This is a genomic window from Neobacillus drentensis, from assembly GCF_036962765.1.
In the GTDB taxonomy this organism is placed as follows: domain Bacteria; phylum Bacillota; class Bacilli; order Bacillales; family Cytobacillaceae; genus Neobacillus; species Neobacillus drentensis_C.
Genome location: NZ_JBALOS010000001.1, coordinates 1 through 50473, shown reverse-complemented (window position 1 = coordinate 50473; position 50473 = coordinate 1). Strand labels below are relative to the sequence as shown.

The 50473-nt window shown below is 37.5% G+C and carries 54 protein-coding genes; 48 read left to right on the top strand and 6 right to left on the bottom strand.

The window, feature by feature from the left end; translation table 11 throughout:
• Positions 1–206 precede the first annotated feature (206 nt).
• The 23 genes from spoIVA (at position 207) to ypjB (ending at position 20395) form a co-directional block, all read left to right on the top strand.
• Positions 207–1685 carry a stage IV sporulation protein A gene (gene spoIVA, locus V7137_RS00270; RefSeq protein WP_218349084.1) on the top strand — a complete coding sequence of 493 codons (1479 nt, stop codon included), beginning with the start codon at positions 207–209 and terminating at the stop codon, positions 1683–1685.
• A 546-nt stretch (positions 1686–2231) separates the two neighbouring features.
• Entirely contained in the window at positions 2232–2504 is a 273-nt protein-coding gene (locus V7137_RS00265) for an HU family DNA-binding protein (RefSeq protein WP_026563932.1), read from the top strand.
• A gap of 152 nt (positions 2505–2656) precedes the next feature.
• Positions 2657–3223, top strand: a complete 567-nt coding sequence (gene folE, locus V7137_RS00260) for a GTP cyclohydrolase I FolE (RefSeq protein WP_218349081.1) — start codon at positions 2657–2659, stop codon at positions 3221–3223.
• Positions 3224–3255: 32 nt separating this feature from the next.
• Positions 3256–3492 carry a trp RNA-binding attenuation protein MtrB gene (gene mtrB / locus V7137_RS00255; RefSeq protein WP_218349080.1) on the top strand — a complete coding sequence of 79 codons (237 nt, stop codon included), beginning with the start codon at positions 3256–3258 and terminating at the stop codon, positions 3490–3492.
• Positions 3493–3696: 204 nt separating this feature from the next.
• The gene (locus V7137_RS00250; RefSeq protein ID WP_308128823.1) at positions 3697–4518 is read left to right on the top strand and encodes a heptaprenyl diphosphate synthase component 1; all 822 of its coding nucleotides are present in this window, start codon (positions 3697–3699) and stop codon (positions 4516–4518) included.
• Between the two features lie 7 nt (positions 4519–4525).
• Positions 4526–5230, top strand: a complete 705-nt coding sequence (locus V7137_RS00245; RefSeq protein WP_335455454.1) for a demethylmenaquinone methyltransferase — start codon at positions 4526–4528, stop codon at positions 5228–5230.
• A 43-nt stretch (positions 5231–5273) separates the two neighbouring features.
• Entirely contained in the window at positions 5274–6236 is a 963-nt protein-coding gene (gene hepT / locus V7137_RS00240) for a heptaprenyl diphosphate synthase component II (RefSeq protein ID WP_335455451.1), read from the top strand.
• A 99-nt stretch (positions 6237–6335) separates the two neighbouring features.
• Positions 6336–6782: a nucleoside-diphosphate kinase gene (gene ndk / locus V7137_RS00235; RefSeq protein WP_026563926.1), complete on the top strand. Its 447-nt coding sequence runs from the start codon at positions 6336–6338 to the stop codon at positions 6780–6782.
• A gap of 161 nt (positions 6783–6943) precedes the next feature.
• Entirely contained in the window at positions 6944–8116 is a 1173-nt protein-coding gene (aroC, locus tag V7137_RS00230) for a chorismate synthase (protein WP_335455514.1), read from the top strand.
• Complete coding sequence (aroB, locus tag V7137_RS00225) at positions 8116–9186, top strand: 3-dehydroquinate synthase (RefSeq protein ID WP_335455448.1); 1071 nt, start codon at positions 8116–8118, stop codon at positions 9184–9186. The genes aroC and aroB overlap by 1 nt, the downstream gene beginning before the upstream one ends.
• Before the next feature lie 14 nt (positions 9187–9200).
• Positions 9201–9575 carry a chorismate mutase gene (gene aroH, locus V7137_RS00220; RefSeq protein WP_335455446.1) on the top strand — a complete coding sequence of 125 codons (375 nt, stop codon included), beginning with the start codon at positions 9201–9203 and terminating at the stop codon, positions 9573–9575.
• Positions 9576–9629: 54 nt separating this feature from the next.
• A complete protein-coding gene (gene hisC / locus V7137_RS00215; protein ID WP_335455444.1) occupies positions 9630–10718 on the top strand; it encodes a histidinol-phosphate transaminase in 1089 nt (362 codons plus the stop codon).
• Between the two features lie 36 nt (positions 10719–10754).
• Entirely contained in the window at positions 10755–11861 is a 1107-nt protein-coding gene (locus V7137_RS00210; protein WP_335455441.1) for a prephenate dehydrogenase, read from the top strand.
• A gap of 42 nt (positions 11862–11903) precedes the next feature.
• Positions 11904–13193, top strand: a complete 1290-nt coding sequence (aroA, locus tag V7137_RS00205) for a 3-phosphoshikimate 1-carboxyvinyltransferase (protein WP_335455438.1) — start codon at positions 11904–11906, stop codon at positions 13191–13193.
• Positions 13194–13331: 138 nt separating this feature from the next.
• Entirely contained in the window at positions 13332–14234 is a 903-nt protein-coding gene (locus tag V7137_RS00200) for a hypothetical protein (RefSeq protein ID WP_335455435.1), read from the top strand.
• A 21-nt stretch (positions 14235–14255) separates the two neighbouring features.
• Positions 14256–15521, top strand: coding sequence for a tetratricopeptide repeat protein (locus V7137_RS00195; RefSeq protein ID WP_335455432.1), 1266 nt, complete (start codon positions 14256–14258; stop codon positions 15519–15521).
• A gap of 33 nt (positions 15522–15554) precedes the next feature.
• Entirely contained in the window at positions 15555–16121 is a 567-nt protein-coding gene (locus V7137_RS00190; RefSeq protein WP_335455430.1) for a ReoY family proteolytic degradation factor, read from the top strand.
• A gap of 110 nt (positions 16122–16231) precedes the next feature.
• Positions 16232–16696, top strand: coding sequence for a YpiF family protein (locus V7137_RS00185; RefSeq protein WP_335455428.1), 465 nt, complete (start codon positions 16232–16234; stop codon positions 16694–16696).
• 143 nt (positions 16697–16839) lie between these two features.
• On the top strand, positions 16840–17346 hold the full coding sequence (locus tag V7137_RS00180) for a ubiquinol-cytochrome c reductase iron-sulfur subunit (protein ID WP_335455424.1): 507 nt from the start codon (positions 16840–16842) through the stop codon (positions 17344–17346).
• Between the two features lies 1 nt (position 17347).
• The gene (gene qcrB, locus V7137_RS00175; protein WP_026563914.1) at positions 17348–18022 is read left to right on the top strand and encodes a menaquinol-cytochrome c reductase cytochrome b subunit; all 675 of its coding nucleotides are present in this window, start codon (positions 17348–17350) and stop codon (positions 18020–18022) included.
• Positions 18023–18087: 65 nt separating this feature from the next.
• Positions 18088–18861 carry a menaquinol-cytochrome c reductase cytochrome b/c subunit gene (locus tag V7137_RS00170; RefSeq protein ID WP_335455420.1) on the top strand — a complete coding sequence of 258 codons (774 nt, stop codon included), beginning with the start codon at positions 18088–18090 and terminating at the stop codon, positions 18859–18861.
• Positions 18862–18940: 79 nt separating this feature from the next.
• Positions 18941–19534 (top strand): DUF1405 domain-containing protein, encoded by a 594-nt coding sequence (locus V7137_RS00165; RefSeq protein ID WP_335455417.1) that lies wholly within the window; start codon positions 18941–18943, stop codon positions 19532–19534.
• A gap of 66 nt (positions 19535–19600) precedes the next feature.
• Positions 19601–20395, top strand: a complete 795-nt coding sequence (ypjB, locus tag V7137_RS00160) for a sporulation protein YpjB (protein ID WP_335455414.1) — start codon at positions 19601–19603, stop codon at positions 20393–20395.
• 35 nt (positions 20396–20430) lie between these two features.
• Here the strand turns inward: ypjB and V7137_RS00155 are convergent, their stop codons facing one another.
• The gene (locus V7137_RS00155) at positions 20431–21303 is read right to left on the bottom strand and encodes a YitT family protein (protein WP_218349063.1); all 873 of its coding nucleotides are present in this window, start codon (positions 21301–21303) and stop codon (positions 20431–20433) included.
• A 201-nt stretch (positions 21304–21504) separates the two neighbouring features.
• On the opposite strand from V7137_RS00155, the gene V7137_RS00150 reads away from it, so the two are divergent.
• The 18 genes from V7137_RS00150 (at position 21505) to V7137_RS00065 (ending at position 37236) form a co-directional block, all read left to right on the top strand.
• Positions 21505–21849, top strand: a complete 345-nt coding sequence (locus V7137_RS00150; protein ID WP_218349062.1) for a nucleotide pyrophosphohydrolase — start codon at positions 21505–21507, stop codon at positions 21847–21849.
• A gap of 5 nt (positions 21850–21854) precedes the next feature.
• Positions 21855–22658 carry a 4-hydroxy-tetrahydrodipicolinate reductase gene (gene dapB, locus V7137_RS00145; RefSeq protein WP_335455411.1) on the top strand — a complete coding sequence of 268 codons (804 nt, stop codon included), beginning with the start codon at positions 21855–21857 and terminating at the stop codon, positions 22656–22658.
• Between the two features lie 12 nt (positions 22659–22670).
• Positions 22671–23087, top strand: a complete 417-nt coding sequence (gene mgsA / locus V7137_RS00140; RefSeq protein WP_335455408.1) for a methylglyoxal synthase — start codon at positions 22671–22673, stop codon at positions 23085–23087.
• Positions 23080–23790: a bacillithiol biosynthesis deacetylase BshB1 gene (gene bshB1, locus V7137_RS00135; protein ID WP_335455407.1), complete on the top strand. Its 711-nt coding sequence runs from the start codon at positions 23080–23082 to the stop codon at positions 23788–23790. Before mgsA ends, bshB1 begins: the two co-directional genes overlap by 8 nt.
• A 2-nt stretch (positions 23791–23792) precedes the next feature.
• Positions 23793–24920, top strand: a complete 1128-nt coding sequence (bshA, locus tag V7137_RS00130) for an N-acetyl-alpha-D-glucosaminyl L-malate synthase BshA (RefSeq protein WP_335455405.1) — start codon at positions 23793–23795, stop codon at positions 24918–24920.
• Positions 24921–24930: 10 nt separating this feature from the next.
• Positions 24931–26130: a CCA tRNA nucleotidyltransferase gene (locus V7137_RS00125; RefSeq protein ID WP_335455404.1), complete on the top strand. Its 1200-nt coding sequence runs from the start codon at positions 24931–24933 to the stop codon at positions 26128–26130.
• A complete protein-coding gene (locus V7137_RS00120) occupies positions 26115–27092 on the top strand; it encodes a biotin--[acetyl-CoA-carboxylase] ligase (protein WP_335455401.1) in 978 nt (325 codons plus the stop codon). Before V7137_RS00125 ends, V7137_RS00120 begins: the two co-directional genes overlap by 16 nt.
• 238 nt (positions 27093–27330) lie before the next feature.
• The gene (panB, locus tag V7137_RS00115; protein WP_335455399.1) at positions 27331–28167 is read left to right on the top strand and encodes a 3-methyl-2-oxobutanoate hydroxymethyltransferase; all 837 of its coding nucleotides are present in this window, start codon (positions 27331–27333) and stop codon (positions 28165–28167) included.
• The gene (panC, locus tag V7137_RS00110) at positions 28164–29012 is read left to right on the top strand and encodes a pantoate--beta-alanine ligase (protein ID WP_335455396.1); all 849 of its coding nucleotides are present in this window, start codon (positions 28164–28166) and stop codon (positions 29010–29012) included. Before panB ends, panC begins: the two co-directional genes overlap by 4 nt.
• Positions 29013–29045: 33 nt before the next feature.
• A complete protein-coding gene (gene panD, locus V7137_RS00105) occupies positions 29046–29429 on the top strand; it encodes an aspartate 1-decarboxylase (protein ID WP_335455394.1) in 384 nt (127 codons plus the stop codon).
• 168 nt (positions 29430–29597) lie between these two features.
• Complete coding sequence (gene dinG / locus V7137_RS00100) at positions 29598–32399, top strand: ATP-dependent DNA helicase DinG (protein WP_335455391.1); 2802 nt, start codon at positions 29598–29600, stop codon at positions 32397–32399.
• An 86-nt stretch (positions 32400–32485) separates the two neighbouring features.
• A complete protein-coding gene (locus V7137_RS00095) occupies positions 32486–33337 on the top strand; it encodes a hypothetical protein (RefSeq protein ID WP_335455389.1) in 852 nt (283 codons plus the stop codon).
• A 115-nt stretch (positions 33338–33452) separates the two neighbouring features.
• Positions 33453–33623: a YpmA family protein gene (locus V7137_RS00090; RefSeq protein ID WP_335455386.1), complete on the top strand. Its 171-nt coding sequence runs from the start codon at positions 33453–33455 to the stop codon at positions 33621–33623.
• Between the two features lie 15 nt (positions 33624–33638).
• Positions 33639–34112: a cell wall elongation regulator TseB-like domain-containing protein gene (locus V7137_RS00085; RefSeq protein WP_335455384.1), complete on the top strand. Its 474-nt coding sequence runs from the start codon at positions 33639–33641 to the stop codon at positions 34110–34112.
• Positions 34113–34144: 32 nt separating this feature from the next.
• Complete coding sequence (locus tag V7137_RS00080) at positions 34145–35341, top strand: pyridoxal phosphate-dependent aminotransferase (protein WP_335455511.1); 1197 nt, start codon at positions 34145–34147, stop codon at positions 35339–35341.
• A 120-nt stretch (positions 35342–35461) separates the two neighbouring features.
• Positions 35462–36157 (top strand): DnaD domain-containing protein, encoded by a 696-nt coding sequence (locus tag V7137_RS00075; RefSeq protein ID WP_335455381.1) that lies wholly within the window; start codon positions 35462–35464, stop codon positions 36155–36157.
• Between the two features lie 61 nt (positions 36158–36218).
• Entirely contained in the window at positions 36219–36887 is a 669-nt protein-coding gene (gene nth, locus V7137_RS00070; RefSeq protein WP_335455378.1) for an endonuclease III, read from the top strand.
• A 1-nt stretch (position 36888) separates the two neighbouring features.
• Positions 36889–37236, top strand: a complete 348-nt coding sequence (locus V7137_RS00065) for a YpoC family protein (protein WP_335455376.1) — start codon at positions 36889–36891, stop codon at positions 37234–37236.
• Positions 37237–37267: 31 nt separating this feature from the next.
• On the opposite strand, the gene V7137_RS00060 is transcribed toward V7137_RS00065, so the two are convergent.
• Complete coding sequence (locus V7137_RS00060; RefSeq protein WP_335455375.1) at positions 37268–39904, bottom strand: PBP1A family penicillin-binding protein; 2637 nt, start codon at positions 39902–39904, stop codon at positions 37268–37270.
• A 29-nt stretch (positions 39905–39933) separates the two neighbouring features.
• Entirely contained in the window at positions 39934–40548 is a 615-nt protein-coding gene (gene recU, locus V7137_RS00055) for a Holliday junction resolvase RecU (RefSeq protein WP_335455373.1), read from the bottom strand.
• A gap of 196 nt (positions 40549–40744) precedes the next feature.
• On the opposite strand from recU, the gene V7137_RS00050 reads away from it, so the two are divergent.
• The 3 genes from V7137_RS00050 to V7137_RS00040 all read left to right on the top strand — a co-directional run bounded on the left by V7137_RS00050 (position 40745) and on the right by V7137_RS00040 (position 42918).
• Positions 40745–41722, top strand: a complete 978-nt coding sequence (locus V7137_RS00050; protein WP_335455369.1) for a DUF2515 domain-containing protein — start codon at positions 40745–40747, stop codon at positions 41720–41722.
• Between the two features lie 340 nt (positions 41723–42062).
• Positions 42063–42341 carry a hypothetical protein gene (locus tag V7137_RS00045; RefSeq protein WP_335455366.1) on the top strand — a complete coding sequence of 93 codons (279 nt, stop codon included), beginning with the start codon at positions 42063–42065 and terminating at the stop codon, positions 42339–42341.
• Between the two features lie 220 nt (positions 42342–42561).
• Positions 42562–42918 (top strand): DUF1798 family protein, encoded by a 357-nt coding sequence (locus V7137_RS00040; protein ID WP_335455363.1) that lies wholly within the window; start codon positions 42562–42564, stop codon positions 42916–42918.
• Positions 42919–42951: 33 nt separating this feature from the next.
• On the opposite strand, the gene yppF is transcribed toward V7137_RS00040, so the two are convergent.
• Positions 42952–43161, bottom strand: a complete 210-nt coding sequence (gene yppF / locus V7137_RS00035) for a YppF family protein (protein WP_335455360.1) — start codon at positions 43159–43161, stop codon at positions 42952–42954.
• A 190-nt stretch (positions 43162–43351) separates the two neighbouring features.
• On the opposite strand from yppF, the gene V7137_RS00030 reads away from it, so the two are divergent.
• On the top strand, positions 43352–43915 hold the full coding sequence (locus V7137_RS00030) for a YppG family protein (RefSeq protein ID WP_335455357.1): 564 nt from the start codon (positions 43352–43354) through the stop codon (positions 43913–43915).
• 54 nt (positions 43916–43969) lie between these two features.
• Here the strand turns inward: V7137_RS00030 and V7137_RS00025 are convergent, their stop codons facing one another.
• Positions 43970–44449, bottom strand: coding sequence for an Hsp20/alpha crystallin family protein (locus tag V7137_RS00025; RefSeq protein ID WP_335455354.1), 480 nt, complete (start codon positions 44447–44449; stop codon positions 43970–43972).
• Between the two features lie 191 nt (positions 44450–44640).
• On the opposite strand from V7137_RS00025, the gene hcp reads away from it, so the two are divergent.
• Positions 44641–45939, top strand: coding sequence for a hydroxylamine reductase (hcp, locus tag V7137_RS00020; RefSeq protein WP_335455352.1), 1299 nt, complete (start codon positions 44641–44643; stop codon positions 45937–45939).
• A 42-nt stretch (positions 45940–45981) separates the two neighbouring features.
• Here the strand turns inward: hcp and V7137_RS00015 are convergent, their stop codons facing one another.
• On the bottom strand, positions 45982–46680 hold the full coding sequence (locus V7137_RS00015) for a Crp/Fnr family transcriptional regulator (protein ID WP_335455350.1): 699 nt from the start codon (positions 46678–46680) through the stop codon (positions 45982–45984).
• 210 nt (positions 46681–46890) lie between these two features.
• Between V7137_RS00015 and V7137_RS00010 the strand changes: the two genes are divergently transcribed.
• A complete protein-coding gene (locus V7137_RS00010) occupies positions 46891–49167 on the top strand; it encodes a DEAD/DEAH box helicase (protein WP_335455347.1) in 2277 nt (758 codons plus the stop codon).
• Between the two features lie 14 nt (positions 49168–49181).
• Positions 49182–50450, top strand: coding sequence for a ribonuclease H-like domain-containing protein (locus V7137_RS00005; RefSeq protein WP_335455344.1), 1269 nt, complete (start codon positions 49182–49184; stop codon positions 50448–50450).
• Positions 50451–50473: the final 23 nt, after the last annotated feature.

Sequence of the window (50473 nt, the reverse complement as noted above, 5' to 3'; positions counted from 1 at the left end):
AAAGAAAACATATATTGAAACCCTCCACTATCTCAAATGTTCAGACACTATAGATACAAGAGAACCTAGTAAATTTTTTATAAGGGGGTAAAAAATTTTTAGAAAAGTGTCATAACATTATAGGACAACGTCATAAACATATATTGTCCAAAAATACCTAAATGGATGTTTAATCCCACTTTACTCTATGATCGGGAGGGGATCACTTGGAAAAGGTTGATATTTTTAAAGATATTGCCGAGAGAACTGGCGGTGATATTTACTTAGGAGTAGTAGGAGCAGTACGAACTGGAAAATCTACATTTATTAAAAAATTTATGGAGCTTGTTGTGTTACCGAATATAAACAGTGAAGCTGAGAGGTCACGTGCACTTGATGAGTTACCTCAAAGCGCGGCTGGAAAAACAATTATGACAACTGAACCGAAATTTGTGCCGAATCAAGCGGCCACCGTTCATGTTGATGATGGATTAAATGTTAATATCAGGCTTGTTGATTGTGTCGGCTATACGGTTCCAGGTGCGAAAGGTTATGAGGATGAAAATGGTCCAAGAATGATCACGACCCCTTGGTATGAGGAACCGATTCCTTTCCATGAAGCTGCTGAAATTGGCACAAGGAAAGTTATTCAAGAGCATTCTACCATTGGAGTCGTTGTAACAACCGATGGAACGATTGGTGAGATTCCAAGAAGTAACTATATTGAAGCTGAAGAACGAGTGATAAACGAACTGAAGGAAGTTGGCAAGCCGTTTATCATGGTCGTTAACAGTGCACAGCCATACCATCCAAGCACTGAAACATTAAGATCAAGCTTAGCAGACAAATATGATATCCCTGTAATTGCGATGAGTGTTGAAAGTATGCGTGACAGCGATGTCCTTAATGTCCTTCGTGAAGCACTTTACGAGTTCCCAGTCCTTGAAGTTAACGTGAATCTGCCAAGTTGGGTAATGGTCCTAAGAGAAAACCACTGGCTTCGAGAAAGCTATCAAGAGGCTGTCAAGGATACAGTAAAAGATATCAAGAGATTAAGAGATGTGGATAGAGTGGTCCAACACTTTAGTGAGTTTGAATTCATTGAAAGAGCAGGATTAGCAGGAATCGAAATGGGCTCAGGGGTAGCTGAAATCGATTTATATGCACCGGATGAATTATATGATGATATTTTAAAAGAAATCGTCGGAGTCGAAATCCGCGGGAAAGATCATCTGCTCGAATTAATGCAAGATTTTGCTCATGCTAAAGCAGAATATGACCACATTGCCGATGCGTTAAAAATGGTGAAACAAACGGGTTACGGTATTGCTTCGCCAACTCTTTCCGATATGAGTCTTGAAGAACCGGAAATTATTCGTCAAGGTGCAAGATTTGGTGTCAGGCTGCGGGCTGTAGCGCCATCCATTCATATGATTAAAGTGGATGTTGAATCAGAATTTGCACCGATCATTGGTACTGAAAAGCAAAGTGAAGAACTTGTAAGATATCTAATGCAGGATTTCGAAGATGATCCATTATCGATCTGGAATTCAGATATCTTTGGCCGTAGTCTAAGCTCCATCGTTCGAGAAGGCATCCAAGCAAAGCTTTCCTTAATGCCGGAAAATGCAAGATATAAATTAAAAGAGACATTAGAGAGAATTATAAACGAGGGATCAGGCGGCTTAATTGCCATCATCCTTTAGGCTATGGACTCCCAATCGGAGTCCTTTTTTTTGTTGAAGGCTGTGTTAGAGGTTATAGTTGATATTGTATCTATATTGATTGGAGCGGAGGGCGCGAGACTCCTGGAGTACGGGACTGGAAAGACCCCGCAGGCGCTAAAGCGCCTGGAGCGCAAATCAACATGCAAAATTAACACAGCCCTTGTGAAAAAGGGGGCTTGATATGGAGGGAAACTCCCAGTATTTTATAATATCTACCAAAATAGGTCGAAATAAGTAGAAATTTGTTGAATCAAAGAAAAGATTACCATAATTTCATGAATTCTTCTTGATATGCTGTATTGATTATGATAATCTTTTAACTGAATTACGTTATAGTGTGCGAACCCTTATCCCATCAGGGTTTTTCCTAAAAAAAGTAGATTTGAATTACTAATTTAATCATTTTAGATTATTTGGTAATAAAACTGCGCTATGACGTATAGAAATTAGAAAAATTGTTTAGAAATGTAGATAAGTAATCTTATTTACGAATCTTGATAATTTCTTTGGGAGGAGGTGAAAGGCATGAACAAGACAGAACTTATTAATGCAGTTGCTGAAGCTAGCGAACTTTCTAAAAAGGACGCAACTAAAGCAGTTGATGCTGTTTTTGATGCGATTTTAGATGCTTTAAAAAATGGTGATAAAGTACAATTAATCGGTTTTGGAAACTTTGAAGTACGTGAGCGTGCAGCACGTAAAGGTCGTAACCCTCAAACAGGTGAGGAAATCGATATCGCTGCTAGCAAAGTTCCAGCATTCAAACCAGGTAAAGCGCTTAAAGACGCAGTAAAATAATTACATAAATTTATTGCTATAGGCGAATGCTTAAGCAAAAAGGTCATGGTAAAGTCCATGGCCTTTTTTCTATATTTTTGCTTGAGCTTTAATGAATGTGCTAATATGTATTTGTCATATATACTTGACTGATCATTAGGAGGAATTTTTATATGTCACAAGTGAATCGTGCCCAAATTGAAGAAGCGGTACGTTTAATATTAGAAGCAATCGGTGAAGACCCAAATCGTGAAGGTCTTCATGATACACCAAAACGAGTGGCAAAAATGTATGAAGAAGTTTTTAGCGGCTTAAACGAGGACCCAAAGAAGCATTTTGAAACAATCTTTAGTGAAGATCATGAAGAGTTGGTATTGGTAAAAGATATCCCATTTTATTCCATGTGTGAACATCATCTTGTACCTTTCTTTGGAAAAGCACACGTAGCATACATTCCTAAAAATGGACGTGTGACTGGATTAAGTAAATTAGCAAGGGCAGTGGAAGCCGTCGCAAAGCGGCCTCAGCTCCAAGAACGGATCACTTCCACGATTGCCGACAGTATGATGGAAAAACTAGATCCACACGGGGTCATGGTAGTGGTTGAAGCAGAGCATATGTGTATGACCATGCGCGGTGTTAAAAAGCCCGGTTCAAAAACTGTAACCACTGCAGTCCGCGGTATTCTCTCGGATGATGCTATTGCACGGTCGGAAGTGCTTTCTTTAATTAAGTATTAGTCCAATTTTCAAACAGTATTTGAGGTGATTAAATGGAGAAACGATATAATCAAAATAGTGAGTATGTAGTGATTAAGGCAATCGATGATGGAGTAAATGTGATCGGCTTAACCAGGGGATCTGATACTAAGTTTCATCATTCAGAGAAACTGGATAAAGGAGAAGTCCTAATTGCTCAATTTACTGAGCATACTTCAGCAATTAAAATCAGGGGAAATGCGAAAATATTAACACACCTCGGTGAAATTGAAAGTGAAATAAAAAAATAATTCTAATCACACTGTTTTCATCTTATTTCATAGCAGCTAAAATGATTATTTTGTGAATTTCTGCCTAAAGAAAACCTTTTATGGTATAATGGTGTCTGCCTTGTTTTTAGAAAATGATTAGGATTTTCTTTATTAATTGGCATGAATTTTACTATTCAAATAGGAAATAAGAATACATAAAGACATTACTTAGGGGAAGCAAGGGTGATTTTTTTGCTGGACATTCGACAAAAATTTACAAATATTCGAGAGCAAGTTGAAAAAAGAGTTTGTGACACATACTTGCTTAAATATATTGAAATTCCAATTATTGATGAAGATAAACTTCTTATCTTAATCTCCATTATGGAACGACTCGAATTGTCATACAGCGATATGCAGAATTATGCCTTATCCACAATGTTAATCCAAATCGCCCTTGATACCCATGAACATATATCAGATGCATCAGTTGATGAAAAAAATCGTCAATTAACTGTCCTTGCTGGTGATTACTTTAGCGGCCTATACTATAAGCTTTTGGCAGAATCAGAAGATATATTGATGATCAAGGCACTTTCAAAAGGGATTAAAGAAGTTAATGAAAATAAAATTTCTGTTTATCAAAATGAATTAGTGTCAATAGATGAATTAATGACCAGTATAAAGCGGATAGAAAGTTCCTTACTAGGAAATCTTTCAGAATATTTTAAAGTGGATCTTTGGAATGATTTTCTTGAGAATTTGCTTCTGTTTAAACGGTTATTAAATGAAAAGACTCAATTTATTAAAACGGAAAGCTCAGTTTTGTTTGAAGCGTTGAAATCAATTGTTTATCCAATTAATAACTTTAAATTGAATGAATTATCAAGTGAGCAAAAAAGTCACTTGTTTCAATATTGTGACCTGTATCTTGAAAAAACAAAAAAAGTGATTGAAAAAGGATTAGCACAACTTCCGTATTTAAATGAACTACTAGAAAAGAGAATAATGTCGCTCTTAAACCAGTACCAGCCAAATGCAAAAACTTTTGTGGAAGAAGGGTAATATAAACATGCAGGATTCGAAAGAACAGCGGGTTCACAATGTGTTTGAAAAGATTTCCGATAACTACGATAAAATGAATTCTGTTATCAGTTTTCAACAACACATCAAGTGGCGGAAAGACACAATGAAAAGGATGAATGTACAGCCGGGTTCACGAGCTCTTGATGTTTGCTGCGGTACTGCGGATTGGACAATAGCATTAGCGGAGGCTGTGGGTCCAAACGGTGGCGTTATTGGTCTGGATTTTAGCCAAAACATGCTCAATGTGGGGATTGAAAAGGTTAAGGACCTGGGGTTAAATCAGGTAAAATTAGTACATGGGAATGCAATGGAACTCCCTTTTCCAGATAATAGTTTTGACTATGTAACCATTGGCTTTGGTTTAAGAAATGTCCCTGATTACCTGACCGTATTAAAAGAAATGCACCGTGTGGTAAAACCTGGCGGAATTGCTGTCTGTTTGGAGACATCACAACCTACTTTAATTGGATATAAACAGCTTTATTATTTTTATTTCCGTTTTATCATGCCGATGTTTGGTAAATTGCTTGCAAAAAGTTATCGGGAATATGCTTGGCTGCATGAGTCCGCACGTGATTTTCCAGGGATGAGGGAGCTTGCTAAAATGTTTGAACTGGCCGGCTTCAAAGATGTGAAATATAAACCTTATAGCGGCGGCGCTGCAGCTGTTCATATTGGTAAAAAAAATTAATTTATTGAACTTGAAGACAGGATGAAAAGCTGGGTGAATACAAATGAAATTAAAAATGATGTATTCATTTTTGAATTCGGATATTAATTTGATTGAAAAAAAGTTGGAAGAGACCATTGAGGCAGAATCTCTTCTACTTAAACAAGCTTCTATGCATACATTACAAGCCGGAGGAAAAAGAATTCGTCCTGTTTTTGTTTTGCTTGCTGGTAAATTTGGTAATTATGATATACATGTGATGAAGAATGTTGCTGTTGCACTTGAATTAATTCATATGGCATCACTTGTCCATGATGATGTGATTGACGATGCAGATCTGCGTCGTGGACAACCAACCGTGAAGTCTAAATGGGATAACAAAATAGCCATGTATACCGGTGACTTTGTTTTTGCTCTAGCAATAGAATTGATGACTAACATTGAAAATCCAATTGCTCATAAAATCTTAGCCAATACAATCGTTGAAGTTTCACTAGGCGAAATTCAACAAATAAAAGATAAGTATCGTTTTAATCAAAATCTTCGCGATTATCTTCGTCGAATTAAGAGAAAAACGGCTTTATTAATTGCCGTCAGCTGTCAATTAGGAGCCATCGCTGCTAATGTAGAGGAATCCGTCCATAAAAAACTCTTCCGTTTTGGGTATTACGTTGGCATGTCTTATCAAATTATTGATGATATTTTGGATTTTACCTCTACTGAGCAGGAACTAGGAAAACCTGCTGGGGGAGACCTTTTGCAGGGAAATATTACTGCCCCTGCCCTTTATGCGATGGAAAAGGATGAAATACGTATAGAGATTGAAAAGGTTCATGAATCAATGGATCCTTCAGACATTACAAAGATTATCTCCATCATAAAAAACTCAGATGCAATTGAAAAATCAATTGCCCTTAGTGATCTGTACCTCAAAAAAGCCTTAGCAGAACTAGAGGGGTTACCTACAAATAAAGCGAAAAAAACTCTTCGCGATATCGCAAAGTTTATAGGGAAACGAAAATTTTAAACTAACTTGTTAAATTTTCGAAAAAATGATAATATTTTTCATGGATTGTTATCTAAAAAACAATCATTATACATAATAATTTTTTTAGGAGTGGAATTCATGGAAAAAACATTTTTAATGGTAAAACCAGATGGTGTTCAACGTAACCTAATTGGAGAAATCGTATCACGTTTTGAAAGAAAGGGCTTTCAATTGGTTGGAGCTAAATTAATGAGTATTCCAAATGAGCTAGCTGAAGAACACTATGGTGAACATAAAGAGCGCCCATTCTTCGGAGAATTAGTAGACTTTATTACTTCCGGACCGGTTTTTGCAATGGTATGGCAAGGCGAGAATGTAATCGCTACCGCTCGTCAAATGATGGGTTCTACTAATCCGAAGGATGCGGCGCCTGGAACGATTCGCGGTGATTTTGGTTTAACTGTAGGAAAAAATGTAATCCATGGTTCTGATTCACCTGCAAGTGCAGAGCGTGAAATTGGATTATTTTTTAAAGATTCTGGAGTAGTAGAATACAATAAACTAGTAAACGAATGGATTTACTAATCCAATTAGAAGAGGGGCATTTGTATAGTCAATATACGAATGCCTTTTTTTTCTGAATTTTATTCTCTTTTTTCTGATTTCTTATACTATGTTTATTGCGCTGTATATGGTATATTGATACAAAATTCTTTAATGAGTTGAAGGGGGAAAGTGAAATGGGAATGAGATATTTAACTGCAGGAGAATCCCATGGGCCGCAATTAACAACAATTATAGAAGGCCTCCCTGCAGGAATGCCATTATTATTGGAAGATATAAATGAAGAATTATCGCGACGCCAAAAGGGTTATGGTCGTGGAAGAAGAATGCAAATTGAAAAAGATACAGCTCAAATTGTTTCTGGAGTCCGTCACGGATATACTCTTGGCTCTCCCATTGCCTTAGTCGTTGAAAACAATGACTGGAAGCATTGGACGAAGATTATGGGGGCAGAACTATTAGAAGAAGGACAAGAAGATGAAATAAAACGGAAAGTTACTCGTGCCCGTCCAGGTCATGCAGATCTAAATGGAGCAATAAAATATGGGCACCGGGATATGAGAAACGTTCTTGAACGTTCTTCTGCACGTGAAACAACCGTGAGAGTGGCAGCAGGTTCTATTGCCAAAAAGCTATTATCATTAGTAGGTGTTGAATTAGTTTCACATGTGGTTGAAATAGGTGGAATAAAAGCTAATTTCGATAGCTCAATCTCTTTTGCGGAATTAAAGGAGAAGACAGAAAATTCCCCTGTACGATGTGCTGACCCTAATGTAGAGAGCGATATGATGGCTGCCATAGATGAAGCTAAGAAAAATGGGGATTCGATTGGCGGCGTCGTGGAAGTGATTGCTACGGGGATGCCAGCAGGCGTGGGAAGCTACGTTCACTATGATCGTAAATTGGATGGAAAGTTAGCAGCTGCGATTATGAGTATTAATGCCTTCAAAGGTGTAGAAATTGGCATTGGATTTGAAGCTGCACGGAAGCCTGGAAGTGAAGTTCATGATGAAATAGCATGGGACCAAGAAAAAGGTTACTACCGTAAAACAAATCGTCTTGGAGGATTTGAAGGCGGAATGACAACAGGCATGCCTGTTGTGGTTAGAGGTGTGATGAAACCAATCCCAACATTATATAAACCCTTAATGAGTGTTGATATTGACACAAAAGAGCCTTTTGCTGCAAGTGTAGAACGTTCAGATAGTTGTGCTGTGCCTGCTGCAGCAGTAGTTGCAGAAAGTGTTGTTGCATGGGAACTTGCAAATGCATTGGTTGAACAATTTTACAGTGACCGGTTTGAGACTTTTGCAGAGGAAATTAAAAGGCAGCGGGAATTTGCGAGGGAATTTTAATGGAAACCATTCAAATTCATACAGAGTCGAAAAACTATAATGTTTTTGTGGGCGAAGGAGTTAGTAAGGAAATTGGCCCTTTTTTGGCCAATCATTTTGCAGGACTGACCAGAATATTAATTATTACTGATGAAACTGTAGCGAATTTGCATCTGGAAAAATTATTGTTGGAGTTGAATTCATTTAACCCGATAGTTTATACAGCTCCTAGTGGTGAGAAAGCAAAAACGTTCGATGTTTATTATGATGCGCTGTCAACAGCTCTTGAAAACCAACTGGACCGTAAATCTGTTATTCTCTCTTTTGGAGGCGGGGCAGTTGGAGATTTGGCAGGATTTGTTGCCGCATCCTTTATGAGGGGCATTCCGTTTATACAAATCCCAACCACAATTTTGGCTCATGACAGTGCCGTTGGCGGCAAGGTAGCCATTAATCATCCACTGGGGAAAAACATGATTGGGGCCTTCCATCAGCCAGAAGCGGTTTTTTATGATTTAGCATTCCTTACAACACTGCCAGTTCATGAAATTCGTTCTGGTTTTGCTGAGGTTATTAAACATGCACTTATTGATGATGTCGATTTCTATCATTGGCTAAAAGATAATGTCCAAGACCTTCGAACCATACCAAAGGAGATATTATCTGAATCCTTAATAAAAGGTATAAAAGTAAAAGGTAAAATCGTTGGTCAAGATGAAAGAGAAAATGGGATCAGGGCCTACTTGAATTTAGGACACACGCTAGGACATGCCATTGAATCAGAAATGGGTTATGGCAACTTTACCCACGGGGAAGCCGTTATGATTGGAATGATTTTTGCCCTAAAGCTAAGTAAACAATTACTTGGACTTACTTTCGATATAGAAGAGTTTATAGACTGGATTGAGAGACTAGGTTATGAATCGAAAGTTCCAGGGAATCTATCATATGAGAAATTAATCAACAAAATGAAGCAGGATAAAAAGTCAGTTAGGCATGCAATTCGATTTGTACTACTAGAACAATTGGGTCAACCAATTGTAAAGGAATTATCGGATGCAGTTTTACTTGAAGAATTAAACAGTTATTAAAAGGGGGTAGTGTTTTGATTAGAGGGGTGAGAGGTGCAATCACGGTTGATGAGAATTCAGAGAATGTAATTATCTCTGCAACAGAAGAACTTCTTACGAGGTTAATTGATGAAAATCAAATTCAACCAGATCAAGTCGGATCAATTTTCATTTCAACAACCGAAGACGTAAATGCAGCATTTCCTGCTAAGGCTCTTCGTAAGCTCGAAGGGTGGACTTACGTACCTGTTATGTGTATGCAGGAAATTCCTGTTCCCAATTCTTTAAAGATGTGTGTTAGGGTCATGATGCATGTGAATACTAACGAACCACAAGAAGATATTATTCATGTATACTTAAAAGGTGCAACAGTTCTCAGACCTGACCTTGGCAGCAGCCTAGCAAAATAGGTGGAATTTTGTAATGTTCTTTTAGAATAACCTTTTACGAACGGAGTGATAAATATGAGATGGAAAGAGCAGTTATTACAACTGACTCCCTATCAACCAGGGAAATCAATAGAGGCAGTTAAGAGGCAATATAACCTTGATAAAATAGTAAAGTTAGCATCAAATGAAAATCCGTTTGGATGCTCTGCACATGCTCTAGAGGCTCTTCAATCGAATCAAACCAGTTTAGCAATTTACCCAGATGGCTACGCAACTACTTTAAGAGAGACACTCTCTGCATTTTTACAGGTTGATGGAGAGGAATTAATATTTGGTAATGGCTCGGATAATTTAATTCAAATCATTTCAAGAGCACTTCTACATCCTAATTCCAATACTATAATGGCGACACCTTCCTTTTCTCAATACAAGCATAACGCAGTGATTGAAGGGGCAACTTGTATAGAAGTACCTCTTTTAAATGGGGAACATGATTTGGAAGCGATGATGGAGGCTATTGATGATCAGACCAATGTGATTTGGCTGTGCAGCCCTAATAACCCTACAGGTACATATATACCAGAATCTAACTTATTAGCTTTTCTAGAGAAAGTTCCAACAGATATTCTGGTCGTACTTGATGAAGCTTATTATGAATATGTTGTCGCTGAAGATTACTATGATTCCGTTAAATTAGCTAGAAAATATGAAAATTTAATCGTCCTCAGGACTTTCTCAAAAATATATGGACTTGCTGCCTTAAGAATAGGTTATGGGGTTGCTAATCGATCAATCATTAAAGCGCTTGAGCCGGCTAGAGAGCCTTTTAATGTCAATTCACTAGGTCAATTAGCGGCAACTGCTGCAATCATTGATCAAGAATTTATCAACAATTGTAAAGTAAAGAACAGACAAGGACTGGAACAGTTCTATGAATTCTGTAGGAAGTATAACCTAGATTATTATCCATCCCAAACAAATTTTATTTTAATTGATTGTAAAATGGATGGGGACCATGTATTCCAAAATCTATTGGAGAAAGGCTATATCGTTCGTTCCGGAAAAGCTCTTGGTTTCCCAAATGGGGTTAGAATTACCGTAGGTTCCTTTGAACAAAATGAAGGTGTCCTCAATGCATTAGGAGAGTTTTTAACTCAAAAGTAAAACAAGTTTTGGTTTGTTGTTTAGGGGGAGTTATCATTGAAAGGCCGAGTTTTTGTTATTGGCTTAGGATTAATTGGCGGTTCTCTTGCCCTTTGTATAAAAAAGGCACATGAGGACGTAACAATTGTAGGTTTTGATATTAATAGTGAACAAGCAAGACTCGCAAAAATGCTTGGTGTTATTGATGAAATAGCGGAAGATATCTACAGTGGAGCAATTGATGCTAATTTAATTATTATTTCTGCACCTGTAAATGAAACGGAGGAAATTATTCAGTTCCTTTCGGGTCTCCCTCTTCATCCAGAGGTTATCGTGACAGATACAGGAAGTACAAAAAGCAAGATTGTTGGAAGTGCCAAAAGCCTAAAGGATCGAGGGGTCACCTTTATTGGTGGTCATCCAATGGCGGGTTCTCATAAAAGTGGTGTATCTGCTGCAAAAGAAATTCTATTTGAAAATGCGTTTTACCTGTTAACTCCACAGGAACATATAGAAGAATCAAGGGTTGAAATATTAAAATCATGGTTAGTGGGTACGAAGGCCAAGTTTTTAACCATCACACCAGAAAATCACGATTATCTAACTGGGATTGTCAGTCATTTTCCTCATATCATTGCTGCCTCTATTGTTCGTCAAACTGAAAAGTTAGCAAAAGCAGAGAATCTAATTCCTCGACTAGCAGCAGGCGGATTTAGAGATATAACTCGGATTGCCTCAAGCAGTCCTAAGATGTGGAAGGATATCCTCCTGCACAATCGCGAAATATTAATTGATTTGCTCGATCAGTGGCAAGTAGAAATGAGTGGTGTCAAAAAATTGCTTGAAAATGAAAATAGCTCCGCAATATTTGACTATTTTAATCAAGCAAAACAATTCCGTGATGGTCTGCCTCAGAAAGATAAAGGGGCAATTCCGGCATTTTATGATTTGTTTGTAGATGTACCAGACTATCCAGGTGTAATTTCAGAGATCACCGGTTATTTAGCAAAAGAAGAAATTAGTATTACAAATATTCGAATTCTAGAAACACGGGAAGATATTAATGGTGTCTTAGTCATTAGTTTTCAAACAGAAGAGGACCGGCAAAAAGCAGAACGATGTATTGGGACCTATTCTAAATTTGAAACATCAATTGGTTCTTAAAGCAAGTTAACAGAGTCAAAATATAAAAAAAGGTGATTTTTCATGACGTCTCTTAAACTGAAGACAAACATAACAAGTTTAAACGGGGAAATAACTATTCCTGGGGATAAATCAATATCGCATCGGTCTGTAATGTTTGGTTCGATTGCTCACGGTGAAACAAAGGTATCGAATTTCTTACCTGGGGAAGATTGCTTAAGCACGATATCTTGTTTTCGAAAACTTGGAGTAACCATAGAGGAATCTGATGGTCAACTTCGCATTATTGGAAAAGGGTTTGAGGGGTTAATTGAACCTACAGAAGTATTAGACGTTGGTAACTCTGGAACAACGATCCGATTATTAATGGGAATATTGGCAGGAAGACCATTTTTCTCCTCCCTTGTTGGTGATGAGTCAATCGGAAAACGGCCAATGACAAGGGTAACAAACCCGTTATCAGAATTGGGTGCCAGGATTGATGGGCGAAAAAATGGTTCCTTCACACCTATTTCAATTCGCGGCGGGGAGTTAAAACCCGTAAATTATCAACTTCCGGTTGCTAGTGCACAGGTTAAATCTGCATTAATACTCGCAGGACTGCAAGCAGATGGTCAAAGTGTCATTATTGAACCAGAAGAGACACGTGATCATACTGAAAGAATGATCATTAAATTTGGCGGGGAAATCCATAAGGATAATCAACAGATTATCGTCAAAGGTGGTCAAAAGCTAACAGGAACGACGATTCACGTTCCTGGGGATATTTCGTCTGCTGCGTTCTTTCTAGTAGCAGGTGCAATTATTCCAGGAAGTGAAGTTGTCTTAAAAAATGTCGGGTTAAACCCAACAAGAACAGGAATTATTGAGGTCATGCAAAAGATGGGTGCGGACTTAAAGATCGTTCAAGATGAGGAATCGTCATTTGAACCGATTGGGGACCTTATTATTAAAACATCCAATCTCAAAGGTACAGTTGTTGAAGGAGATTTAATTCCAAAATTAATTGATGAAATTCCAATTATTGCTCTTTTAGCAACACAAGCTGAAGGAACAACAATTATTAAAGATGCTGAGGAATTAAAAGTTAAAGAAACTAATCGCATTGATACAGTTGTTCATGAACTAAAAAAATTAGGTGCTAAAATCGAAGCAACTGATGATGGAATGATTATTCATGGAAAATCCCCATTAAACGGCGGGACCGTTTCAAGTCATGGCGACCACCGAATTGGAATGATGCTGGCTATAGCGGCACTCCTATGTGAAGAAAAAACGGAGCTTGATAACCCAGAAGCCATCTCCGTTTCGTACCCGAACTTCTTTGATCACTTAAACAGCCTCATAAACTAAAGCTGCATTTCGATGCAGCTTTTATTTTTTCACAAAATAGATTTTGTTACAAAGTCATAGTTTTGAGAATTTTCGCATAGCTTGTCTTAAAGAGTAAATTGATCCTGGAATTAATCCAATGAGATAGGGTGGTGGATAATGTATATCATTGAAAATGCCAATCTCCTTAAAGACAAACAGATGAAAGCATGTTCACTATTAATTAGTAACAATCGAATAGACAAGATTGATTCGCATTTTAACTATTATCGGCTTATAAAAATGAATGCTGCTCCATACATTATGACCCCGACATATGTTCTGTATAATTCAACTATTCCACAAATTAAAACCTTTCAAGAATTAAAGAAGTGTTTGATTGAGGAGTTTGTATTGAAAGGTTGCACTACCATGTTTACCTATGTTAATGTTTCCTACGAAAATGAATTATCCACAAAGATATCCGAACTGAAAACAGCACTCTTAAGCAGCCCAATAGACTATCTCATTGGGGTAAGGATTCCAATTAGACTTATTACTCAATCGTTTATTCGAAAATGTAAGAAGGAAAAAGTACCTGCCATTTTTGTTGATCTTCAAACCCATGAAGAATTGGAACAAATTCCTTGGGGCTGGATTAAAGATGCCATGTTTCCCTTCAACTGTCCATTAATCCCAATAATTTCTTCAGCTGAGAAGAAGGAAGTGAAGAGTGTTTTGTCGAATTGGAAAGGTACAATGAATAGAGAGAATATCCCTGCGCTATATGAAGAAATTGAAGAAAATAGCCCATTGACTATTTCGGTAATGAATAAAATCGGATTATATCCGCATAAAGCTAGTTTAATGAGTGGTACTGAAGTGAGTTATAACCTTTATACAAAAATAAACGAAAGCCAGAATGTTGATGATATGAATTTATTTCATTATCATAGTGATAGACTTGTAGTAACTGTTCACAAGGGGGCCGTTCTGCGAGCAGGTAATGACGTGATATTTAAACCTGGATATGGAGAACATGTTAGGGTCCGCACCCCATCATTTTTTTCTTTGACAAGCTAAGAGAACGAGAGGTAAGAGTCAATGGAACGAGTTAATAAAATTATTACCATGTTAGAAAATGGTCAACATAATGAGGCATTAACTGAATATAATGTTGTATTAAAAAGTGGAATGCCGGATGAAAAATTCCTTCTCGGAGAAGAACTGTATCAATATGGCTTCTTAGAAGAGGCAAGGACTTTAATAGAAAATTTATTAGAAACTTTCCCTGAGGAAGGCGAGTTACTCGTCCTGTTGGGTGAAATATTAGTCGAAGCTGGGGAAGATGAAGAAGCCATTCTTGTGCTTGAAAAGATTTCAGAGCACGATGCAAATTATGGACAATCATTACTTTTGCTAGCCGATCTATATCAAGTTCAAGGTTTATATGAGGTTTGTGAACAAAAACTTCTAAAGGCAAAAGAGATATTGCCAGATGAAGTTATCATCCATTTTGCATTGGGTGAACTATACAGTGATCAAGGTGAAGTTACCAAAGCTATGGAAGCTTACGAAAAGGTTCTAAAGGAAGTAAATGAAATTGCTGGTGTGAATATAGATCAACGGATTGCGGACCTCTTAAGTGCATCTGGAATGTTTGAGGAAGCCCTTGTTTATTATGAGAAGGCCATTAATGAAAAATTAGAGATTAACACTTTATTCGGCTATGCTTTTACTGCACTTCAGGCTGGATATTATCGCACTGCTATAGGGAAATTTAATGAATTAAAAGAGCTGGATTCAGAATATCATTCTCTATATTTACACCTTGCTTTAGCATATGAAAGGGAGGGAGAACTTGAAAATAGTTTACTTACCATTCAAGAAGGCATAAAACAAGATGAATTCAATAAAGAGTTATTTTTCTTTGGTGGAAAAATTGCAACGAAATTAGGAAAAGTCGAGGAAGGAGAAAAGTATTACCGTGAAGCCCTAGCATTAGACCCAGGTTTTATGGAAGCGGCCTTGACCTTAAATAAACTCTTTTTGCTCCAAGAAAGATACGAGGATATCATTGAGTTACTCACTCAACTGGATATTAGAGAAGATGAAGAGCCCCAACTTTTATGGGATGCTGCAGTAAGCTATCAGAAGCTAGAAAAATTTTCTTACGCATTAGACAAATATGAAAGTGCATATACTTTTTTTAAGAAAAATGAAACGTTTTTACAGGATTACGGATATTTTCTAATTGAAGAAGGAAAAACCGACCGCGCCGCCGAAATTTTTAAACAGTTGCAAAATGAAGATCCAACAAATGAAGAGTATATGGATTTACTTGAACGGCTTACAGGGTTGAAAGATTAAAAAAAGCTGAATTTGCAGAGGAGGGAAACTATCATGGCAACCCCTGTTTCTGTCAACGAGAAGAAGGACTTTATTCGCTGGTTTTTAAATCATTATCAATTAAAGAGAAGAGAATGTGTTTGGATTCTTAACTACTTAATGAGCCACGATCAACTGATGGAGAAGGTTCATTTTGTTGAGCAAGCACAGTATTGTCCGAGAGGTTTAATTATGTCAACACATTGTGTTGATAAGGTACCATTTCGATTTTATAAAGAAAATGTAATGACAACAGATGCTGAAAAATCCTTCCACGATATACGGTTAAATCGAGATGAGGATATTTTTATCCAATTAAACTTCCATGCTTCTAATCAGGCACACCAGTATGCTGCGGTTTTGGAAGAAAATTTATACGTACCTAAACACCTGCAAGTAAATGAGAAGGACGGAATGATTGCAGAACAATTATTGCAGCGGAGTATCGAACACTTTCAACGTGAGAAAATCCTTCAATTAATCGATGAAGCCCTTGATAAACAAGATCGACAGGCATTTCAAATGCTGACGCAAAAACTTAATGCACTAACAATGACTGAACAAAAAGGAAGCGTGCGATAAGCAGCTTCCTTTTTGTTTTGAATTTTTCTAAATATACCCATATATCTTTTATTGTTTGTGTAGAAAATGATATTATTATAATAGTGAAATTAAAGGGTTGGTGGAAAGCTATGAAATGGACATCTCAAGATATTGAGACTTATTTGAATGCCAAGGAATATGTTGACACGGCAATTGTCCCGTTAGTTGCCGTTTCTGTTGGTGGGGAGATGAAACAATCAGCTGCTGCAGCTGAGTTTATTACTTTACTAACAGGTCATTTAGAAAGGCAATTTACGGGAAGATTAATACTATTGCCTCCATTTACGTATCTGAAGTCCAAAAATGGTGAAAATACCATTAAGGATTTAAAGGATTGGGAGACCAGCCTTGAAAAGGGGGAGTTTAAACACTTATTTTACATAACATCCGAAATCGAATGGAGAACACGAGAAGAAAACCTAGCTGGAACGGTAATATGGCTTCCATCAATTCCGTTGGAGCATATGAATGATTCACAGAAAATGGCGGTTGTTGATAGTCAAGTAAAGCAGCTCTTGAATCTTTTTACGCAAAAATGGCATGAAAATGAGTAAAACAATTTTTTAAGTATGTTTTTAAAATAGTATGATATTGACCTAACATGCAGATTGATATATCATTGTTATGTCCTAGTTTTATATGTGTTTAAATTTTGTCCGTTGGACTTAACTTCGTAAATAGAGGGGGGGATATAAGCATGAGTAAGCAACGCGTTTCAAGACGTCAATTTTTAAGCTACACATTAACAGGGGTAGGCGGTTTCATGGCGGCTGGTATGCTAATGCCAATGGTTAGATTTGCAGTTGATCCTGTTTTAAAAGCTGAAGAAGGCGGAGATTTCATCGCAACAAAGCAAAAGGTTTCTGAATTAAAGGAAGAACCGGTTCGAGTTGACTTTACTTTTAAGCAAAAGGATGCATGGTATGAGTCAGAGGTAACGAATACTGCCTGGGTTTATAAGAATGATGCAGGTAAAATTGTAGCCCTTTCACCTACATGTAAACATTTAGGCTGTACGGTTAACTGGAATACGGACAAGGAACATCCAAACCAATTCTTTTGTCCATGCCACTATGGGCGTTATACAAAGGATGGAACCAACATTCCTGGTACACCACCACTTCACCCGCTTGATGTATATCCATACAAGGAAAAAGACGGTTTTCTTTATTTAGGTAAAGCTGAACCACGGAAGGAGGCGTAACATGTTAAACAAGATTTACGATTGGGTAGATGAACGTTTAGATATTACGCCTTTGTGGCGCGATATCGCAGACCATGAAGTACCTGAGCACGTTAATCCAGCGCATCATTTTTCAGCGTTTGTATACTGCTTTGGTGGTCTAACATTCTTCGTTACAGTCATTCAAATTCTCTCTGGTATGTTTCTAACCATGTACTATGTACCAGATATTAAAAATGCATGGGAATCTGTTTATTATCTTCAAAATGAAGTTGCTTTTGGACAAATTGTACGTGGTATGCATCACTGGGGTGCAAGTTTAGTACTTGTCATGATGTTTTTACATACTCTACGTGTTTTCTTCCAAGGTGCTTATAAAAAACCTCGTGAATTAAACTGGGTAGTCGGAGTTCTTATTTTCTTCGTTATGCTTGGTTTAGGGTTTACAGGTTACTTATTACCTTGGGACATGAAAGCGTTATTTGCAACAAAAGTAGGTCTGCAAATTGCCGAAGCGACACCATTTATCGGCACGCAGGTTAAGGTTTTACTTGCAGGACATGAACACATTGTTGGTGCTCAAACATTAACCCGCTTCTTTGCGATTCATGTGTTTTTCCTTCCAGGTGCATTGCTTGGTTTAATGGGAGCTCACTTCTTAATGATTCGTAAACAAGGTATTTCTGGACCACTATAAAAAACGGCTTTATTTTATTATCGAAGTTTTTCTACTAACTACGGAAAAAGGAGGGGGATTTCTCGATGCATCGCGGTAAAGGATTAAAGTTCGTTGGTGATTCACGTGTTTTAGCGCCTTCTGAACGAAAAAAAATGATTCCGAAAGATTACTCTGAATACCCTGGTAAAACAGAGGCGTTTTGGCCTAACTTCCTTTTGAAAGAATGGATGATAGGAGCCGTATTTCTTGTCGGCTTTTTATGTTTAACAGTTGCCCATCCGGCTCCGCTTGAAAGGATTGCGGACCCGACCGATACTGGGTACATTCCATTGCCAGACTGGTATTTCTTGTTCTTGTATCAATTACTAAAATATTCATTTGCATCCGGACCGTATACGGTTATCGGGGCAATGATTATGCCAGGACTTGCATTTGGAGGCTTATTATTAGCTCCGTTCCTGGATAATGGTCCGGAACGACGTCCAATGAAGCGTCCGATTGCAACTGGAGCTATGCTCTTGGCATTAGCTGCCACCGTATATTTAACTTGGGAATCTGTTGCGACACATGACTGGGCACAGGCTGAACGCCAAGGTAAAATTGTTGCAAAGGTTGATATTGATAAGTCGAGCGCTGGTTATAAAATAGCTAGTGCTAATACATGTATTACTTGTCATGGTGAAAATCTTTCAGGTGGTGCCGGTGCACCCGCACTAGTCGGTACAGGCTTAAAACCAGAAGAAATTGCAAAGATTGCCAAAGAAGGTAAGGGCGGTAAAATGCCGCCCGGAATCTTCAAAGGGACTGACGAAGAACTTAAAACACTTTCTGAATTTATCTCAGGCCTTGGTAAGTAATAATCAAATTGAGGAAAGCTGACGAAGGATCGTCAGCTTTTTTCTTCATGGAAAAATAAATCATGAAAGGGGCTTACTTGTGCGTTGGATATATCCTCTCTTGGCCAATAGGCAAATTATGATGTTATTATTAATGATCAATATAGCTGGAACCATCTATGGCTATTATTGGTATGGATGGCAATTAAAAGAGACACCAGCTATTTTTCGTTTATTTGTACCTGACAGTCCAACCGCTAGTTTATTTTTTGTTTTTGTATTAATTGCTTTTCTATTACGGAGAAACTGGCCATTAGTAGAAGCGCTTGCTATTGTCACACTTTTTAAATATGGAATTTGGGCAGTAGTAATGAACATACTGGTCTACTTTGTTCAGGGAGAACTAGATTCGGTTGGTTATATGTTGATTTTTTCCCATTTTGCTATGGCCGTCCAAGGTATTTTATATGCCCCATTTTATCGATTTAAATGGAAGCATTTAATCATAACAGCTATTTGGACCCTGCATAATGATGTGATTGACTATGTTTTCTTCATGTTGCCGAGCTACCATATGCTTGATGAATACACTCCGCAAATTGGCTATTTTACATTCTGGCTATCGATTCTCTCAATCGTTCTAGCCTATTATTTTTCAATTCGGTCCAATCGATATAAACTTGAAATAAAATAATCCAATCTGGTCTAACCTTGTCCACCCCTACATACATTTTATTAGTAATGAAAGGGGGGACAAGGATTGAAAATCAAATGGTTATTTTTATTTGCAATTATCATGATGCTTACTCCCACAACTATTTATGCTGAACATCAATCGCCAATGGAGAAGCTTGATGATATCTCAGATGAAGCACTCCAAATGGTGAAGTTTCATAGATATGATGATGCAAAAAGAATGCTTGATTATTTTTCTGATCAGTTCACTAGTATTTCTGGTACGGATCAGCCATTAACAATGGATGAGGTAAGAATTATCAATACCTCCCACGATGAAGCAATGGAGGCTGCTGTTAGTTCCAACATGAAAGATGAGGAACGAATAAATAAATTTGTTAAATTTCGTCTTGTTATTGATGCCATTGCAACAAGCCATCAACCATTATGGGTAGAAATGGAAGACCAAATTATGACAGCCTTTCATCAGGCAAAAGATGCCGCAAAAAAAGGTGATTCAGGACACTTTCATACAAACTTCAATTCATTTTTATCTTTGTACAATGTTATCTATCCCAGTATGAAAATTGATGTCTCCGTAGAAAATGTTCAAAGGCTAGATGCTCGGATTGATTTTATTAATGAATATCGTTCCCAAGTAGTAAATGATTCAAAAAGTCAAGAGGAATTAGAAAAACTAGATACAGACCTAGTCAATCTCTTTTCCAATATGGAAGAGGACCAGGCAGACCCTAACATTTGGTGGGTTATCATCTCAACAGGAAGCATAATTATCATGACCTTATCCTATGTAGGCTTTAGAAAATACCAAGGTGACAAGAACATGAAAAAAGACCGTTCCAGGGATTTAAAGGATTGATTAAAAAAAGCAATGTCCAGCTGGACATTGCTTTTTTAATCTACTAAAGGCATTTTATTTTCATCCAAGGTAAATCCTTCACCATGAACATCATGGACAATGGTGATGGAAACAAAGGCATGAGGATCTACCGAAGTGATCACATTTTTTAGCCGGACTATTTCATTTTTAGCTACAACACAATATAAAACTTCCCGCTCACTTTTCGTGTACGACCCATAACCTTTTAAGGCTGTTACCCCGCGGTCCATTTCCTCCATAATTTTAGAGGCAATTTGTTCGTTTTTTTCCGAAATGATCATTGCTCCACGTGCAGAATAAGCACCCTCTAATATGAAATCAATGACTCTTGCACCTATAAAAACAGCCACTAGGGTGTACATGGCCTGCTTATAATTTAAATAGGTTAAAAGTGATAAGGTGATAACACAGGCATCAAACAAAAACATCGTTTTCCCCATATTCCAGCCTGCATATTTTTGGACGAGTCTTGCAATAATATCGACTCCGCCTGTCGTTCCTCCATAACGGAAAATGATTCCCAACCCAATACCTGTTAAAACACCGGCAAATAATGCAGCTAATGTTAAATCACTTTCAAGCGGCATATCAATGGCATAACGCTGAAATATCCATAAAAAAATCGATACCCCAACCGTTCCTATAATTGTATAAAGGAAGGTATTTCGTCCTAACAATTTCCACCCAATAAAAAAAAGAGGAATATTTAATAATAAATTTGAATAAGATGGATCCCATTTGAACAAGAAATAAAATAAGAGTGCAATCCCTGTAAATCCACCTTCTGCTAACTTGTTTTGCATATTAAAATTGACTAGTCCAAATGACAAGATTGCTGCCCCTAATAGGATGAACAATATGTTTTTTACTTTAAGCCCTGATAACATTAATAATCCCCCCTCTGCCATAAATTCTCTTATATGGCGGTTTTATTATAGCGAATAAAAATTGCAAGAGCAATGAGTTGTGAAAAAGAGCAGATTATAAATGAAATCATTTGTAAATCGGCGTTAATTTAGCTAACATAAACAATGGATAGTAGTTGTAGTATGGACATAATTATCGGACGTAATAAAGAGGTGAAATACATGGCAAAAGAAAAAACGATGAAAGACCTTCAACAAGAGGTAGATTTGTACATTAGTCAATTTAAAGAGGGTTATTTTAGTCCACTAGCAATGCTGGCGCGACTTACGGAAGAATTAGGGGAATTTGCTAGGGAAATAAATCACTATTATGGAGAGAAACCGAAAAAAACTAGTGAAACCGAAAAAGCCATTGAGGAAGAACTAGGGGATCTTTTATTTGTACTAATTTGTTTTGCTAATTCTTTAAATATTAGCCTCGAAGATGCACATGATTATGTGATGGCGAAATTTAATACAAGAGACAAAGATCGTTGGACAAGAATTAACGATGTTAAGATGGAGTGATTTGGATGGGAAAGATTAGAATTATTATCGCTGGACCCCGCGGAAGAATGGGCAGTGAAGCTGTAAAGCTGGTAACCAATACGGAACACTTTGAACTAGTTGCTGCTGTGGATCATAAATATGATGGGATTATGTTAAGCGATTTAGAAGGTTTTCACTCGATACATAATGTGCAAGTTTATTCAAATATTGACACCTGCCTGCAAAATGTTCAAGCTGATGTGTTAATTGATCTAACCACACCTGAAGTAGGCATGCACCATACCAAAACGGCACTTTCCTACAATGTCCGTCCAGTAGTGGGCACTACAGGATTTTCTGCTAGTGATTTAGAGGAATTAGAACAAATTTGTCAGGAGAAAAATCTGGGATGTATTATCGCTCCAAATTTTGCAATTGGTGCTGTGTTAATGATGAAATTTTCGCAAATGGCTGCAAAATATTTCGAAGATATAGAAATTATTGAATTGCACCATGACCAGAAGCTTGATGCTCCATCAGGAACAGCTGTAAAAACAGCTGAAATGATTTCTGTTGTTCGAGAGGCGAAAAATCAAGGCCACCCAAATGAAAAAGAAGCAATAGAAGGTGCTAGGGGTGCAAATTATGATGGAATGCATATTCACTCTGTACGGTTACCTGGATTGGTCGCCCATCAACAGGTGTTATTTGGTTCCGATGGTCAGACTTTAACCATCAAGCATGATTCCTATCACCGCGGTTCATTTATGTCAGGAGTAAAAGTGGCAGTAGAATCCGTAATGACACATAATACCTTTGTTTATGGACTTGAAAATATATTAGAGTAGGGAGTCATAATTATGAATATTGCTTTAATCGCTCATGATAAAAAGAAAAATGATCTGGTTCAATTTGCAACCGCCTATCAGTATATTTTTGCGAAGCATACTTTATTTGCAACAGGGACTACCGGACAAAGGATTAGTGAAGCAACGGGGTTAAATATTACTCGTTTCCAATCTGGACCTCTTGGTGGTGACCAGCAAATAGGGGCAATGATTGCCCAAAATAAAATGGATGCTGTTTTCTTTTTCCGCGACCCTTTAACCTCTCAGCCGCATGAACCAGACGTCACTGCATTAGTCAGGCTTTGTGATGTATACTCCATTCCGCTGGCTACAAATATGGGAACTGCGGAATTATTAATTAGAGGTTTAGAATTAGGACTAATTGAATGGAGAAATCTTAATAAAGAGAATGGTGTAATCAATGAATAATCCACACCTTCAAGTCCTTGCATTTGGAGCCCATGCAGACGATGTCGAAATTGGCATGGCCGGTACGATTGCAAAATTGACATCAGAAGGAAAACGTGTTGGTATCTGTGACCTAACAGATGCCGACCTTTCTTCGAATGGGAACGTTGAATTAAGAAAATTGGAAGCGGCAAATGCGGCTGAGATTCTTAAAGTTTCAATGCGAACTTCACTTGGTTTTCCAGATAGGGGATTATTTTTTAAAGAAGAATACATAAGAGAAATTGCTAGGGTGATTAGACTTACGAAGCCTCAGGTTGTTTTTGCACCTTATTTTGAGGACCGGCATCCTGACCATGGGAATTGTGCTAATTTAGTGGAAGAGGCAGTATTTTCTGCTGGAATAAGAAAGTATGAAACAGAAGGAAATGAACCAGCACACCGCGTGGAGCGAGTTTATTTTTATATGATTAATGGTTTTCATAAACCAGATTTTACAATCGATATTTCACAATATATGGATCAGAAGCTCCAAGCATTGAGGGAATACAAAAGCCAGTTTGAGCAAACAGAAGAAAGTTACAATACCCCGCTGGTAAATGGGTATATTGAAACAGTAGAGTCAAGGGAAAAAATGTTTGGAAAACTTGTTGGTGTCACATTTGCTGAAGGGTTCAAAACGAAAGTTCCCATTCTTTTGAATCGAGATTTGATAGGAGAATAACGATGAGGAAATTAAAAATTGGCATTACTTGCTATCCAACCGTAGGTGGTTCAGGTGTGGTAGCGACGGAATTAGGAAAAATGCTGGCTGAAAAAGGTCATGAAATTCATTTCATCACATCTAGTATCCCTTTTAGGTTAAATAAAATTTATCATAATATCTATTATCATCAGGTTGAAGTCAATCAATATTCCGTATTTCAGTACCCACCTTACGATATTGCCTTAGCAAGTAAAATGGCGGAAGTAGCAAATCGGGAAAAATTAGATGTGCTTCACGTCCACTATGCTATTCCTCACGCAGTTTGTGCAATATTAGCGAAGCAAATGAGCCACCGTGATGTTAAAATTGTCACGACGTTACATGGAACAGATATAACGATCTTAGGGTATGATCCATCGTTAACAGATGCCATTAAATTTGGAATTGAAAAATCTGATGTGGTAACGGCTGTCTCCAAATCGTTAGTGGATCAAACCTATGAACTTATTAATCCTGATAAACCAATCGAAACCGTTTATAATTTTATTGATGACCGCATCTATAAAAAAAGTGATGCGCTTGCTTTAAAGTCAGATTTTGAGATAAGGGAAGATGAGAAAGTTATTATTCATGTTTCCAATTTTCGTCCAGTTAAGCGGGTGAAAGATGTAGTGAGATCCTTTGCCAAGATCGCATCTGTAATACCTGCTAAATTACTGTTAGTCGGTGATGGTCCTGAAATCACCATTGTTTGTAAGTTGGTTAGAGAGCTTAGATTAGAGGATCAAGTCATATTCCTTGGAAAACAAGAAAGCTTAGAGGAATTGTACTCCATTAGTGATTTAATGTTGTTATTATCGGAAAAAGAAAGCTTTGGCCTAGTTGCATTAGAGGCGATGGCATGTGGGGTTCCATGTATAGGTACCAATGTTGGCGGTATTCCTGAGGTTATTAATCATGGTGTCAATGGTTTCATTTGTGAAGTGGGTGACATCGAAGATATTTCCAATAAAGCACTAACGGTTTTAAATGACAACATCCTTCACCAACAATTTTCTAACCAATCCGTCTATACTGCCAAAACCAAATTTAAAGCTGACAAAATCGTTGAACAATATGAGCAAATTTATTTTAATTTACTGAATTAAGGTGAAGGAAATGACAGATCCATTCTTAACAGCAGCTCCTGTTTTAAAACAGCTGGAGGATGCTGGCTATGAAGCCTATTTTGTCGGTGGTTCAGTTCGAGATTTTCTGTTAAAAAGAGAGATTAATGACGTAGATATCGCAACTAGTGCCACACCTGCTGAAGTGAAAAAGATTTTTCCGAAAACAATTGATATTGGAATAGAACATGGAACGGTTCTCGTCCTTGTTAAACATGGAGCATATGAAATTACTACATTTAGAACGGAATCAGAGTATCAAGATTATCGTAGACCCAAAGAGGTTACTTTTATTCGTAATTTAAAGGATGACCTAAAGCGTAGAGATTTTACGATGAATGCAATTGCAATGGACAGAAATAGAAAACTGATAGATCCATTTAATGGTTTATTATCCATACAAAAAAAAGTAATTCAAACAGTCGGAAATCCAAGTGATAGATTTCAAGAAGATGCTCTAAGAATAATGAGAGCTGTTCGGTTTGTTAGCCAACTTTCTTTTCAAATTGAAAAGGGAACAGTTCAAGCATTAGCCACGCTGGTTCATTTGCTTGAGAACATTGCGGTTGAGAGAAAACGGGTAGAGTTTGAAAAACTTTTAATCGGAAAGAATAAACGAACGGCACTTACTATTCTCCTTGAAACCAACATTTATTTATATTTACCTGGTTTGAAGGACAATAGGCAGTTTTTAGAAAAAATGCTAGGCTTTGAAAGCCCCGACCTTAAGATGAATGAAATATGGTCATTATTGATTTTCTGTTTAAATCTAAAGGAAAAAGAGATTGAGGTTTTCCTAAAGGAATGGCGGCTTTCACTTAAGGAAATTAGAGAGATTCAGCGGATTGTCCATTTCCTCTATATAAGACTTGACCAAGAATGGTCTATTTATGACTTATTTTCTGCGGGGCGAAATACGATTCTTTCAACAGAAAGGGTCTACCTTGTAATTAATAACATCAAGGAAACAGAATCATTGCAACGTTGGATCGATCTGTACGACTCTCTACCAATAAAAGATCGTGCAGAAATAAATGTGTCTGGGAATGACCTAATGGCCTTGTTCAATAAAAGAGGAGGACCATGGCTGAAGGAGACTCTTTTAACTATTGAAAAGAAGATCTTAGCTGGACAAATCGAAAATAACATTGAAAAAATCAAGGAGTGGCTAATAAAGTGCAATCTGAAATAAGAAAAGAACTACTGGATGCCTTTACAAATGCTGGGGATGACTTTCTGTCAGGACAACATCTTGCAGAACTCATTGGCTGCTCTAGGACAGCAGTATGGAAGCATATAGAGGAACTCAGAAAAGAAGGATTTAAATTAGATGCGGTTAGAAATAAAGGCTATCGGATACTAAAAACACCAGAAAAAATAACAGCTGATGAAATACGGCTCGGTTTAACAACTACCTTGATGGGGAGAAATATCCATTATGAAGAGAGTGTTGAATCTACCCAGAAGATTGCACACCGTTTAGCTTCAGAAGATGCCCCAGAAGGGACCATCATCATTGCCGAAGAGCAGTTGGCAGGAAGGGGGAGAATGGCCCGTAAATGGCATTCTCCAAAATATACTGGTATTTGGATGAGCATGCTCTTACGTCCTAATATGCCTCTTAGTAACGCGCCACAATTGACATTGCTAACAGCTGTTGCAACAGTTCAAGCAATTGAAGAAATGACAGACGTTATCCCAGAAATAAAATGGCCAAATGATATTCTTATTAATGGAAAAAAGGTAACGGGGATATTAACGGAATTACAGGCTGAAGCAGATCAAATTCATTCGATTATAATTGGAATAGGTATAAACGTGAATCAAAAGAAAGATGATTTCCCATCAGAGCTTCAAGAAATTGCCACCTCCCTTTTTATTGAGAATAAAGTATCAGTTTCGAGAGCTGAGTTAATTAGAAGTATCCTCAAGCACTTTGAAAAACTGTATACAGTGTATCTCGAAAAGGGCTTCTTACCAATAAAACTTTTATGGGAGGGCTATGCCGGCAGTATCGGCAAATACATAAAAGCAAGAACATTAACGACTACCATTGAGGGAAAAGCTCTTGGCATCACAGATGATGGAGTGTTGAAATTAGAGGATGAGTCTGGTTTCATCCACCACATCTATTCAGCCGATATTGAATTATAGGGCTTGAACTTTTCGTGAAATTTGCTATAATTCATTCCAATGGGCAGTATCCACAGTGAACTGCACCTTTATGTGACAAACAATTAAAAAGGTTTCTGCCTAGATCCGTTTAACGGACCGGGACAGAGGGATGAAGCACGTAAAAGAGTAATCGGGATCCTCTGCCTTCAGAAGGATCTTTTTATTTGCTCTTCGAAAACTTCTTTTCCCCTCTCCCAATTAAAAGGAGGGAAAATGGATGAAGCAAACAACAGATTTTTTAAAAATGAAGGAAAATAATGAAAAAATTGTCATGCTGACTGCGTATGATTACCCATCTGCTAAACAAGCAGAAGAAGGAGGAGTCGACGTCATTTTAGTGGGAGACTCCCTCGGAATGGTTGTTCTTGGGTATGACTCAACCATCCCAGTTACGCTTGAAGACATGATCCATCATACGAAGGCGGTTAAACGAGGGGCTAAAGATACATTTATTCTCGCTGATATGCCTTTTTTAACCTATCACCTTTCCGTTCGGGATACATTGATGAATGCAGGCAGACTTATTCAAGAAACAGGTGCACATGCGGTAAAACTTGAAGGGGCAGATGATGTCTTAGAAAAAATTGCAGCTCTCACAAAGGCGGGCATTCCTGTATGTGCTCATTTAGGGTTGACCCCTCAATCAGTAGGAGTATTAGGCGGGTATAAAGTACAAGGGAAAGATGCACAAGCTGCAAGGAAATTAATGGATGATGCTAAGAAATGTGAAGAGGCAGGAGCATTTGCCATTGTTCTTGAATGTGTCCCAAAACAATTGGCTGAGGAAATTTCACAAAGTCTTTCGATTCCTATTATTGGTATTGGTGCCGGAGTTGACGTGGATGGTCAAGTGCTTGTCTATCATGATATCCTTGGCTATGGTGTTGAACGAGTACCAAAGTTCGTGAAACAATACCATTCCGTTAATCCATTCATGATCGAATCCATTCAAGCGTATGCAAAAGACGTAAAAAGTAAACAGTTTCCTGAGGATAAGCATTCTTTCACAATGAAGGAACAGGAACTGAAAGGGCTTTATGGAGGTATAAAATGAAGGTCATCACAACCATTAAGGAAATGCAGGGGATAATCTCCAACCACAAAAGCCAGAGTAAATCGATTGGCTTTGTCCCAACGATGGGATTTCTCCATGAAGGGCATTTAACACTTGTGAATAAAGCAAGACAGGAAAATGATATTATTGTCCTAAGCATATTTGTTAACCCATTACAATTTGGGCCAACAGAGGATTATGCTGAATATCCACGCGATTTTGAGCGTGACCGTACCTTGGCTGAAAGTGAAAAGGTTGATTATCTGTTTTATCCTTCTGGCGAAGAAATGTATCCAAACCAACTTTCAGTCAAAGTAACCGTACAGGATCGGACAGATGTTTTGTGTGGGAGTTCACGCCCTGGCCATTTTGACGGCGTAGCAACAGTCATTACAAAGCTTTTTAACATCATTATGCCAACAAGAGCCTATTTCGGAAAAAAAGATGCTCAGCAAGTTGCGGTTATTGAGGGATTAATTTCTGATTTTAATATTCCTGTAAATCTTGTTGCCGTAGATATCGTTCGGGAATCTGACGGGCTAGCGAAAAGTTCTCGAAATGTTAATCTGCTTCCGCAAGAAAGACTAGAAGCACCCGTTCTATTTCAAAGCCTTCAAGCTGCAGAAGCAGCCATTAATGAGGGTGAGAAAGACCCTGCTAAATTAATTAACTTGATTCGTGAAATGATTAATCATGAAGCGAGTGGTGTTATTGATTATGTACAAATTTACTCCTATCCACAATTAAAACCATTGGAAAAATTAGAGGGTACAATTATTATTGCGCTCGCTGTAAAATTTTCAAAGGTACGTTTAATAGACAATTTCATCACGAAAATAGATTAATAGGGAATAAGAGGAATTGGGGGAAGAAGATATATGTTTCGCACCATGATGAACGGAAAAATCCATCGTGCTACAGTTACAGAGGCAAATTTAAATTATGTGGGCAGTATCACAATTGATGAAAATATATTAGATGCAGTTGGAATGATTGCAAATGAAAAGGTTCAAATTGTTAACAATAATAATGGTGCTCGTTTAGAGACCTATATTATTCCAGGTGAACGAGGCAGTGGAGTCATTTGTTTAAATGGTGCAGCTGCCCGCCTTGTTCAAAAAGGTGATATTGTCATTATTATTTCCTATGCGCTAGTCGCTGAAGAAAAACTAGCTGCGCATAAGCCAAAAGTGGCAATTATGGATGAAAACAATCGTATAAAAGAACTAATCCATGCTGAACCTGCACTCACAATCATGTAATCCCCAGTTCTGGGGATTTTTCTTTTTTAACAAGAGTTTTATATAATATACATAATAATAAAAATCGTAATGATAATGGTAGAATCGGATTCTCCACATAGCATATCCTTTTTGTTTGGAAGATAATGTGATACCGTTTTACTGAACGAAGGTTTGGGGTGTTAATGAATGCTTAATAAATTCGTCGTAATTGATTTGGAAACAACAGGAAACATTCCAAAAAAGGGTGATAAAATCATCCAATTTGCAGCTGTGGTCATTGAAAATGGAAAAATTACAGAAAAGTTTTCATCACTAGTCAATCCAAAAAAATCCATACCATTATTTATTGAAGAATTAACTGGTTTAAATGATGATATGGTCAAAGATGCGCCGCTTTTTTCGGAAATCGCAGAAAAGGTCATGACTTTACTGGATGGAGCCTATTTTGTTGCACATAATGTTTTGTTTGATTTGTCCTTTTTACAAGAAGAATTAATCCAGTCTGGCCAGGAAGGGTTTTTCGGACCTGTTCTTGATACAGTTGAAATGGCAAGAATCCTTTATCCGACTGCAGATGGCTATAAACTATCTGACTTAGCAGAAAGAGAAAAATTGACTCATGATCGTCCCCATCAAGCAGATAGTGATGCACAGGTCACGGCTGAACTTTTTCTTATTCTTTTGGATCGAATGACATCATTACCAATCGTCACGCTAAAACAGCTTGCTCATTTATCCGGAGGATTGAAAAGCGACCTTCAGCAGTTACTTGATGAAATACTGGTTAATAAAGAAGATGCAATGGAAAGATTGCCTGAGTCTATCGAGATTTTTAAGGAACTAGCCTTAAAAAGACATCCAGATCCTACAGGTTCAACTGCTAATGGTAGTGAGTATCAATATCCTGCAACGGAGTCAGATAAAATTGATTTAGTAAGTAAGGCATTTGATGCATTTGAAAAGAGGACTGGCCAATTTACGATGATGGATAAAGTCTATCAAGCATTTCAATGTGAAAGGCATTCGGTGATTGAGGCTGGAACGGGTGTTGGTAAATCACTAGGGTATTTGCTTCCAATTGCCTACTTTTCAAGGGAAAATAGGATTCCTATCGTCGTAAGTACACATACCATTCATTTGCAAGAACAGCTTTTAAAAAATGAAATCCCTCTTTTGGCAAAACTTTTGCCGTTTCATTTAAACTTTGTTTTGCTAAAAGGGAGAAATCATTATATTAGTTTAGAAAAATTTAAACAGACCCTGGAAGAAGAAAATGATAATTACGATACTGGTTTAACCAAAATGCAAATTCTTGTTTGGCTGATCGAAACAGAAACCGGTGATAGGGATGAATTAAACCTTTCAAGCGGCGGGCAAATTTTTTGGAACAAAATTAAAAATGAACCAGCTATTTTTTTACAGAACCAAGAGTGGCAAGATAGAGATTTTTATTTAAGGGCCAAAAGAAAAGTGCAAGCAGCAGATATCATTATTACAAATCATTCTTTATTATTAAGCGATATTAAAGGGGAAGGAACGATCCTACCTGATTTTTCTTACGCTATTATAGACGAAGGACACCATTTTGAAAAAGCGGCAAGTCAGTTCTTTGGACATACATTTGATTATTTATCCACCCGTCTGACATTAAGTCAATTTGGCCTTTATGAACAAAAACAACTCTTTTATGAGATGGAGAGGCTAATTGATTCAGTATCAGGAAAAAACGAGATTTTGACACCTACAACCAAGATAAATCAATTAATGACTGATCTTACGTTTGAAACAGACGAATTATTCCAATTGATTGCCCAATTTGCAAGAGCCAAGATGACGAATAAAAAAGGAATTAATCGTACCAAGGTTCGCTTTTCAGCAAACGACGAAGCGAAAGAAAAAAAGGCACTTATTCACAGTGCAGAGAGGTTTGCCTTTTTGCTTAAGGACCTCTATTCAGAAATCTCCGACCGTCTTGAATGGATTAAAAAGGAGAGTAATTCTTTATCACGTTCGGATGAAAATAAATTGGAAGAAATTCTATCATTTCAATGTGAATTGGCAGAACTTAGAAGTACGGTTATCGATTCCTTTCTTAAACTAACCAACGATGTAAAATGGATTGAAATCGATATTCGTTCACCGCAAAATGTGACTACATTTATGGTTCAGCCAACTTCCGTGGCCGGGCAGTTAAAGGAACAATTCTTTCAACTAAAAAAAGCGGTCGTCTTTACATCGGCGACACTGACTGTAAATAAATCATTTGATTATTTCATAAAGGAAATTGGCCTTGATCCTAATGAAACTATACAAGTAAATATCCCTTCACCATTTGCCTATAATCAGCAGGTACAGCTTTTAATTCCTGAAGACTTACCAGAAATAAACTCTGTTTCTCTTGATGATTATGTTATTTCAATAACGGAGCATATTATTACAATTGCTGAAGCAACAAAAGGAAGAATGCTGCTTCTATTTACAGCCTATGACATGCTTAGGAAAACTTATGAATTAATTAAAGAAAGTGGTTTTTTACATGATTATGCGATGATTGCTCAAGGGATAACAAGCGGCAGCCGAACAAGGCTAACCCGGAATTTCCAGCGCTATGATAAAGCATTATTATTAGGAACCAGCAGTTTCTGGGAAGGGGTAGATATACCTGGTGAGGACTTATCCTGCCTTGTTATAGTCAGGCTTCCATTTAGTCCGCCAGATGATCCTTTAACCGAGGCTAAATGTCAGTTGATAGAAAAACGCGGGGGGAATTCATTTTCAGAATACTCACTCCCTGAAGCGATTCTTAGATTTAAACAGGGATTTGGCCGCCTGATTCGAACAGAAAATGATCGTGGCATTATTGTAGTCTTTGACAAAAGGATTGTAACAACTAAATATGGGAAGGCTTTCTTGAAATCAATTCCCACTGTGCCTATTAATAGGGGAAGGGTCGATGATTTAGTTGAAATTATCCACTCGTGGTTATGATTCAATGACCATATCAGCGATGACAATTGAAGATTATACTGGATAAAAATTGGCAAGAAACACATCCTATATGTGGGAGGTGTGTCATGAGAACCTTACTCGTACTATTGGCCTTTTTTATTCAAACGACACTCACGGTAGAGGCTTCGAATCCTTCGTTAAATAATATAGAAAACATCGATTTAAATATTAAGGATCATGAAGTTGCAGTGACTTTTCTTGGACTGTCGGAAGGGGAAGCAACTCTTATTCAAGGTGCAAATAATGAGAATATCTTGGTAAATGTTGGCGGGAAAGAAACCAACGCGGAATTAGAAGGCTGGCTTTACCTTTATGATGTGAAGGAGATTTCTAAATTAATCCTTACTAATAATGAACAGGAAGTTACTGAAAAACAAATCAATCGGTTAATATCGAAATACAAAATTAAGGAAATAATTACAACACCTGAACTATCTACTCAAATCAGAAAAAAACTGGATTCAATCAATAAACCAGCAGTTGTATCGTGGGGGGCGGGCACAAAGAAAACAATCCTGCCTGAGATGACTGCTGTCGTTCAATTTTTGGGTAGTGAAGATAATGAAGGTATGGATCTGACATTTGAATTTTTTAATCACCGGATTTTCTTAATGACGTCATTTACACCACGTGCGGAAGAAGCTCTATTAAGGAAGAATCTAGAGAATATTAATGTTTTTAAAATTCCTAATTGTGCGGTGGAAGACTCTATTTCTGAGAAGTTAATTCAGTATTTAAATCCGCAAATTTCAATTCTATTTGCACCCGAAGAAGAGCAGCATGATCCAGAAATTCTTGTTGATCTGCATGAAACTTGGTCGGAAATTTATTCAACTAAAAAACATGGTACAATAACAATCAAATTCACCGATTCAAATTATGAGGTGATCACAATCCCAATTGAATCGGATGAATAAAATTTAATTTGAAAATCATATCATCTTAGACCCGCTTTTTGCTTCAACCTGTTATAATAATGGATAAGATTTATCAAAAAATGTAGAGAAATAGGAATACATTGGAGGAAAACGGATGGAAAGTAAAATAGAAGTTTTATCAACAGTGAAAATCCAACACAGTCCGGATTTATATAAAATTGTTGATGCCCTTAATCGAACTTTGAAACAGGAAGACCTTATGTTTGGTATAGCACTGGATCAAGAGAATCAAAATACAGCGATTTTTACGATTTATCGTACATAAAGAAGTGATTTCTAAATGAAAAAGTGGATTATTTTTCTATCAATATTAGTATTAGCCATGTGTGGATTATTGATAAAAGTTTATTTATCAGCAGTTGATCCTTTAAAAACAGCCGAAAAAAAAGCTGTCTCACTTGCGAAAAAGGAAATATCATTAACAGAGGTTGAAGATTTTCATATTTATAATGGGAATGAAACGGTGAATGTCATTGAGGGAAAAAGTAAGAAAGGCGATAATGTTATTGTATGGATTCCTGAAAAAAGTAAGGAAATTTTCGTCAGAAAAGCTAACAATGGGCTAACAAAAGAAGCAGCTATACAAAAACTTCAACAAGAAAAAAGCCCTAAGAAGATCATTTCTGTTCGTCTTGGCATGGAAAAAAATATCCCATTATGGGAAATTTATTACCGGTCCAATAATAATTTAATAAATTATTATTATGTTCACTTTGATACTGGTGAGTGGCTTAAAAAAATTGAAAACTTATAAATAAATGGAGAGCGGAGGAAATTGGTATGGTAGTGGAATTAGCTAATCGTGTAAAAGCACTTACACCTTCAACAACATTAGCGATTACAGCGAAAGCAAAAGAACTAAAAGAACAAGGGGAAGATGTCATCGGTCTGGGAGCCGGTGAGCCTGACTTCAATACTCCACAGCATATTTTAGATGCTGCTTTTCAATCCATGAATGAAGGACATACGAAGTATACACCTTCAGCTGGCTTACCTGGCTTAAAAAAAGCAATTATCAAGAAATTTGAAGAGGATCAGGGATTAGCATATAATCTTAATGAAATCATTGTCGGCAATGGTGCTAAACATGTCCTCTATACTTTATTTCAAGTGATTTTAAATGATGGCGATGAGGTCATTATCCCGACACCTTATTGGGTTAGTTATCCAGAACAAGTGAAATTAGCAGGCGGTGTCCCCGTTTATATTGAGGGATTTGAGAAAAATCAATTTAAAGTCACACCAGAGCAATTAAAAAATGCAATCACAGAAAAGACAAAAGCGGTTATTATTAATTCACCTAGTAACCCAACTGGAGTCTTATATACAGCTGAAGAACTTTTTGAAATAGGCAAAGTTTGTCTTGAAGAGAACATTCTCATCGTTTCAGATGAAATCTACGAGAAGCTGGTATATGGTGAAAATAAGCATATTTCGATTGCTCAACTCTCCCCTGAATTAAAAAAGCAAACGATTGTAATCAATGGGGTTTCCAAGTCACATTCGATGACTGGTTGGAGAATCGGATACGCAGCAGGTAATAAAGTGATCATTGAAGCGATGACAAACCTTGCTAGCCACAGTACATCTAATCCAACAACAACTGCTCAGTATGCAGCAATCGCCGCTTACAATGGTCCACAACAGCCGGTAGAGGATATGCGAAAGGCATTTGAAGAAAGATTAGAAATTATTTTTGAAAAGCTTGTGGCAATTCCAGGTGTGACTTGTGTGAAACCACAAGGTGCTTTTTATCTTTATCCAAATGTGAAGAAAGCAGCAGAGATGACAGGTTACAATAATGTGGATGCTTTTGTTGAAGCCCTACTGGTGGATGCTAAAGTGGCTGTGATCCCTGGTTCAGGATTTGGAACGCCTGATAATATTAGACTTTCCTATGCAACCTCTTTAAAATTATTAGAACAAGCAGTTGAGAGAATTCACCAATTTGTAGTTTCAAAATCAAGCATTGTCAATAATTAATATTTGCAAAAAGTCTGCGAATAGCTGCAGGCTTTTTGCTTTTAGTTACCAAAGATGGATGCCTAATACTCTTACTCGAACATATTGTTCATGATATACTAAACAGGAGGTGTCCTTAACATGAAAACAAACTTATTAGCATGGATTCAAGAAGGGAACATTACTGTTCCTACATTATTATTTTCTGAATACCGTAATTTAAATTTAAATGAATATGAACTTGTTCTTATATTAAATATTCTCACCTTTTTAGATAAGGGACATGAATTCCCTACTCCCGACGAGCTTTCAGCACGTATGACGATTACCGTTTCTGAATGTAACGAAATGCTCAGAAGACTTATTCAAAGAGGATTTATTCAAATCACAGACGAATATAATCATGATGGCATTCGCTATGAGAAGTATTCAGTCGAGCCTTTATGGGAAAGACTGATAGAACAATTCTTGAAAAAGAATAATAATAAAGAATTAGATAAGAAGACCGATGAAACGGACCTATACACGTGTTTTGAAAAGGAATTTGGACGTCCGCTTTCTCCGTTTGAATGTGAATCTCTGGCTATGTGGATGGATGATGACCATCATGACCCAATTATTATCAAAGCTGCTTTACGTGAATCTGTAATGTCGGGGAAATTAAATTTCCGCTATATTGATAGAATTCTCTTTGAGTGGAAGAAGAATGGAATAAAAACAATTGAGCAGGCAAAAAACCATGGACAAAAATTTCGTCAAAAGCAAACGCAGAAGGGGAATATTAAGACTGAATCACATCAGCCTAGCGTTCCTTTTTACAATTGGTTAGAACAATAATTTGACTAACGAGGGATCTATCTCTCGTTTTATTTCATTTTAATAGTAGTAGGTGATAGATATGCTAAATAATACCCAAATCCGTTATTGCCTTGATCAAATGGGAGTGATGTTTCCAGAGGCCCATTGTGAGTTAAATCATTCGAATCCATTTGAACTAGTCATTGCTGTGGCTTTATCAGCACAATGTACCGATGTGCTTGTCAATAAAGTAACCAAAACATTATTTGAAAAATACAAAACACCTGAGGATTACCTAGCGGTTCCTCTTGAAGAATTGCAAAACGACATTCGCTCGATTGGCCTTTATCGGAATAAGGCTAAAAACATTCAAAATCTTTGTAGAATCGTATTAGAAGAATATAACGGTGAAATCCCAACGGATCGTGATGAGTTAACCAAACTGCCTGGTGTTGGCAGGAAAACAGCAAATGTTGTGGTGTCGGTTGCTTATAATGTACCTGCAATTGCAGTAGACACACATGTGGAGAGAGTAAGTAAACGATTAGGTATTTGCAGGTGGAAGGATTCTGTCCTTGAAGTGGAAAAAACATTAATGAGAAAGGTTCCAAAAGACGAATGGTCTGTCACACACCACCGGATGATATTTTTTGGACGTTATCATTGTAAAGCTCAAAATCCACAATGTCCAAGCTGCCCTTTGTTAGAACTCTGCAGGGAAGGGAAAAAGAGGATGAAAGGTCAGGTCACGCTAAATGGAGCACAATGAGGTGGAGATATCTAATCTACTTACCGAATGGGATAAAAGTAAAGAGCAACTCGAAAAATACTTTCGTGAACGGGATTATCACAATGCAAAAGTGTTAATGGAAAAAGGAATTAACTTATTTATCCAATTTATATCTAGGGCAAATGAGCTGCCAATTCTACAGAATGAATCGATTAATTATAAACAGTTTGATTTTAAACCTGTCAACGTAGAGGAGCGATTAGCCTTTATTATGGCAAGGCCTGGATTATATCATTCCTATCGGCAGCTTTCAGAGCTAATGATTGAACAAGAAAAGTTGTTTGTAAAGAGAAACATACTAAAAAAAGCGTCTAAACCAAATGGTTAAGACGCTTTTTTATGGTTTTTATTAGGAGGGCTTAGCCTGGCGTTCCTGAGTTTTCCCCATCTCCTGTGCTATTGTCAACTGGGGTATCTGGTGGAGCAGTTCCGCCATCATTACCTTGAACCCCTCCATTGCCATCACCTGTGCCTGTGCCAGTGTCAGTTCCAGTTCCAGTGTCAGTTCCAGTTCCAGTTCCATTGCCATTCCCATTGCCGTTCCCATTGCCGTTCCCATTGCCGTTCCCATTGCCGTTTCCGTTCCCGTTTCCGTTCCCAGGTGGGGTACCAGGCTGGGTACCGTTGCCTTGATCAGTTTCTTGGGCAGGAATATCCAGAGATGTTGTGACAGGATCACTTTGTCTACTCCCACTAATCGCAATGATTGTAAAGCTATACTTCGCTCCAGGTACAGCTGGTATAGTTAAGGATGTTTCTGTTTGAGTATACTGCTTTTGTTCTATTCCGTTATTTACTGTAATCGAGAATGTAACATTGGCTTTTTTGGATCCCTTGTATTTCCATGTTAATCCTATATTATTACTCATTTGATCATAGGTTGCACTTAGGTTTTTTGGAGTATCCAGTTTGTCATACCTTGTAGAGACTCTATTAGGTGAATGACCTTTCACTGCATACTCTGTAATAATTTCACTATTAGGTGTGTATTCACTTGCTAATACAGGTGGCATGGAGCCTCTTTCAATCCTTACTCTTTGAACGCTGTTTGGCATTTTAAAGTCAGGTGTATCAACATCCTTTGATACATATTCCATGATGTTTTTAAATAATAATTGTGCTAAGCGTTGATTATTTCCAACTGCATTAATAGGAGTACTTCGGTCTTTATAACCAGTCCAAATGGATGCAGTGTAATTCGTGGTATAACCAGTAAACCATGCATCAGGCACGGATCTGCTGCTTGGAATACCCCATTTCTGTATTTCTTCATCTGTATAATTAGTTGTTCCTGTCTTACCGGCAATCGGAAGACCGGGAACTTTCGCCCTTGTACCTGTACCAGGATATTCAAGTACACTTTGCAGCATATCGGTGATCATAAAAGCAGTCGAATCCTTCATGACTACTTTTGGTTCTGGCGCAGTACTTATCACTGTACCATCACGGAGTTTAATTTTTCTAATGGCATGTGGTTTTGTGTAAATACCCTTATTACCAAAAGCACTGTACGCACCAGCCATTTGAAGTGGTGATACACCCGTTCTAAAACCACCAATGGCATAGGACTCAAAAATTTCCTTTAAAGGTATACCTAAATCAACAGCGAAATCCTTTGCCTTATCAAGACCAACTTGTTGTAAGGCTTGAACAGCAGGTGAATTTCGTGATAATTGCAAAGCTGTTCTAATCGTCATTGCTCCTTTATAACTTTGGTCCCAGTTCCCAAATTTTTTCCCTGAAGAATAAGTAATGGGTTTATCCTCGATCATTTGATATGTTCCCCAATTTAAATATTCAATTGCTGGAGCATAATCAAGAACTGGTTTGATGGTTGATCCAGGTTGACGCTGGGTGTCAATCGCATAGTTAAATCCCCGTTTAACTTTTTGATTTCTCCCTCCTCCAATCGCACGGATTTCTCCTGTTTTGGTATCCAGAAGAGCAACCCCAGCTTGGAATTCATCATCTGGATAGTCGATAACGTCATCTTTATTAAGGATGTCCTCGACATAGGATTGTGCATTTGGATCAAGAGTTGTATGAATGGTTAAGCCATCTGTAAAAATATCAAAATCAGACGTTTCTTTCACTTCATCAATAACTGCATCGACAAATGAATCAAACGGTTTTTCTTTAACTACCCGCTCTTTTTCATTTAAGACGGTATCTTTAACGGAAACCTTTTTCGCATCTTCCATCTCTTGCTTAGAAATAAATCCATGTTGATGCATTAAGGTTAAGACGATGTTTCGTCTTTTTTCAGCTAAATCAGGATGATCAAAAGGGTTATAATTATTCGGACTTTGCGGCATCCCTGCAATTTGGGCTGCTTCTGCAAGTGTTAAATCTTTTAATTCTTTTCCATAGAAAATTTTTGCAGCTGTAGCAATACCATGACTATTTTCAGAAACATATACCTTATTTACATACATCTCGAAGATCTGGTGCTTCGTATACTGCTGTTCCAATTGATAGGAAAGCCAGGCTTCTTCAACTTTTCGCTTTAAAGTTTTTTCAGGGGTTAAAAATGAGTTTTTAACCACTTGCTGTGTAATGGTACTTGCACCTTCAGAGCCAAATCCATGTTGGATATTTGCTAGGACAGCGCCGCCTAATCGAATCGGGTCAATACCATGATGCTTATAAAAACGATAATCTTCTGTTGCTAAGATTGCATTTTCAACCACCTGTGGAATATCTTTATAATTTACATATTCCCGATTAACTGCACCTACTTCTGTCACTAGTTTGTCGTCTTTATCTAAGATCTTTGAAGGGATTGGATCTTTTAATAACTTCGGATCAAGTTCAGGAGCATCCTTTACTAAGTACGCGAAAGTACCAACTCCTGCAAGTATACCAATAATACCAAGGGCTACTAATGTAAGAAAAATTTTCTTTACAATTCCTCCAGATTTTTTCTTGGCTTTTGGTTTACCTTTAGATTGGAGTTTCTTTCTGCGCTCCTCTCTAGATTGGTATTGTTCAGACATTGTAATATTCCTTCCTTTCGAGCCTTTTCTCAATTGTGCAGCTTATCAATAATTTTAATATAGTCAATTCGGGGTTGAAATCCAAGCGGAATCAGATATCCCTTTTGTTCCACTTCTTCTTTGGTGATCGATTTTCTGCCTCCATTGGTCATTCGCTCCCAAAATGATAGCAAGTGTTTTGCTTCTAGTAAGAAAACTTGTTCATACCTTGTAAAACGAAGGATAACAAAACATACCCCTCCTTGATTCAGCACTTCTTCCATATGCTGTATCTGGTGTTGATGAAAATTCTTTAATGGAAAAGAGGTAGGATTCTGTGTTTCCTTTGCTTCGAAATCAATATATCTGCCTTTATACACACCATTATAATCCGTGGTTGAAGCTAATTTAAAATAAGCCTCTCTGATTACTGCAGCACTACGGTTTGGATAATCAACCTGAACAATTTGTACAGGCGTTGGTTTCTTATGAATGACCGCTACTTTTCTTTCCCGGTAATATTCATTTGTTTCATTCAAATCTTCTTCCAGAGTCATACCTCTATTGCTGTAAGATCCATTTTTCCTTTTTTTCATTGGACTTTCTGGGTCTGTACCAAGTTCTTTTGGTATGTACCTTTTTCCATTAGGATAATTAAAATTCATTTTTTACACCTCTCAGGCTATTCCTTATCATAACAAATCTTAGCGAGATTGGGGTGTATAAAATACATTTGCATACACACGCTAATAACAATTGTACCGTGAATGCCTAATTTATACATGATGCATTCTTCATAAAAGGAACCAAACTATTCGGGTAGTACTAATAATCTATTAAAAAATACAAGGGAAGATGAATATGAATCATCTTACAATACAGGAACAAACAATCATTCGTCAAATTAAAGCAGAAACCAATAAAAAAAATGTAGATAATATTTCACGGACAGATGCTTATTTTTCTTTTTTTAAAAAAAATCCGGATATCATTTGGGCCTTCTTAGCAAGTATGGTTTCTAGAAATGGCGGCTGGAATATGTGTGACCTGCAAGGGTCGATTTTTCCTCCATTAATAACAGACATGACGAGAAAACAGCTATTCCTTACCTATGAACGGGCAAATTGGCTTATTTTTCATGATGTCTATCCCCAGTTATTGGTCTATCAATATTCGACGAAATTAAATCGACAAATGTTTCATTTACTTCCTTATTTCCATGTTTCTAGATTTATCCAAAAGGAATGGTATCGATATTGGAAAGAAAACGATAAGAATCGACTAACTACTTGTTTAATCATTAATGAGCAAAATGTCATTCAAACACCTGTGATTGAACACCCTGTATATAAGAAAAAGGTTTTCCACTCGAAGTTGTTTTCTTTTCAAGACTGGCTTCATTTTAGTTGTGTGCTGTTTCCGACATGCGGCGGAGAAGTATATGGTGCAAGCGTAAATGGCTTTAAATCACTCTCAAAAAGAATCAATTTAGGTAAACGCCTTGCAAGTATTCTATTCCACCCTCGGCTCTTTCCATATTTTTATGAGTTCGCAGAGAAAACACCACATACTGGTTCAAGATATGATTATGAACAATATTTTAAAATAAAGACGGGTCAAAAAACACCGATTTTACGGGCAACCTTTCCTGTTATTGAGCATATTCATCATAAGTACGAGGATTGGAGTAAGGTTCGAAGGATATCCCCTTTGTGGATGCACCTACCTGTACGTCATCGCCATCCCATTCATCTGACTGATTGGTACTTTGAAAAATCAAACCAGCTCCAATTAATGCTGGCAATCCAAAAGACCTTGCAATTAAAAAAATGGAAATAGAAAAAGCAAGGGAACCGTCCCTTGCTTTTTGTGGGATATTATTCAGCTGGACGGTTTTCACCGACAAGCTTTTTATCACCATAGCCGGTCTTTTTAGCTTCATCCGCTTGTGTTTGCTGCTTTTTGTTTTGTTTATTATTTTTGGACATTAATAGCACCTCCAATATTAGAATGTGCGCTTTTTTATTTTTCATGCAGGTAGAGTTAGTGTCGAATAACTGAGGGAAAAATGCCATTTTCACACTACCTTTGACGAATAGGTTCTAGTTTTGTCAAGACAGAAGGAAGCAAAAAAAAGAAAGAGAATTATACTAAATAGAAAATGCTGGGAGGGGTTTATATGTTGAATAAGCCATTGTCCGATAAGGAAAAATTGATTTCAATGCTTACAGAAATATATGATCAATTAGAAGAATTGGAAGTAGTGCTAGAAGCATCCTTCTCAGACCTGCGTAAAAGTCTAGATAAGGAAGAACATGATAAGATCTTGGAATCAAAACAAAAACTATATGGACTTGAACAAACTATCGATAAAGTTACCTCTATTACGAACTTAGAATTAGCCAGTACAAATCAACTAGAGCCTTACAACTTGAATTGGGCTTTAAATTGCCGTTAAAATAAAAGTAACAACTAAAGCAGCATGGAATCAATTCACATGCTGCTTTTTATTTTGAGTTATGTTAAAGCTTTTTGGTGATTTTGGCACATGTTGACTGGAACGGAAGGCGCGAAGACTCCTACGGGAGGAGGCTCCCCGTACCGCCCGCGCCTGGAGTGGAAATCAACAGGCAAGTTTAACATTGCTTTATTTTTAGTAAGGAAGGATATTTACCAAGATGTCTGAAGAGATCATTCAATTAACAGAAAAACTATTAGCCTTCAATGGGTTATTTATGAAGTTTTATCAAGAGGGGAGGGAAGCTGGGATAAAACATGATTTTCATGAAGTTATCAAGCCTTTTGCAAATGAGGTAAAGGGAATTAATGACCAATGGAAACAGGCCATGAAGAAATGGCTTTCAGCAGCAGATCTTAAACATCTTCATTTGAAGCAAATCGATACCACTTCTGATCACATTGATCAGCTTTCAATCCAAGCCTTTTTCCCGGAGACCAGCAAAACGAGATTTATCAATTCACATCGTACCGTAGAGTATTTTCTTCAAGAAATATTGAAAGAGTTAAAAAACTAGAAAAGAGATGCCTCAGCATCTCTTTTGTGTGTATTAAGAATGTTCGATGAGGGAGTTTTCATTATCCGTTTCTGGAATTACCGCGCCTTGTTTTTCAAGTTCACGGACAAGAAGACGATATTCTTTAATATTAATATCGTTTTGAATATACGCTTTTTTAGCAAAATCCATTAATGCGTTAACATCATCAGTTGTATAATCCCTGGTTTGAATAAATTTGCTTTTTAGTTCGCGAATGTCCATATCTATTAGCTCCTCCTTCATCCTTTTTTCTATCGTATCATGAAAGTGATGGATTTCTAGTTTTTAAAATATTTAAACTTTAGACAAAATTCTTGCCTTTTTGACATTGGGAACCTCCTGCACAGGAATCACCTTTCCTTCCTTTTCTTCATAAAGTGTAGTAGGTAAAATGCGGAGGAGATGTTTGCCCATGTTTGGAAAGAAAAGACCGACCAATTACTTCAATTATGGATACCCGGGGCAAATGATGCACCAGGATCCAGTTGGTCAGCAAAGGAATCAGCAGCACATTAATAGTAATCCACCATACTTATATCAGGCCCCACCCCAAAACTTTGATTGGACAATGTACCAACAACAAAATCCACAAAATCCTTATTATCAGCAAGCTTACCCGCCATATATGCAAAACTATCAACCTGGCTATGTTTCTCAAAGTCCCGCATACAATAGCCAGCCATTTACACAAAAGGATTCGCAATTTATCTTTCAGAATCCATTACAGCCACAGGAAGAAATGGTTCAAAAACCACAATACGGGCCAATGAATGGATATCCAGTGATGAACCCCTATCCAAAATCTAGTGCTATTCCAAAACAGTCGGGGGGCGTACAATCGTTTATGAATTCCTTTAAGTCCCAGGATGGAACAGTGGACATTAATAAGATGGTGAATACAGCAGGTCAGATGATGAACGCTGTTAATCAAGTGAGTTCACTGGTAAAAGGATTCGGCGGATTCTTTAAAGCGTAAGAAAAAGGACGGCTTGGTGACGAGCCGTCCTTTTATTTGGAGATTAAAAATCGTTTATTCTTCGATTTCTATAATTTTCCCCTTTTCTTGTGGAATTCGAATCTTTAATAAACCATCACGATAGGAAGCTTTCACCTTCTTTTCATTAATGGAATAAGGAAGTGAAATGGTTCTGGATGATTTTTGTTGTAAGTATTTTCGTCGGTAGATCTGGTTATGCTCATCCTCGGCTGTTTCAAGTTCTTTATTTTCTACTGAAATTGTTAAATAATTTCCTGAGATGTTTAAATGAATCTGCTCCCTATTCACACCAGGAAGTTCAGCAGAGATAATATATTCTTTATCTGTCTCAATCGTGTCAACTTGGAAACTTGCCCCTGGCGGAAATGGACTTTTGAAAAAATCATCAATTGACTGTAAAAAGCCCTTAATTGGTCTTTCATTGAAAAAATCGTTCATCGTTTTCATTAATTCACCAAAAGAATCAGATCTAGGCTTTTTTGAATTTTTATCATTCGGCACCATAGATGACATGTGGATTCCCTCACTTTCCAATATTTCACTCGCTAGTATATGCTGAAAAATCTGGGTAGGTGCCCCCCTCTAATTGTGATATTTTTTGAACAAATTATTACAATTGCTCTAAATGTGACCTAAATCACAATAAAAATGTGAGGAGATTAGTATAGTAAAGCAGAAATGAAATCGAAAGTGAGGATTCGAATATGTTCTGTTATCAATGTGAGCAGACCCCAACGGGCGGCTGTAATGTAATAGGTGTATGTGGAAAAGATGAAACGATTGCAAGTTTACAAGACACCATTATTTTTGCTTTAAAAGGAATTGCAGCATATCGGACACATGCAAATCAATTAGGGTATACTGATCCCTTTGTGGATGCTACGACACACGAAGCTTTATACATGACCTTAACGAATTCAAATTTCAATGTTCAAGAACATATTGACATGGCGATGAAAGTTGGTAAGTCAGCGGTCAGAGTAATGGAACTATTGGATGAAGCCCATACAAATCGCTTAGGAATTCCTAAACCGATCCGGGTCAGCCAAAACAAAATTGAAGGCAAATGCATTATTGTTACGGGCCACAACTTATTTGCTTTAGAGGAATTATTAAAGCAGACAGAAGGAAAGGGTATCAATATTTATACCCATTCTGAAATGTTACCTGCTCACGGTTATCCAGCCTTGAAAAAGTATGCTCATTTAAAAGGGAACATCGGAAAAGCTTGGTATGACCAGCGCCGTCTTTTTGAAAAATTTCCAGGAGCCATCCTTGCAACAACTAACTGCGTGATGCCAATCAAAGGAACATATGCAGACAGAATGTTTACATATGAAGTTGCTGGACTAGAAAATGTAGAGAAAATTATCAATGATGATTTTACCCCATTAATAAACAGGGCATTGGAACTTCCTGAAGCTGCCATTGATTCCGATGAAACATTACTTACTGGATTCCACCATGAAACCGTTTTAGGCTTAGCACCCGAAGTAATTGATGCAGTTAAAGCAGGGAAAATCAAACGTTTCTTTGTCATCGCAGGCTGTGATGCACCAGGTCCGGGCGGAAATTATTATCGTGAACTTGCCACATCTCTCCCACCAGAGACTGTCATCTTAACGACCTCTTGTGGTAAATTCCGTTTTAATGATGTGGACTATGGAGTTGTACCAGGAACAAATATTCCACGATATATCGATTTAGGACAATGCAACAACTCAGGATCTACTGTGAAAATTGCGCTCGCACTTGCGGATGCATTTGGCTGCGAAGTGAATGAACTTCCAGTCAGCATTGTTTTATCATGGTTTGAGCAAAAAGCTGTCGCGATTTTACTAGGTCTATTTAGCCTAGGCATCCAAGATATTCGAATTGGACCAAAACCACCTGAATTTATTTCTGAAGGTGTATTACAGGTTCTTCAAGACACCTTTAATTTAAAATTAATTGGTTCTGCAAAAGAAGACATGGAAGACATGCTACAATTGTCAATAAAATAACCAAAGATAAACCGCAGCAATGATTTTGCTGCGGTCTTTTTGTTATATTAAATGAATCTCTTCCATTAGAATATTAATATCAACTATCATGTTACCTTCGTCATTTACTTCAATTAATTCATCTTTTTTCATTTTAGTAAGAGTCCGGCTAATCGTTTCCCTAGTTGTACCAATCATATTGGCAAGATCCTTGTTCGTGAATTCTGATTTTAAAAGGATGGTTCCATCTTCTTGTTCTTTGCCGTATTTTTGGGCAAGTCGGATTAGAAGTTTAACAATTTGTTCATACGTATTATTGAGAATCTGTTCTTCTAAGCGGTTTTGTAAATCGACAATTTTTTCTCCTAATACTCTAAATACTTTAATACATAACTCGGGGTTTTCGATTAGAACAGTTTCAAATTTGGAGATTGGTATCGATATTAGGGTTGATGACTCAAGTACTTCCGCAAAAGCTGGATAATTTCCTTTTCTGAAAAAACCCACATGGGGGAACATCTCACCTTTTTTTGCGATAGCCACAATTTGTTCCTTGCCATTTATATCACTTTTGTAGATTTTGATTTTACCGTCGTAAATAAAATAGACATTTTCCAACGGGTCACCTTGGAGAAAAACATGATTCTGTTTTTTCCATTCCCTAGCAATAGAAATATCTGTAATTTTAGTTAGTTCAAAATCATTTAACTCACGAAAAAGAGAAAAATCAGCGAGAACCTTTTTTATTTGTTCGATTTTCATTCGAATCACCTTCACATAATAGTCAGTTACTATCTATTGTAACAAAAATGATTGAAAAAGTTGCTGATATCGGCATTAATTGTTAAGAATGCATTAAATTTATTTATTATAGAGGAAATAGATACCAGAGGAATAATAACATAAAATAATTATTTTTACTTTTGTTGCGAACGTTCATTCGATAAAATAGAGGTAATGAGGTGATAGGGCATGAAGTTAAAGAAAAGCTTACAAGAAATATTAATAGACTTAAAAATAAATGATCAATTCAAGGAAAATATCGTCACTTGGCACACAATCGAAGAAAAGTCGGCCCAAACCGTTCCGATTCCCAGTGACCTCCATCCACTTTTAAAATCTGCTCTAAATGGCAGAGGAATAGGGCAACTTTATACACACCAAAACGCTGCCTATGAAAAAATAATGGTGCGAAAAAGTATTGTCGCAGTGACTCCTACGGCTTCAGGGAAAACTCTTTGCTATAATCTTCCAGTCTTACAAACGATTCTAGCAAATCCAAGCGCTCGAGCCCTTTATATGTTTCCGACAAAGGCACTTGCACAAGATCAAAAAAGTGAAATCAATGAAATTATTCAAGCAGCAGGCGTAGAAATCAATAGTTATACGTACGACGGTGATACACCGGCGAATATTCGACAACGCGTAAGACAAGCTGGTCATGTGGTGATTACGAACCCAGATATGCTCCATTCGGCCATTCTTCCGCATCATACAAAATGGGTTTCACTGTTTGAGAACCTTAAATTTGTTGTCATTGATGAACTTCATACGTATCGCGGTGTATTTGGCAGTCATGTAGCCAATGTAATTAGAAGACTTAAACGGATTTGTAACTATTATGGGAGTAACCCTGTGTTTATTTGTACATCCGCAACCATTGCAAATCCACTTGAGTTAGCAGAAACCTTAACAGAAGAAAAGATGCACCTAGTTGATAACAATGGGGCACCTAGCGGTACAAAGCATTTTCTCTTCTATAATCCACCTATTGTAAACAAGCCATTAAACATTAGAAGAAGCGCAACGCTTGAGGTAAGAAAAATTGCAGGGGAACTATTAAAAAATAAAATTCAAACGATTGTTTTTGCAAGAAGCAGGGTACGAGTCGAAATTATTCTGACTTATTTGCAAGAATTAGTGAAAAACCAACTGGGTGCAAAATCAATCATGGGGTACCGAGGCGGATATCTCCCTACAGAACGAAGAAAGATTGAAAAGGGTCTTCGCTCAGGGGAGATTTACGGCGTGGTCAGCACCAATGCGCTAGAACTAGGAGTGGATATTGGACAGTTGCAAGTATGTATCATGACTGGCTATCCGGGGACGATATCTAGTGCATGGCAACAGGCGGGAAGAGCGGGAAGAAGGCATAGTGAGGCACTGGTTATTATGGTGGCCAGTTCTAGTCCTCTTGATCAATATATCATCCAGAATCCGGATTACTTTTTTAATAAAAGCCCTGAAACAGCAAGAATAAATCCAGACAATCTAATTATATTAATTGATCATATGAAATGTGCAGCCTATGAACTCCCTTTTAAAGCAGGAGAGCAATTTGGAAGCGTCGAAACAGAGGAACTACTAGAATACTTAACAGAGGAACGAGTTCTTTATCATAATGGTGGCAAGTGGTATTGGATGAATGATTCCTTTCCTGCCCATAATATTAGTTTACGGTCGGCATCCCAGGAAAATGTGATTATTGTTGACCAATCAGATGTTGCAAATGTCAAAGTTATTGGGGAAATGGATCGCTTTTCGGCAATGACGCTTCTCCATGATGAAGCAATCTATTTACATCAAGGTACTCAATTCCAAGTGGAAAAACTCGATTGGGAAGAGAAAAAGGCTTTTGTTAGGGAAGTGGATGTAGATTATTTTACTGATGCTAATTTAGCGGTTCAATTAAAAGTCTTAGAAGTGGATAAACTTCAATCATTAGAAGATGCAGAATTTGGCTTTGGGGATGTAAGTGTTAGAGCCATGGCAACCATATTTAAAAAAATTAAATTTGAAACCCACGAAAATATTGGTTCAGGACCGATTCATTTGCCTGAAGAGGAATTGCACACCAATGCTGCCTGGATTTCCTTAAATCAATCGCTGTCAGAATGGGGGCATGAGCGACTCGAACAGGGGCTTGTTGGAACGGCACATGCACTAAACCATATAGCACCGTTATTCGTAATGGCAGATCCACAGGATATTCATGTAATACCGCAGGTAAAGGCAGACCATAACGAAAAGCCAACGATTTTCTTTTATGATCGCTATCCTGGCGGGATTGGTTTAAGCGAAAAGATACACGCTGGTATGTCAGAAGTATTTGCGGAAACAAAGAAAATGATCACTGGATGTCAGTGTGAATTTGGCTGTCCGTCCTGTATTGGTACTGACACCGTGAGTGAATCAGCTAAAAAGGATGCCTTAAAAATAATTGATGCCTTTTTAAAATCCTCAATTTAGGAGAAGGAAGAGCGATGTCGTTAAAAAATAAATTAAATCGTTTAAAACCACATCTTTCTGTCAGTGGACCATCAGAAAAAATGAATACTCCACCACAAGCAGCTAACATTGAGGTTCCACTCAAGGACAAATGGGAAGAGGCAAACGTGTACCCTTATTTTTTGGACGAGGATTACTGTTTGGTAAGAGAGGTGAAATATCCACTCTCACATCGACATGGCCATTACTGTTTTCGTGATTTCCTAACCGCAGTCGAAATTTGGAACAAACAGCCATTTAATCATCCATTATCAGCAAAAGGGCATCAAGCTGAAGAATTATTCTTTTTTGATACTGAAACAACAGGACTCGGAGGAGGGGTAGGAAACACCATTTTCCTACTCGGCTATGCGAGTGTATCGGGAGACTCCCTTATCTTAAGACAGCATATTTTACCTCATCCGGGGGCAGAAGTCCCTTTATATCAAAGCTTTTTAGAAAAAGTGAATTATAAAACACTAGTGACCTATAATGGGAAGTCATTTGATTGGCCACAGGTGAAAACTAGGCATACTCTTGTTAGGGAACATGTACCTCAATTGCCCCAGTTAGGACATTTTGATTTGTTTCATGCGGCGAGAAGGCTTTGGAAGCATAAATTAGAACGGTTGAAGCTGGCTGTAGTGGAGAAAGAGGTCCTTGGGGTGGAGCGGGTGGATGATATTCCTGGATTTTTAGCACCGATGATTTATTTTGATTTCATCGAAAGTAAACAGCCAGATGGAATGCTGGGTATTCTAAAGCATAATGAAATCGATATTTTATCGCTTGTTACTTTATACACGCATATCACTTTTCAACTATGTGAAGTTGACATAGACCAAACTAGGCCAGAGTCGTTTGAGGTAGGGCGTTGGTTTGCATCTTTGGGTGATAAAAATCAAGCTGAAAAAGTATTAAGCAAACTTATTCATGGCAGTGATAGGACTTCCTACCAAGCAAAATTTTCATTGGCATTTCAACGCAAAAAAGAACACGATTGGGAAATTGCGGAGAAATTATTTTCAGATGTTGCTGATTCTGGTGAAAACCTCTTGATGGTAGAAGCCTCCTTAGAGCTGGCAAAGATATATGAACATAGATTAAAAGATTATGAACTTGCGATCAAATACTGTCAAAAAGCGATCATGATTGTATCCCAATCGGAACAAACACCCAAACATACAGGTCCATGTACCTTAGAACAACTCCAGTTTAGACTTGCACGGTTAGAGCGAAAAAGTGCAAAATCCTTAGAAAAATGATAGTTTTTGGTAATGTTCACGTT

Bases quoted from the DNA above. Each gene is read 5' to 3' on its own strand.
- V7137_RS00265 (WP_026563932.1), top strand. From the start codon at position 2,232: ATGAACAAGACAGAACTTATTAATGCAGTTGCTGAAGCTAGCGAACTT.
- folE (WP_218349081.1), top strand. From the start codon at position 2,657: ATGTCACAAGTGAATCGTGCCCAAATTGAAGAAGCGGTACGTTTAATA.
- mtrB (WP_218349080.1), top strand. From the start codon at position 3,256: ATGGAGAAACGATATAATCAAAATAGTGAGTATGTAGTGATTAAGGCA.
- V7137_RS00245 (WP_335455454.1), top strand. From the start codon at position 4,526: ATGCAGGATTCGAAAGAACAGCGGGTTCACAATGTGTTTGAAAAGATT.
- hepT (WP_335455451.1), top strand. From the start codon at position 5,274: ATGAAATTAAAAATGATGTATTCATTTTTGAATTCGGATATTAATTTG.
- ndk (WP_026563926.1), top strand. From the start codon at position 6,336: ATGGAAAAAACATTTTTAATGGTAAAACCAGATGGTGTTCAACGTAAC.
- aroC (WP_335455514.1), top strand. From the start codon at position 6,944: ATGAGATATTTAACTGCAGGAGAATCCCATGGGCCGCAATTAACAACA.
- aroB (WP_335455448.1), top strand. From the start codon at position 8,116: ATGGAAACCATTCAAATTCATACAGAGTCGAAAAACTATAATGTTTTT.
- hisC (WP_335455444.1), top strand. From the start codon at position 9,630: ATGAGATGGAAAGAGCAGTTATTACAACTGACTCCCTATCAACCAGGG.
- aroA (WP_335455438.1), top strand. From the start codon at position 11,904: ATGACGTCTCTTAAACTGAAGACAAACATAACAAGTTTAAACGGGGAA.
- V7137_RS00200 (WP_335455435.1), top strand. From the start codon at position 13,332: ATGTATATCATTGAAAATGCCAATCTCCTTAAAGACAAACAGATGAAA.
- V7137_RS00195 (WP_335455432.1), top strand. From the start codon at position 14,256: ATGGAACGAGTTAATAAAATTATTACCATGTTAGAAAATGGTCAACAT.
- V7137_RS00190 (WP_335455430.1), top strand. From the start codon at position 15,555: ATGGCAACCCCTGTTTCTGTCAACGAGAAGAAGGACTTTATTCGCTGG.
- V7137_RS00185 (WP_335455428.1), top strand. From the start codon at position 16,232: ATGAAATGGACATCTCAAGATATTGAGACTTATTTGAATGCCAAGGAA.
- V7137_RS00180 (WP_335455424.1), top strand. From the start codon at position 16,840: ATGAGTAAGCAACGCGTTTCAAGACGTCAATTTTTAAGCTACACATTA.
- qcrB (WP_026563914.1), top strand. From the start codon at position 17,348: ATGTTAAACAAGATTTACGATTGGGTAGATGAACGTTTAGATATTACG.
- V7137_RS00170 (WP_335455420.1), top strand. From the start codon at position 18,088: ATGCATCGCGGTAAAGGATTAAAGTTCGTTGGTGATTCACGTGTTTTA.
- V7137_RS00155 (WP_218349063.1), bottom strand. From the start codon at position 21,303: ATGTTATCAGGGCTTAAAGTAAAAAACATATTGTTCATCCTATTAGGG.
- V7137_RS00150 (WP_218349062.1), top strand. From the start codon at position 21,505: ATGGCAAAAGAAAAAACGATGAAAGACCTTCAACAAGAGGTAGATTTG.
- dapB (WP_335455411.1), top strand. From the start codon at position 21,855: ATGGGAAAGATTAGAATTATTATCGCTGGACCCCGCGGAAGAATGGGC.
- mgsA (WP_335455408.1), top strand. From the start codon at position 22,671: ATGAATATTGCTTTAATCGCTCATGATAAAAAGAAAAATGATCTGGTT.
- bshB1 (WP_335455407.1), top strand. From the start codon at position 23,080: ATGAATAATCCACACCTTCAAGTCCTTGCATTTGGAGCCCATGCAGAC.
- bshA (WP_335455405.1), top strand. From the start codon at position 23,793: ATGAGGAAATTAAAAATTGGCATTACTTGCTATCCAACCGTAGGTGGT.
- V7137_RS00125 (WP_335455404.1), top strand. From the start codon at position 24,931: ATGACAGATCCATTCTTAACAGCAGCTCCTGTTTTAAAACAGCTGGAG.
- panB (WP_335455399.1), top strand. From the start codon at position 27,331: ATGAAGCAAACAACAGATTTTTTAAAAATGAAGGAAAATAATGAAAAA.
- panC (WP_335455396.1), top strand. From the start codon at position 28,164: ATGAAGGTCATCACAACCATTAAGGAAATGCAGGGGATAATCTCCAAC.
- panD (WP_335455394.1), top strand. From the start codon at position 29,046: ATGTTTCGCACCATGATGAACGGAAAAATCCATCGTGCTACAGTTACA.
- dinG (WP_335455391.1), top strand. From the start codon at position 29,598: ATGCTTAATAAATTCGTCGTAATTGATTTGGAAACAACAGGAAACATT.
- V7137_RS00095 (WP_335455389.1), top strand. From the start codon at position 32,486: ATGAGAACCTTACTCGTACTATTGGCCTTTTTTATTCAAACGACACTC.
- V7137_RS00090 (WP_335455386.1), top strand. From the start codon at position 33,453: ATGGAAAGTAAAATAGAAGTTTTATCAACAGTGAAAATCCAACACAGT.
- V7137_RS00085 (WP_335455384.1), top strand. From the start codon at position 33,639: ATGAAAAAGTGGATTATTTTTCTATCAATATTAGTATTAGCCATGTGT.
- V7137_RS00075 (WP_335455381.1), top strand. From the start codon at position 35,462: ATGAAAACAAACTTATTAGCATGGATTCAAGAAGGGAACATTACTGTT.
- nth (WP_335455378.1), top strand. From the start codon at position 36,219: ATGCTAAATAATACCCAAATCCGTTATTGCCTTGATCAAATGGGAGTG.
- V7137_RS00060 (WP_335455375.1), bottom strand. From the start codon at position 39,904: ATGTCTGAACAATACCAATCTAGAGAGGAGCGCAGAAAGAAACTCCAA.
- recU (WP_335455373.1), bottom strand. From the start codon at position 40,548: ATGAATTTTAATTATCCTAATGGAAAAAGGTACATACCAAAAGAACTT.
- V7137_RS00050 (WP_335455369.1), top strand. From the start codon at position 40,745: ATGAATCATCTTACAATACAGGAACAAACAATCATTCGTCAAATTAAA.
- V7137_RS00045 (WP_335455366.1), top strand. From the start codon at position 42,063: ATGTTGAATAAGCCATTGTCCGATAAGGAAAAATTGATTTCAATGCTT.
- V7137_RS00040 (WP_335455363.1), top strand. From the start codon at position 42,562: ATGTCTGAAGAGATCATTCAATTAACAGAAAAACTATTAGCCTTCAAT.
- yppF (WP_335455360.1), bottom strand. From the start codon at position 43,161: ATGGACATTCGCGAACTAAAAAGCAAATTTATTCAAACCAGGGATTAT.
- V7137_RS00030 (WP_335455357.1), top strand. From the start codon at position 43,352: ATGTTTGGAAAGAAAAGACCGACCAATTACTTCAATTATGGATACCCG.
- V7137_RS00025 (WP_335455354.1), bottom strand. From the start codon at position 44,449: ATGTCATCTATGGTGCCGAATGATAAAAATTCAAAAAAGCCTAGATCT.
- hcp (WP_335455352.1), top strand. From the start codon at position 44,641: ATGTTCTGTTATCAATGTGAGCAGACCCCAACGGGCGGCTGTAATGTA.
- V7137_RS00015 (WP_335455350.1), bottom strand. From the start codon at position 46,680: ATGAAAATCGAACAAATAAAAAAGGTTCTCGCTGATTTTTCTCTTTTT.
- V7137_RS00010 (WP_335455347.1), top strand. From the start codon at position 46,891: ATGAAGTTAAAGAAAAGCTTACAAGAAATATTAATAGACTTAAAAATA.
- V7137_RS00005 (WP_335455344.1), top strand. From the start codon at position 49,182: ATGTCGTTAAAAAATAAATTAAATCGTTTAAAACCACATCTTTCTGTC.